A 44,258-nucleotide genomic window follows, 5' to 3' on the forward strand; every position below is an offset into this window, starting at 1 on the left:
GATGGTGGACGGAGCAGGGGTGCGGGAAGGGGTCGGCACGGTTAAATATGTGTCACTAGACCTTTAGGGAGGTCCGTGAGGATCATCGGTCGGCGGGCAGGACGAGCCCCCAGGCGCCCTCCGCCACCCGCCAGGTCCGCCGCCGTACCGGCCCGGAGACGGCCGCGTCCGCCCGGTAGCGGAAGTCCGCCCCCGTGACCGTCACCGTGCGGCCGGCGGCCAGCAGAGGCGTCGCCTCCGCGCCCAGCGACAGGGGCCGCACCTCCACCGAGGCCAGCCCGTCCGTGCCCGGGGTCACCGAGACGGCCTCGACCGGCTGGTCCAGGTCCACGAGCGTCGCCCCGTCGACCTCCACCCGGAGCCGGGCGGTGCCGGGGGAGGGCACGGCGGGCAGCCGGACCGGCCGGGCGGCCAGGGTGCGGACCAGGGAGCGGTACCAGGGCCGGCCCGAGGAGAGGGGCACCGGCTCGGCGGCAGCCGCCCGCACCGGCACCGACGGAATGCCCAGCGCCCCCAGCACGACCCCGTCGCTGTCGTCGACCAGCAGGTCCAGCCGCCGCTCGGCGCCGTCCAGGACCGCCCGCGCCGCCGCCACCGTGCCAGCGGGCACCCCGAGCGACTCGGCGAGCGAGGTGTCCCCCACCGGCACCACCGACAGCGCGCATCCGGCCAGCTCCCGCTGCCGGTGCAGCAGGGTGACGGCGCGCACCAGGGCCCGGCCGTCGCCGACCACCACCGGCCGCCTGGATCCCCTGCGGCCGAGCGCGCGGGCGAATTCCTCCGGCCCCTCCGGCAGGCACACCTTGGCCGCCGCACCCGCGCTGAGCACGTCTTTCGCGATGCGTACGGACTCTCCGTCCGCCTGCCGTGCCGCCGGATCGATGATCACCAGCAGCTGTTCGGACGTCGCGAAAGTCGCCACCTCGGTCCTGCCTCGCTTCCTCGGGTAGCATCTTTGTGCAAGAGCCCCTTGCGCTATTGCGCCAGGGGCTTCGTCTATTCCGGGGCATCCGGTCCGACGGTTGTGCGACCAACGACGGTCGCAGTGGTACGCGGCGGTGAACCTTACGCCCAAGCCCCCGACCTTGGACATGCCCCGCCCGGAAGGGGTGTACGCGCGTGCCCGCACTTGTGCTGCTCGGTGCTCAGTGGGGTGACGAAGGCAAGGGAAAGGCGACGGACCTGCTCGGCGGCTCCGTCGACTATGTGGTGCGTTACCAGGGCGGTAACAACGCCGGCCACACGGTGGTCGTCGGCGATCAGAAGTACGCCCTGCACCTTCTCCCTTCCGGAATCCTGTCTCCCGGCTGCACGCCGGTCATCGGTAACGGCGTCGTCGTCGACCCGTCGGTCCTGCTCTCCGAGCTGAGCGGTCTGAACGAGCGCGGCGTCGACACGTCCAAGCTCCTGATCAGCGGCAACGCGCACATCATCACGCCGTACAACGTGACCGTCGACAAGGTGACGGAACGCTTCCTCGGCAAGCGCAAGATCGGGACGACCGGCCGCGGCATCGGCCCGACCTACGCGGACAAGATCAACCGCGTGGGCATCCGGGTCCAGGACCTGTACGACGAGTCGATCCTCCAGCAGAAGGTGGAGGCGGCGCTCGACGTCAAGAACCAGATCCTCACCAAGCTGTACAACCGGCGCGCGATCGCCGCGGACCAGGTCGTCGAGGAGCTGCTGGGCTACGCCGAGCAGATCAAGCCGTACGTCGCCGACACCGTGCTGATCCTGAACCAGGCCCTTGAGGACGACAAGGTCGTCCTGTTCGAGGGCGGCCAGGGCACCCTGCTCGACATCGACCACGGCACGTACCCGTTCGTCACCTCCTCGAACCCGACCGCGGGCGGCGCCTGCACCGGCGCCGGCGTGGGCCCGACGAAGATCAGCCGGGTCATCGGCATCCTCAAGGCCTACACGACCCGGGTCGGCGCGGGCCCGTTCCCGACCGAGCTGTTCGACGAGGACGGCGAGGCGCTGCGCCGCATCGGCGGCGAGCGGGGTGTCACCACCGGCCGTGACCGCCGCTGCGGCTGGTTCGACGCGGTCATCGCCCGCTACGCGACCCGCGTGAACGGCCTGACGGACTTCTTCCTCACCAAGCTCGACGTCCTCACCGGCTGGGAGCAGATCCCGGTCTGCGTGGCGTACGAGATCGACGGCAAGCGCGTCGAGGAGCTGCCGTACTCGCAGACCGACTTCCACCACGCGAAGCCGGTCTACGAGACGCTGCCCGGCTGGTCCGAGGACATCACCAAGGCGAAGTCCTTCTCCGACCTGCCGAAGAACGCCCAGAACTACGTCAAGGCGCTGGAGGAGATGTCCGGCGCCCCGATCTCCGCGATCGGCGTGGGCCCGGGCCGCGACGAGACGATCGAGATCAACTCGTTCCTGTAGGCACCGCCAGGCACCGTGCGGGAGCGCCCGCCGTTCCGCCCTCCGGGGCGTGATCGGCGGGCGCTTCCGCGTTGTCCGCGCTGCACAATCGAAGTATGGGCGTCCACCGGGGTGCACGATGCCGGGGCCCGTACGGCGGTGAGGGCCACCAGGCCGGCGGCACGGACTGCTCCGACCCCGCGGTCTTCGAGGTGGCCCGCCACAACCGGCCGCCCCTCCAGGTGTGCCCGGTCCACCTCGGCCCGTCCCTCCTGCTGGCCCCCGGAGTGCTCTGGCCCCCGGTGATCCACCTCATCGGCCGCGTCCCGGACCTGCACTGAACGTCCGAGGGGCGCCCGGCGTCGGAGTCGTGGTGTGTCGCAGCAGCAGGAAGGAGACCGATCCGGTGAACCGCATCCGGACCGCCGCCGTGGGCATGGCCGTCGGCACCCTGGCTCTGGTCGCCTGTGGCGGTGGGGGCCCGGCGCGAGGGGATCGCGGGCAGACCGCCGAGGAATGGGTCGCCTGCTCCACGACGATGGTCGTCGGTGACGTGACGTCGGTGTCCCGCGGGCGCGCGGGGCGTGTCTCGGTGACGGTCGACGTCGCCGAGTGGCTCAAGCCCGCCCAGGGGCAGCGCCGGGTCACCCTCGATGTCGTCGACCCGGCCCGTACGGACGCGCAGCGGGAGCTGAGGAGCGGCCGGCGTCTGCTCATCGCCGTCCCCGAGCGCGACAGCCTGGAGCCGGGCGTCTTCCAAGGTGATGCGCTCCGGCTGGAGCGAGACCGGATCAGGAAGGCGCTCGGCGCCGTCGGGGACGTCAAGCGCCCCTCGCCCTGGCGGAGTTCGGGCGCCGCGCTCAGCTGAACACGATCATCGAGCCCTGTGCCAGGGAGCGGGTCGCCGCCGCGTGCAGGCCCAGCCAGACGTGGCGTTCGCGGGCGAACGGGCTGGGGTCGTAGGGGGCCGGTACGGCCGGTTCCTCCAGCTCGGTCGGGGCCGTCGGCGGGGCCGGGGCCGCCGGGGGGTTGGCCGGGTCGATACCGATCGACGGGGCGACGTACTGGAGTTCGCGCAGCAGCGTCTGGGAGCTGCCCAACGGGCCGCCGCCCGCGAGGAGTTCGTCGTTCGACAGGGGGTGCGGGAAGTCCACGGGGACGTACGCGCCCGCGTGGTCGTAGTGCCAGACCAGGTGGGACTGCTGGGCCGTGGACTCGAACATCTCCAGCAGCTGCTCGTAGTCGCCGCCCAGTTCGTCCACCGGGGTCACCGGCAGCCCGCAGACCTGGAGCAGGTACGCCCGGCGCAGGAAGTGCAGGGCGTCGTAGTCGAAGCCGGCGACCGGGGCGACGTCACCGGACAGGCCCGGCATGTACTGGTACACCGGCACCGGCGGCAGGCCGGCCTCGGTCAGTGCCTTGTTGTACTGCGCGAGTTCCTCGGCGAAAGGATTGTCCGGGGTGTGGCACAACACGTCCACGAGCGGTACCAGCCACAGGTCACAGGCCAAAAGAGGGCTCCTCGCATCGGCAGGCGCATGGTCACGCACGGCAGCAGGTGGTCAGGGAAGGGTAGTCCGTACGGCCCCGGGGCGGCTCCCCCCGGACGGGCCGTATCGGTCACTTACCCGTTGGCCAGGTGTTCCAGCAGCGCCAGCGAGTGGGCGTTGGAGTCGGCGACGATCGCGCGGGCGGTCCCGGCCTCGCGGCGGGCCAGCGCGTCGACCAGCTCGGTGTGCCCCGCCCAGAGCCGGCCGCGCAGGTCGGGCAGGCGCAGCAGGTGCTGCACCACGCAGACCCAGGACTGGACGCGCAGGCGGTGCAGGAAGTCGCCGAGGTAGGGGTTGCCGAACAGGGCGCTCAGCTCGCGCCAGAACCGGAGGTCGTATCCGATGAGGATGGTGAGGTCGCCGGCGGTCGCGGCCCGCTGGGCCTCCTCGCCGCGCCGGCGCACGGTGGTCAGCGCGGCGGTCGTGCGGGGATCGTCGGGCGGGGTGCGGAAGGCGGGGTGGCCGGCGGTGAGGGCCTGGAACATGCCGTCGGTGACCAGGCTGCGGGCCTCGATCATGTTCCGGTAGTCGGTGACCGAGTACTCGGGCACGCGGAAGCCGCGGTGCTGGTCGGCCTCCAGGATGCCCTGCGCGGACAGGTCGACCAGAGCCTCGCGGACGGGGGTGGCGGAGACGCCGTACTGGTCGGCGATCTCCTTGACGGTGAGCGCACGGCCCGGGAGCAGCCGCCCCGCCAGCACCTCGTCACGGAGCGCGTCCGCGATCTGCTGGCGCAGGGTACTGCGCGTCACGGTGCCGTTGCCGGGCATGGTCGTGCCTCTCCTCACGCGTCCGGGTGACGTACTCGTACGGACTCGCGATCTGTGCGAGTCCCTTCTTCTTACGAGCACGCCACCTTACGCGTTCGGATCGGCCCGGCGGCAGCCGCGGTTCGCTCACACTCCGTGACGTCGGGCGGGGAGTGTCACGCGGTGTACTCGTCCGCGACGGTCAGTGCGGCGTCGAGCGCGGCCAGGCCCTCCTTCAGCTCGGCCTCGGTCGCGTTGCACGGCGGGACGACGTGCGTGCGGTTCATGTTCACGAAGGGCCACAGGCCGTGCTTCTTGGCGGCGGCGCCGAAGGCGGCCATGGGGGCGTTCGCCTCGCCGGCCGCGTTGTACGGCACCAGCGGCTCGCGGGTCTCCCGGTTCTTCACCAGCTCCAGCGCCCAGAACATGCCGACGCCGCGCACCTCGCCGACGCTCGGGTGCCGCTCGGCCAGCGCGGCGAGGCCGGGGCCTACGACGGTCTCGCCGAGCCGCCTGGCGTTCTCGACGACACCTTCCTCCGCCATGACGTTGAGCGTGGCGACGGCGGCGGCGCAGGCCAGCGGGTGACCGGAGTAGGTGAGTCCGCCGGGGTACGGCCGCTTGCCGAAGGTCTCCGCGATCTTCTGTGAAATGGCCACACCGCCGAGGGGCACGTAACCCGAGTTCACACCCTTGGCGAAGGTCATCAGGTCCGGGACGACACCGAACAGGTCGGCCGCGAACCACTCACCGGTGCGCCCGAACCCGGCCATGACCTCGTCCAGGACGAAGACGATCCCGTACTTGTCGCACAGCTCGCGCACGCCGGCCAGGTAGCCGGGCGGCGGGACCATGATCCCGGCGGTGCCGGGGACGGTCTCCAGGATGATCGCCGCGATCGTCCCCGGGCCCTCGAAGGCGATCGTCGTCTCCAGGTGCTCCAGCGCCCGGGCGCACTCCTGCTCCTCGGTCTCGGCGTAGAAGCGGGAGCGGTAGAGGAACGGCGCCCAGAAGTGGACGACACCGGCGGAGCCGCTGTCGGAGGCCCAGCGGCGCGGGTCACCGGTGATGTTGACGGCCTGCTGGGTGCCGCCGTGGTACGAGCGGTACGCCGAGAGCACCTTCGGGCGGCCCGTGTGCAGCCGGGCCATGCGCACCGCGTGCTCGACGGCGTCCGCTCCGCCGTTGGTGAAGAAGATCTTGTCCAGGTCGCCGGGCGTCCGCTCGGCGATCAGCCGGGCCGCCTCCGAGCGCGCTTCCACGGCGAACGCGGGCGCGAAGGTCGTCATCGTCGCGGCCTGCTCCTGGATCGCCGCGACGACCTTCGGGTGCTGGTAGCCGATGTTGGTGAAGACGAGTCCGCTGGTGAAGTCCAGGTACCGGGTGCCGTCGTAGTCCCAGAAGTACGATCCCTCGGCGCCGGCGACGGCGAGCGGGTCGATGAGGTCCTGGGCGGACCAGGAGTGGAACACGTGCGCACGGTCCGCGGCCTTCACCGCGGCTCCGGCTTCGGGGCTGAGCTGAGGGGTCATGCGGGCGAGCGTAAATGTCCGCGATGCGGAAGCGACATCGGCGTCTTGTTCCGTGGACGAGGGGAATCCGCGACAGATTGTCGACGGTGCGTCCTGTTACGCAACCGTAGACGCCGGCCCGGGCCCGCTGTCGTACCGGCGCACTATTCTCGGTCGTTGCAGACCTATGGGGGGAAGGGCGGCGCGGGGATGGAGAAGCTGGGACCGGGGGATCCTCAGCGTATCGGGGCGTACCGGCTGCTGGCGCGGCTCGGCGCGGGCGGCATGGGGCAGGTGTATCTGGCCCGGTCGGACCGGGGCCGGACCGTCGCCGTGAAGCTCGTCCGCGAGGAACTGGCCGAGCAGGAGGAGTTCCGGGCGCGGTTCCGGCAGGAGGTGCAGGCCGCGCGGCGGGTCGGCGGGTACTGGACCGCGCCCGTGCTCGACGCGGACACCGAGGCGGCCGTGCCCTGGGTGGCGACCGGGTACGTGGCCGGGCCGAGCCTGCAGCAGGTCGTCGGGCACGACCACGGGGCACTGCCCGAGCGGTCGGTCCGGATCCTGGCGGCGGGGCTCGCGCAGGCGCTGCGCGACATCCACGCGGCCGGCATCGTGCACCGGGATCTCAAGCCGTCGAACGTGCTGGTGACCATCGACGGCCCGCGCGTCATCGACTTCGGGATCGCGCGCGCACGGGAGACGGCGACCGCCGGCGGCGAGGGGCTCACCCGGACCGGGTCGCTCGTCGGGTCGCCCGGGTTCATGGCGCCCGAGCAGGTGCGGGGCGATCGGATCACGCCGGCGTGCGACGTGTTCTGCCTGGGGTCCGTGCTCGCCTACGCGGCGACCGGGGCGCTGCCCTTCGGGACCGCCAACAGCGGTGTGCACGCGCTGATGTTCCGGATCGCCCAGGAGGAGCCGGATCTCACCGGGGTGCCGGAGGGCATCGCCGACCTGGTGCGGGACTGCCTCCGCAAGGATCCGGGGGCGCGGCCTTCGCTGGACGCGATCCTGGAGCGGACCGGCGTGGAGGACACCGTGGTCGGGGGGCGGTCCCGGGACCCCTGGCTGCCGAGTTCGCTGGTCGCCCAGCTGGGGCGGCATGCCGTGCAGCTGCTGGAGGTGGAGAACCCGGAGGGGGGCGCGGGGACTGCGACGGCGGAGGGGTTCCCCCTGGCACCACCCGTGCGGCCGGCGTCGACGGAGGCGGGCGGCCCCGATGGGGGGCAGGCGCCGTCGGCGGGCGCGAGTGCGGACGACGCCAGGGGCACAGTGCCCGCCGCTGGTGTCGGTGGTTCGCCCGAGCATGCCGCTGTGTCCGACGGAGGGTCGGGCGGCGCCGTCAATCATCTGCCCACCGTGGTCTCCGGGCAGGCTCCGCCGCCCGCCCCGCCGCCGGCACCACCCGGGTTCGGCGCGGCGCCGGCCTACGGGACTCCGCACCCCCAGCAGTACCAACACCCACAGCAGCCTCCGCAGCCCGTCGCCTACGGCTATCCGCAGCAGGCGGGCCCCGGCGTCTGGGGCGCGGGGCAGCAGCCGTACAACCCCTATGCCGGGGGCGGGCTCGGGTCCACCCCGCCGTACGGGCCGCCGACCGTCGCCGTGCCGGCGGAGCCGGAGCGGCGCAACGGCAGGTCCACCGCGCTGCTCGTCGTGATCGCGCTGGTCGTCGCGCTGGGCGCGGGCGGCTCGGTGTACGCGATGATGAGGAACGGCAACGGGACCGACGACAAGGGCGACGGCGCGGTCAGTCCGCCGCCCACCGCCACCTCCGGGACGCCGGACGGCTCCGGCTCGCCCACCCCGACCAGCTCGGCGCCCTCCCCGTCCGCCTCCACCGCCGGGGCGATACCCGACGGCTACCTGGGCACCTGGCGGACGACCATCGACAACGCCGAAGGATCCAACACCCGCGAACTGACCATCCGGCAGGGCGAGGTGGGGGACACCGTGCTGACGCTGGTCGCGGACGGACCGGCCGACGGCGGCGGCTCGTACCACTGTGTCTTCGAGGCGAAGCTCACCGCACAGCCCGGCGGCAGCGGGCCGTTGGAGATCGGGCCGTCCACCGTCACCACCGGTGAACCCGCCACCTCCTGCACCCCGGGCGAGGCCACCCAGGTCACCCTGCTGCCGGACGGGCGGCTGAAGCGGGCGAAGGCGAGCGGCGGGGAGAGCCTCACGTACGACAAGGGGTGACGCGGCTCATGGAGCCTATCGGGGCTCCGGTGGCCTCTGCCGCGGCATGTTCGGGCGGCTCCCGTTCGCCGGTGGCAGAGGAAAGCGGCCCCCGGAGCCCCCGGCCTCCTGCCGCGGCACCGACGCCACCGCGGTCTGGATCCCGAGCGGTGCCGAGCCCGTGCGGAATTCCACCATCCAGTCCGTCGTCTCCGTGCGGACCAGCTCCGTGACATCCTCCGAGAAGCGCCGCAGCACCGACAGGCACCGCTCGGCCGCCTCGCTCGCCGTGCCCTCCGCCGGCCCCAGCACCTCCCGCACGCTCTCCGACGCCCAGTCGAACTGCAACGCCTGCAGCCGCCGCTGCACCGCCTGCGCGGTGGCCACGTCCCTTATCCACCCCGATGTGAACCCGAAGAACCGGTCGATGCCGGCACAGGCGGCCGCCAGCAGCAGCGCCAGACAACCCCAGGGCGCCACCCCGCCGGCCACCCCGGTCAGGTCCAGCAGCGGCAGCGCCGCCCCCGCCACGGCCCCGGACGCCGCCCCGACCCGCAGCACGCGCGCCCCGCGCCGCTTCCAGACCCGGTCCCGCAGATACCAGGCGGCCGTCTCCAGCGCCCGGCGCTCCACCCACCGGTACAGCTCGTCCAGCCGCTCGGCGGGCTCCCCCCAGTCCCCGAGCGGGAAGGCCCGTCCGATCAGATCGCCCGGCCGCAGCCCGGCCGCACCCTCGCCCCGCCCGTCCTGAGGCGGACCCTCGGGCTGCATCTCCGGCTGACCCACCCGGCACTCCCTACTGATCACTGATCACTGCTCACGACCGGTCACTTTGCGTGACATTCCACGTCGGCGCGCGGCCCCCTTCCTACCGCCCAATGGGTGGCGGAGAGGGAGCTTTCCCAGTTTTTCCGCCCGGAAGAGGGCCTTGATCAGGTATAGGACTGCCGAACTTCTCACTCGAAAGAGTGGCGGGGCGATGGGGGCGTCGACCACGTAGGCTCGTGCCCAAGGAGAAGGACGTAGAGGAGCTGATCGTGTTTCCCGGTGGTGGCCAGCCCAATATGCAGCAGTTGCTCCAGCAGGCCCAGAAGATGCAGCAGGACCTGCAGCGGGCGCAGGAGGAACTGGCGAACACGGAGGTCGACGGGCAGGCGGGCGGCGGCCTGGTGAAGGCCACCGTCACCGGCTCCGGTGAGCTGCGCGCGCTGCGGATCGACCCGAAGGCGGTGGACCCCGAGGACACCGAGACCCTCGCCGACCTGATCGTCGCGGCCGTCCACGCGGCCAACGAGAACGCGCAGGCGCTCCAGCAGCAGAAGCTCGGCCCGCTGGCCCAGGGGCTGGGCGGCGGCAGCGGCATCCCGGGCCTGCCGTTCTGACGCCTCCGCCTTCCGGGTGAAGGCGGAAGCCAACTACCGTACGTACCGAAAGGTCTCCAGGAAGGGCAGTCCGTTGTACGAAGGCGTGGTCCAGGACCTCATCGACGAGCTGGGGCGGCTGCCCGGCGTCGGTCCCAAGAGCGCGCAGCGGATCGCCTTCCACATCCTGCAGGCCGAGCCGACGGACGTGAAGCGGCTCGCGCAGGCTCTCCTGGAGGTGAAGGCGAAGGTCCGCTTCTGCGCGACGTGCGGCAATGTCGCGCAGGAGGAGCTGTGCGGCATCTGCCGCGACCCGCGCCGCGACCCCTCCGTCATCTGCGTGGTGGAGGAACCGAAGGACGTCGTCGCGATCGAGCGAACCCGCGAGTTCCGGGGCCGCTACCACGTGCTCGGGGGCGCGATCAGCCCGATCGAGGGTGTGGGTCCTGACGACCTGCGTATACGAGAACTTCTCGCGCGGTTGGCCGACGGGACGGTCACGGAACTGATCCTGGCCACGGATCCGAATCTGGAAGGCGAGGCGACAGCGACGTACCTCGCCCGCATGATCAAGCCCATGGGCCTGAAGGTCACCCGCCTGGCCAGCGGCCTCCCGGTGGGTGGCGACCTGGAATACGCGGACGAGGTCACCCTCGGCCGCGCCTTCGAGGGGAGACGACTCCTAGATGTCTGACGCCACGCTGCACGCGACCGGTCGGAACCCGGACGACTTCGCGGTCCAGATCGCGGACCAGGTCGAGAGCTTCCTGGTGGCCGTCACGGAGGTGGCGAGGGGCGACGAGCCCGGCTCGACGGTCCCCTTCCTCCTCCTTGAGGTCTCCCAGCTCCTGCTGGCCGGCGGCCGGCTGGGCGCCCACGAGGACATCGTCCCCGACGAGCGCTACGAGCCCGACCCGGGCCCGGAGCCGGACGTGGACGGGCTGCGGGAGAACTTCGCCCGGCTGCTGGACCCCGTCGACGTCTACTCCGAGGTCTTCGACCCGTACGAGCCCCGCAAGGCCCCGGTGCCGGCCCGGATCTCCGACGACCTCGCCGACATCATCACCGACCTCCGGCACGGCATGGCCCACTACCGCGCGGGCCGCACCACCGAGGCGCTGTGGTGGTGGCAGTTCTCGTACTTCTCCAACTGGGGCCCGACCGCCTCGGCGGTGCTGCGCGCCCTGCAGTCCGTCCTCATCCACGTCCGTCTCAACCAGCCCCTGGAGGAGCTGGACGGCCTCGACACCGACCAGACCACCATGGGCGACGAGACCCTGGAGTTCGAGGCGGGCCGGGTGATGGCCCAGGAGATCGGCGCCCCGCTGGGGATCCGGCGGGGCGAGTAGGCCGGGCCGGCGCTCAGCCGGCCCACAGCCCCCACAGCCCCTTCGTCATCGCCGTGCCGCCGCCCGCCAGCGCCAGCAGGAGGACCAGGTGCCGGGCCCGGTGCTCGGGGGTGCGGGCGGCGATCGCGCGGCCGAGCAGCGCGCCCACCGCCATCGCCGAGGCGGCCGCGGTCCACTGCGGGCCGGTCAGCCGGGGCAGCCCGTTCGCGGCGACGGAGAAGACGTTGACGAACACGCCGTAGAACTGGGCGTTGGGGACGAACTCCCGCACCGTCCAGCCGGCGTTGAGGGCGTACAGCGACACCGGCGGGCCGCCCACGCCCGCCGCCGCGTTCATGAAGCCGCCCAGCGCCCCGGCGGTCACCGCGCCCTTGCCGCCGCGCAGGGCGACGACCCGGGCGCCGCGCATCACCAGCAGGACGGCAGCCGTCACCAGGCCGCCCATCACCAGCAGCAGGACCGGGTGCGGCAGCCGGCGGGTCAGCCAGGCGCCCGCCGGTACCGTGCAGGCCGCGGCCAGGCACAGCGGCACCATCGCGGCCGGCCGCACCCGCCGCCAGCCGCCCGCCAGACCCACGACGCTGATGGCGCCGGCGGCGCAGTTGGCGAGCACCACCCCGTCGGCCGGGCCGAGCAGCAGCACCAGGGCCGGTACGGCGACCAGGGCGAAGCCCATCCCGGTCAGCCACTGCACGCATCCGCCGAGCAGGACGATCCCCGCCAGCAGCACTTCGGTCATGTCATGCCCCCCTCGCGGAGGGACGCTAGCGGTGCTCGTTGTGACCCGGGGCACTTTCCGCGTGGGCTCCGGGGCGCTGGGCAAGAGCCCCTCCGGAACGAAGCGCCGATGTCTCACCATGCGGGAGCCGGGTGGTGGGATTCGGACGCTCGTTAGACTGAGCCGACACAAACGAACCGAGCGAGGAGCGCACGTGGGCCTTGTCGTGCAGAAGTACGGAGGCTCCTCCGTAGCCGATGCCGAAGGCATCAAGCGCGTCGCCAAGCGGATCGTGGAAGCGAAGAAGAACGGCAACCAGGTTGTCGTCGTCGTTTCCGCGATGGGCGACACGACGGACGAGCTGATCGATCTCGCCGAGCAGGTATCCCCGATGCCTGCGGGGCGCGAATTCGACATGCTGCTGACCGCCGGGGAGCGGATCTCCATGGCCCTGCTGGCGATGGCGATCAAAAACCTGGGCCACGAGGCCCAGTCCTTCACGGGCAGCCAGGCAGGCGTCATCACCGACTCGGTCCACAACAAGGCCCGGATCATCGACGTCACGCCCGGGCGGATCCGTGACTCGCTCGACAAGGGCAACATCGCGATCGTCGCCGGTTTCCAGGGTGTGAGCGCCGACAAGAAGGACATCACCACGCTGGGCCGTGGCGGTTCCGACACGACGGCCGTGGCGCTCGCCGCCGCGCTCGACGCCGAGGTCTGCGAGATCTACACCGACGTCGACGGCGTGTTCACCGCCGACCCGCGTGTGGTGAAGAAGGCGAAGAAGATCGACTGGATCTCCTTCGAGGACATGCTGGAGCTGGCCTCGTCCGGGTCCAAGGTGCTGCTCCACCGCTGTGTGGAGTACGCCCGCCGCTACAACATCCCGATCCACGTCCGCTCCTCCTTCAGCGGGCTGCAGGGCACGTGGGTCAGCAGTGAGCCGATTGGGGACCAGAAGGTGGAGCAGGCCATCATCTCCGGTGTCGCGCACGACACCTCCGAGGCCAAGATCACGGTCGTCGGTGTGCCGGACAAGCCTGGTGAGGCCGCCGCGATCTTCCGGACCATCGCGGATGCCGAGATCAACATCGACATGGTCGTGCAGAACGTGTCCGCCGCCTCCACCGGCCTGACGGACATCTCCTTCACGCTGCCGAAGACCGAGGGCCGCAAGGCCATCGACGCGCTGGAGAAGAACAAGCCGGGCATCGGCTTCGACTCGCTGCGCTACGACGACCAGATCGGCAAGATCTCCCTGGTCGGCGCCGGCATGAAGACCAACCCGGGCGTCACCGCCGCCTTCTTCGAGGCGCTGAGCGACGCGGGCGTGAACATCGAGCTGATCTCCACCTCCGAGATCCGCATCTCGGTCGTCACCCGCGCCGACGACGTGCCGGAGGCCGTCCGCGCCGTGCACACCGCCTTCGGGCTCGACTCCGACAGCGACGAGGCCGTCGTCTACGGAGGCACGGGCCGCTGATGGCGCCGACCGGGAAGCCGACGCTCGCGGTCGTGGGAGCGACCGGGGCCGTCGGCGCGGTCATGCTCCAGATCCTGTCCCAGCGCGCGGACATCTGGGGCGAGATCCGTCTGATCGCCTCTCCTCGCTCGGCCGGCCGCAAGCTGGCCGTGCGCGGGGAGGAGGTCGAGGTGACGGCCCTGACGGAGGACGCCTTCGCCGGGGTCGACATCGCGCTGTTCGACGTCCCCGACGAGGTCGCCGCCGAGTGGGCGCCGGTCGCCGCCGCGCGCGGCGCGGTCGTGGTCGACAACTCCGGCGCCTTCCGGATGGACCCGGACGTGCCGCTCGTCGTGCCCGAGGTCAATCCGCACGCGGTGCGGACCCGCCCGCGCGGGATCGTCGCCAACCCCAACTGCACGACCCTGACGATGATCGTCGCCCTGGGCGCGCTGCACGCCGAGTTCGGGCTGCGCGAGCTGGTGGTGTCGTCGTACCAGGCGGTGAGCGGGGCCGGGCGGGCCGGGGTGGAGACGCTGCGGGCCCAGCTGTCCCTGGTGGCCGGCACCGAGCTGGGCACCAAGCCCGGGGACGTGCGGCGGGCCGTCGGGGACGACACCGGGCCGTTCCCGGAGCCGGTCGCGCTGAACGTCGTCCCGTGGGCCGGGTCGCTGCGTCAGGACGGCTGGTCGTCGGAGGAGATGAAGGTCCGCGACGAGTCCCGGAAGATCCTCGGTCTGCCGCAGCTGCCGGTCGCCGTGACCTGTGTGCGGGTGCCGGTGGTCACCACGCACTCGCTGACCGTCCACGCCCGCTTCCAGCGCGAGGTCGGTGTCGACGGCGCCCGCGAGATCCTCGCCACCGCGCCGGGCGTGGTGCTGTGCGACGATCCTGCCGCGGGCGAGTACCCCACCCCCGCCGACGTGGTCGGCACCGATCCGACCTGGGTCGGCCGGGTGCGGCGCGCCCTGGACGATCCGACCGCGCTCGAACTCTTCGTGTGCGGCGACAACCTGCGCAAGGGCGCCGCGCTGAACTGCGCGCAGATCGCGGAGCTGATCGCGGCGGAGACGTCCGCCTCCGGGTAGCCGTTGAACTTTGTAGGATCTGCGTAAGAACTGTGGCCGGGAGCATGGTCCAATCCACTTGAACCATTCCCTCCTGGCGGCAGAGGATTTCTCTCCCCGCCTTCCGCAACCGTACGGAGGCGGGGAGCGTCTTTGCGGTCACCCTTACGGGACCTGAGGACGTGATGATCCTGGCGTGGGGACGCCGTGATCGGGGCGTGGGGACGCCCGTTCAAATGGGACATAACGGAAGAGCGGGACGCATGACGGCATTTGAAGCACCGTCGGTCGCACATGTGACGCCCGGCACGTACAACCCCCGAGGGGGGAAACGTGTCCAACTGGCGTGGCAGAGGTACTCGAACTCAGTGTGGCCCGCGGCGGTACGGCCCTGCGGCCCCGCGCGGCGCTCCGGCCCCGCACGTCCGGCGGCATGCCGGTGATCGCGCCCATGCCCGCAGCGCGGCCCGCCCGCATCCCCAGTCAGCGTGACGGCGTCGACGAGCCCGCGGGTGCCGTGGCCACCGAGGCCGCCGGCACCACCGTCGACCACCTCACCGAGACCTACCGGGCGCACTACCGCTCGCTGCTCGGCCTCGCCGCGCTCCTCCTCGACGACACCGCCTCCTGCGAGGACGTCGTCCAGGAGGCCTTCATCCGCGTCCACTCCGCCCGCAAACGCGTCCGCGACCCCGAGAAGACCCTCGCCTACCTGCGGCAGACGGTCGTCAACCTCTCCCGGTCCACGCTGCGCCGGCGCATCCTCGGCCTGAAGCTCCTCTCCAAGCCGATGCCCGACATGGCGAGCGCGGAGGAGGGCGCCTACGACTCGCTGGAGCGCCGCGACCTCATCAAGGCGATGAAGGGTCTGCAGCGCCGCCAGCGCGAGGTCCTCGTGCTGCGCTACTTCGCGGACATGACCGAGGCCCAGGTCGCCGAGACGCTCGGCATATCCCTCGGCTCGGTGAAGGCGTACGGCTCGCGGGGCATCGCCGCGCTGCGGGTGGCCATGGAGCAGCCGGCATGAGCGACCACGCCGAAGGGGGCGATTCCCATGACAGTCACTCCCATGAGCGCCACTCCCATGAACGTCACGAGCCCTACGCCTGGCACGAGCCGACAGAGCGGAACGGGCAAGAGCACACGCCATCGCACGCTGGGAACGGAACTGTGAACCACGGCCCCGACGACAAGGGCCCCGAGGGGCTCGGCCCGGGTATCGACGGGATCGACGGGCTCGACCCGGACGAGCTGGCCCTGCGCAGCCTGCTGCACTCGGCGGTCGACGACATCGAGCCGCGCACCGGCACCCTGACGCACCTGCGCCGGGCCGTCCCCGCGCGCCGCGCCCGCAAGCGGCAGGCGGTGGTCGGCATGGCCGCGGCGGCCCTCTTCATCGGCACCGCGATCCCCGCCCTCGTACACGTCTCGCACGCCGGCGGCTCCGACCCCAACACCGCCATGGCCGGCCAGTCCTCCCAGGCCCAGGGCGGCACCGGCCAGGACAAGGGCAAGAGCACCGACAAGGGCGGCAAGGACAAGGACGCCCCCAGCACGTCGGTCAAGCCCGGCAAGGACCCCGAGAAGCCCGGCGAGAAGGACAAGAAGGACAGCAGCGGCGGCAGCTCCACCGGCGGCGCCGACCCCGCCGCCACGACGGCCTCGGGCATCCCGGTGTGCACGGCGGCCCAGCTGGGCTCCGCCACCGGCACGGTGAACGCCCCCGACTCGGCGGGCGTCGTCTACGGCACCTTCCGCGTCACCAACACCTCGGGCACCGCCTGCATGGTCAACGGCCCGGGCAGCGTCACGCCCACGGCCCAGGGCGCGGCCGACCCGGCCAAGATCAGCGGCGCCCGCCATGTGGCCGGGGACGCCGCGCCCCAGCTCCCCGACCCGTCCCAGGAGGTCGCCACGCTGACCCTCCCGCCCGGCGCGGCCTACCAGGAGCAGTTCGCCTTCGTGCCCTCGGAGACCTGCCCCACCACCGGCGGCGACAGCAGCACGGGCGGCACCGACACGGGCGGCACGACGCCGGACCCGACGCCCACCCCCGACGCGGGCGCCTCCGGCACCTCGACCGACACCGGCAGCGCCTCGGCGGGCACGACCACCCAGCTGGTCACGGAGGACGGCACGGCCGACGGCAGCGTCGCGGTGACCCACACGGCGCAGGGCGGCGCCCCGGCGACGACGGCGACCGTCACGGGAGCGTGCGCGGGAACGGTCATCTACACGGGGCTGCTGGCGGGGGCGTAGCGCTCCGCCACGGGGCCGCGGTGCACGCGGCCCCGGCCGGCGCCCGTGCGGGTCAGCCGGCCGGAACCGGTTCCTGCTCCGGCCCCTCCGGCACCAGGCCCAGCGCGGCGTCCCGCTGGAACTCGATCTCCCGCCGCAGCAGCCGGAACCACATGAACACCACGAACCCCGCGAACACGAACCACTCGCCGGTGTAACCGAGGTTCTGGAACGCCTTCAGGTCCAGCCCCGTACCGTCGGGCGCGGTCGCGGGCACGGCCGTCATCCCCGAGTCGCCCTTGTCCAGGGTGACCCACGCGTCGTACAGCCGGTACGGCACCAGGTTCACCAGCGTCGCCGAACTGATCGCCGCCGTCTGCCCGGCCGGCAGCCCGCCCTGCGCGCCGGCACCGTTGCTCCCCGGTGTCTCGGACGCCTGCAGCGCGCCGGTGACGGTGACCTCACCGGCCGGCGGCGCGGGAGCCTTGGCCGCGTTCGCCGTACCCGGCAGCCACCCCCGCACCACGGGCAGCGCCTTCCCGGAGTCGGTGCGCAGCAGGGTCAGGACGTAGTACCCGCGCCTGCCGTCCAGTTCCCGCCCAGGCACCAGCAGCTGCTTGCCGTACCGGCCGGTCGCGGTGACCCGCCGTCCCGACGTGCTCTTGTCGACGGGCAGCATCGAGTCCAGCGGGCGCGCGGCCTCGTCCCGGCCGGTGGCGGCCTGCTCGGTCGCGGCACGGTGATCCTGCACCCGGCCCTCGAACCGGCTCAGCTGCCACGACCCCATGAAGACGCAGAAGGGGATGGCGAGCAGCACGAAGACGTTGATGCCCCACCAGCGGGGTGTCAGCAGAAACCGGTACACGCCCTCCACGGTACGGCGCCCGGCCCGGAGGCCCGCCCGCGGGTCAGTTCTTGCTCGCCGTGTCCGCCTTGCTCGCCTTGCTCGCCTTGAGGGAGTAGATCAGCGGGATGCGCGGATGGTCCGCCGGGAAGCGGTGGTAGCCGTCCCGCACCTCGAAGTTCCCGAAGCGCGGGAAGAGGGACACGTCGTGCTCGTGCAGGAACTCGACGCGCAGCCCCGTCGCGGCGAGCGCGGAGACCACGTCCCCGAGCGTGTGCTGCCACTCCACGCTGCGGTTGTGGACGGTGACGGCGCCCAGGTCGGCGTAGGTGCCCGGTTCCTCGTACACGTGCGCGTCCCGGGAGAAGTAGTCGCGCACGACCCGGGTGCCGGTCTCGTCGTCCAGGGACTCGGTGATCGGATGGAACTCGGCGAGGTACAGGAAGCCGCCCGGCGCGACGAGCGACGCGGCCGTCTCCGCCCAGCGCCGCAGGTCCGGCAGCCAGCACAGCGCGCCGAGGCCGGTGTAGACGATGTCGTACGACGGTTCGGGCACGGCCCCGGCCGCGTCGTACACGTCGCTGGTGACGAAGGCCGCCCGCTCCGGGCCGTAGCCGAGGTCGGCCGCGAGGGCGCGGGCCGCCTCCACGGCGGGGGCCGAGAAGTCGAGGCCGACGACGCGGGCGGCGCCGTGGTGCGCCCAGGACAGGGTGTCGGTGCCGATGTGGCACTGGAGGTGCAGCAGCGACTTGCCGGTGACGTCCCCGACCTCCGCCTTCTCGAAGTCCCGCAGGTCGTCCCGGCGGGTGCGGAAGCCGTCGAGGTCGTAGAAGGAGCCGGCGACATGGACGGGCACCCGCTCGTCCCACATGGCGCGGTTGTCCTCGCGCCAGCCGTCAGGAGCCGACGGAGAAGGGGTGGAAACGCTCATGGTCCGGAAGTTATCCACAGGCTGCGCACACCCGCCACCCAATTGTCGGCGCGGCCAGGCAGTATGGGCGCATGACTGGGGCCATGAGTGAGAACAGGACGCCGGATACACCGGACATGCCGGACTGGGAGAAGCGCTTCCGCGCGCCGCGGGTGTCGCTGCCCGACTGGGCGGAGGACGCACCGGACCGCTCCCTGTTCGTGTCGAACGCGACGGGGACGTACGAGCTGTACGCCTGGGACCGCGCGACGGGCGAGCAGCGGCAGGCGACGGACCGGCCGAACGGCACGACGGACGGCATGCTCTCCCCGGACGGCGCGTGGATCTGGTGGTTCGACGACAAGGACGGCGACGAGTTCGGCATCTGGCGCCGCCAGCCCTTCGCGGGCGGCCCGGACGAGCCGGCCGTGCCCGGCCTCGACCCGTCCTACCCGGCCGGCCTGGCCCTGTCCCGCGACGGCCGCACGGCGGTCGTCGGCCGCTCCACGGACGAGGACGGCACGACGATCCACCTGGCCCGCCAGGGCGCGGACCCGGTGGAGATCTACCGGCACCGCGAGTCGGCGGGCGTCGGCGACCTCGCGCACGACGGCTCCCTGATCGCCGTCGAGCACACCGAGCACGGCGACGCCATGCACGCCGCCCTGCGGGTGCTCCGCCCGGACGGCACGACCGTCGCCGAGCTGGACGACACCAAGGGCGGCACCGAGGAGCTGGGCCTGGAGGTCCTCGGCTTCGCTCCCGTGGACGGCGACACCCGCCTCCTCATCGGCCATCAGCGCCGGGGCCGCTGGGAGCCCCTGGTGTGGGACGTGGCGACGGGCGAGGAGACGGACCTGGCCCTGGACCTCCCCGGTGACGTCGCCGCCGAGTGGTACCCGGACGGCTCCGCCCTCCTCGTCGTCCACGGCTTCGAGGCCCGCAGCGAGCTGTTCCGGTACGACCTGGGGGCCCGCGAGCTGACCCCCATCCCCACCCCGCCCGGCACGGTCTCCGGTGCGACGGCCCGCCCCGACGGCAGCGTGGAGTACCTGTGGTCGTCGGCCGCCGAGCCCCCGGCGGTGCGCTCCACGACCGGCGGAGTGGTGCTGGACCCGCCCGGCATGGCCTGCCCGCCGTCGGTGTCCGTGGAGGACGCCTGGGTGGAGGGCCCCGGCGGCCGTATCCACGCCCTGATCCAGAAGCCGGCGGGCGCGACGGGCCCCCTCCCCACCGTGTTCGACCTGCACGGCGGCCCGACCTGGCACGACAGCGACTCCTTCGCGGCGGGCCCGGCGGCCTGGGTCGACCACGGCTACGCGGTGGTCCGCATCAACTACCGCGGCTCCACCGGCTACGGCCGCGCCTGGACGGACGCCCTCAAGCACCGGGTCGGCCTGATCGAGCTGGAGGACGTGGCGGCCGTCCGCGAGTGGGCGGTCACCTCCGGCCTCGCCGACCCCGCCCGCCTGATCCTCACCGGCGCCTCCTGGGGCGGCTACCTCACCCTGCTCGGCGTCGGCACCCAGCCGGAGGCCTGGGCCCTGGGCATCGCGGTGGTGCCCGTCGCGGACTACGTCACGGCGTACCACGACGAGATGGAGTCCCTGAAGGCCATGGACCGCACCCTGCTGGGCGGCACCCCGGAGGAGGTCCCGGACCGCTTCGAGGCGTCCTCCCCGCTCACGTACGTGGACCAGGTCAAGGCCCCGGTCTACATCTCGGCGGGCGTCAACGACCCCCGCTGCCCGATCCGCCAGATCGACAACTACGTCAAGAGACTGGAATCCCGCGGCGCGGTCCACGAGGTGTACCGGTACGACGCGGGACACGGCTCCCTGGTCGTCGACGAACGCATCAAGCAGGTACGCCTGGAACTGGACTTCGCGGCCCGTCACCTGGCCGCCGGCTGAGCGCCCGCCGTACCGCCGGACCCGCGAGGGCTCCGGCGGTACGCCGCCCGATGGTCAGCTGCCGCCGCCCCGCTGACGCAGCTCGATCCGGTTGCCGTCAGGATCGAACGCCGTGGCGCGGACGCCGAAGGGGTAAGGAACCGGCTCGGGCTGGTCGAACTCGACACCACGCGACCGCAGCACCTTGAATTCCTCGACCAGATCATCCGACTCCAGGAAGACCGGCCCCGGCACATCGCCCGCCGGCCCCTGCCCCGGCTCACCGGGCCACAGGATGATCTCGACCGGGTCATCCCCCGCCGCGACGGTCAGGAACCGCCCGTCAGGCCCCGTGTAGTCGACCCGCTTCTCCAGCCCGAGCCCCTCCGTGTAGAACGCCAGGGCCCGGTCCTGGTCGCTCACATAGACCGTCACATACATCAGCCTCTTCAACATCCCGCTCTCCTCACGTCGCCTCGGCCCGCATGCGCGGGTCACTACGGCTGACGCGCGAGGAGGGGAAAGTGTGACAGCGCGCCCGACCGTCCCCGTGTCCTACACGGCCACGGACACCACGCCCTGAGCCGCCGTCGACCGGGACGGCGGCCCATGGTGCGCGGGATCAGCGGTGGGGCAGCGATACGTAGAGGCGGGTGCCCCGGGGGCGGTAGCCGACGCGTTCGTACACGCGGCGGGAGCCCTCGCCGGAGTACTCCAGCCAGACCGATCCGACCCCTCGCGCGAACATCGCGGCGGTCACCTCGGCGGTCACCGCGGCGGCGATGCCACGGCCGCGGTGGGCCGGGCGGGTGCCGACGCCGGACAGTTCGGCGGTGTCCTCGGCCGGCGCGGAGCAGGAGGCGCCACCGGCGCAGCCGCCTTCCGGGGCACGGACGAAGCGCACCGCCCCGCCGCCCTGCTGGGTGCGCCGCAGCCGGGCCGCGCCTTCCGCGGAGGAGGCGAAGACACCGCCGAACGCCTCGGCGAGCGCGGCGTCCAGCTCGGCGTACTCCTCGTCGGTCGCCGGGGTCCGAACGGCCGGGGTGTCGGCGGACCGGGGGATGGTCAGTCGGTCCGGGGTGCAGACGAGGTACTCGTGCACCGCCTCGGTCTCGAAGCCCGACGCCCTCAGAGCCGGTGCCACAGCGGGCGCGGCCTCCGGCGCGAACTCCAGCCGCGGCAGCAGCCCACGCTCCCGGAAGGCCCCGATCAGCGCGGTGACGTCCCGCTCGGTCGGCTCGGCTCCGGGCAGCGGGGTCGCGTAGTTGAGGTAGGGGCTGTCGGTTTCGGGGGAGAAGCCGGCGACGAAACCGCCGATCTCGGCGACGACGGGCCGGCGGCGGAGGTTGGCGACGGCAAAGCTCTGGACCTGCATGTCCATGGTGGGTGTGACCTCACGAAGTCTCGGAACGCGCCCCTGACGAACTCGGTCTCGATGAGTTCGGGGCAGGAAGGAGTGGCGGTGCGTCAGGCACCGCATCGTGGGGCCGCCGTGCGGAAGCGTGAGTCCTGCGCGGCGCTCAGCGCCGGCGGCGGCCGCTTGTGGACGCCGGAATCATTGGCTTTCGTTCCTCACCGTGAGTTCCTCTGCCAGGTCGCAGAGCACGGTCACTGTTCCATGACCGGCGGGGGCCGGCAACGTGTTTTCCGGAGGCTGTACTCCGGCGCCGGGTCAGCGCAGTTCCGCCAGGCCTCTGCGCGTGGCCGCGACCACCACGCGGTCCCCTTTCGACAGGACGTGGTCGGACGTCGTGTCGCTGCGGCCCAGGAGGGCCAGGGCGCGCCAGGCTCCGGTGTGGAAGGCGTCCCGGACGGTGCGGCCCTCCAGCTGGGGGTGACCGTCGACGTCGACCGCGGCGAACAGCAGCACCCGGCGTTCCACGGCGACAGCGCCGAGCACCTGGCGTCCCAGCATCGCGCCGGCGAACGCGGGGGCGGCCAGGTGGGTGACGCTGCGGCTCCGGGTCAGCGCCCGCGGGTAGGCGGCCCGGAGGGTGCGGTACACGGCGGTGGCGAAGTCGTCGTCGTAGAGGCGCAGGACGACGCGGAGGTCGGGGCGCAGGGTCCGCCCGTACAGTACGGCCTCCAGGTTGGTGGTGTCGGCGCTGGTCACCGCGAGGAGTGTCTGGGCCCGGTGGATCTGGGCGGCCTCCAGGACGCCCTCCTGGGTGACGTCCCCCAGCACCACCGGCACCCGCAGCCGGCGGGCCGTGGCGAGTCCCCGGGCCTCCGGGTCGGACTCGACGCACACCACGGGGATGTTCAGCTCCCTCAGCCGGGTCAGCACGCGGGTGCCGATCTTGCCGAGCCCGAGCAGCACCACGTGCCCGCTCAGGCCGCGAGGCGGTTTGCGCAGGGCCGAGGCCGTGCGGAAGGTGCCGAACGCCTCCAGCGCGGCGGCCAGCAGCACCGGCAGGAGCAGCAACCCGACGAGTGCGGAGAGGAGTTGGAGGAGCTGACGGCCGAGGGGTTCCTTGAGGGCCGGGTCGTCGATCGCGAACAGGTCCAGGAGGGTGATGTAGCAGGCCCGCAGCGGATGGATGCCGGTCACCAGCCACAGGGCGACCGCGAGTCCGACCACGCAGCCGACCAGACCGGCCAGGGACCAGCGCAGCCGGCGGGAGAAGAGGGAGGTGAGCGACGGTATGCCGGTGATCCCGCTGATGCCGCGGCCGGGCGCGGGGGGATCCGTGCCGGGCGTGGCGGAGACGTGCTCCAGCACCACGGCCTGCCGTCCGGCGGCCTGTCGTACCTCCTCGTCGTCGGGGAGCAGGCGCGGCTGCTGCTCACCGCCGCCGTCCGGGTCGCCGCCGGACAGCAGGGCGAGGGTGCACAGCCCGGTGCCGGTGCCGGAGCCGTCCGCGGTCAGCGGGCGTTCCACGGCCCGCAGCAGCAGCCCCTCGGTCTGGACGACCCGGCTGGTGCCCGCGACGGCGGTGGCGGCCAGCGCGGGCGCGGCGGTGTCGGCGTCGGACAGCACGGTCGTGGAGGCCTCGACAACGGCCCCCGGGCTGTCGTCGTCCCCGGCGGCCAACGCGGCGGCCTGGTCGAGGAGTTCCTCGATGTGCTGACCCAGGCGCCGGTTGTAGAGCCGGAGGACGAGCCGCAGCCGGGGGTTGAGCCGGCGGGCGGTCAGCGCGGCCCGGATGTTGGTCTCGTCGTCGTCGTACACGAGTGCCAGCGCGGCGGCCCGGGCCACCCCGGCCTCGGCGAGCACGGTCTCCGTCGGCTCGGCGGCCTCCAGCACGCCTTCACCGTCGACTCGTTGCACGGTCGTCGGCGGGCCGGTCCGGCCGACCGTGCCCACCGCGGCACTGACCACGCGGTCGAACAGCGCCGCCGACGCGGCGCGGGCCCGGCCGACCACCGGGGGCCGGGCGGTGAGGCCGTTCGGCGGTACGACGAGGGTGACCTGCTCGCCGTAGACCCCGCGCAACTCGGCGGCCAGCCGGTGCGCGAGCCCGTCGTCACCGCACACCACCATGTGCGCCGGCGGGACTCCCGGCCCCCCTTGATACGGAACGCTCGCCACAAGGGGAAAGAGTGCCCCAAGGAGATGTGTGGTTCCAGCAAGGGGATGCAAGGGAACGCAAAGGGCTGAACGCCCGCGCCCGGGGCCGCGTACGGAAGGGGAGGGAGAGCAGCAGCCGGAGGTAACCGCCCGTGGCCATCATCGAAGACGCCCCGTCCGGCACGGACACCCAGCAGCCCGGGGCCCCGCCGGTCCGGCGGCTCAACTCCCCGCTGGTGCTGACGCTGACGCTGCTCCTGGCCGTGCTCGCCCAGTCCCCGATCCGCGGGTTCCTCGGCACCCCGGCGATGCAGAGCTGGATGACGGTGTTCGTGGCGGTGACCGTCCAGGCGCTGCCGTTCCTGGCGCTCGGCGTGCTGCTGTCGGCGGCGATCGCGGTGTTCGTCCCGGCGTCCTTCTTCGCGCGCGCCCTGCCGCGCCGGCCCGCTCTCGCCGTGCCCGTGGCGGGGGTCGCGGGCGCGGTGCTGCCGGGCTGCGAGTGCGCGTCCGTGCCGGTGGCGGGCGCCTTGGTCCGCAGGGGCGTGACCCCCGCCGCCGCCCTCGCCTTCCTGCTCTCCGCGCCCGCGATCAACCCGGTGGTGCTGACCGCCACCGCCGTCGCCTTCCCCGGGCGGCCGGAGATGGTCCTGGCCCGGTTCGCGGCGAGCCTGCTGGTGGCCTGCGCGATGGGCTGGCTGTGGCAGCGGCTGGGCCGTACGGACTGGCTGCGCCCGCCGGCCCACGGCGCGCACGAGGGCGCCACGAAGGGGGAGGCGTTCTGGGGTGCGGTGCGGCACGACATCATGCACGCCGGCGGGTTCCTGGTGCTCGGCGCGATGGCCGCGGCCACGCTGAAGGCGGCGGTCCCGGCCGGCTGGCTGGGCACGGCGGCGGGCATCCCGCTGGTCTCGGTGCTCGCCCTGGCCGTGCTGGCCGTCCTGCTGTCCATCTGCTCGGAGGCGGACGCGTTCGTCGCGGCCTCCCTCACCCAGTTCTCCCCGACGGCCAAGCTGGTGTTCCTGGTGGTGGGCCCGATGATCGACCTCAAGCTGTTCGCGATGCAGGCCGGCACCTTCGGCCGTGGCTTCGCGCTCCGGTTCGCGCCCGCCACCTTCGCGCTGGCGATCACGGGCGCCGTACTGACCGGGGCGGTGCTCCTGTGAACCGTCAGGCCCAGGCGGCCGTGCTGTTCCTGCTCGGCGGGGCCCTGCTGCACGCGGGCGCCACCGATCTCGCGCTGCGCTATGTGAAGGCGGAGCTGCGCCCGCTGCTGCTGCTCTCGGGCGCGGTCCTGATCGCGGCGGCCCTGGCCACGGCCTGGTACGAACGCAAGCGCAGAGGCACCGGGAACTCCGGGCACTCCCACCCCGAGCCCCGTATCTCCTGGCTCCTGCTGCTCCCCCTGCTCGCCCTCATCCTCATCGCCCCGCCCGCCCTCGGCTCGTACAGCGCCCTGCGCTCCGGTACGGCGCTGCAGAAGCCGTACGCCCTCGGCCCGCTGCCCGCCGGTGACCCGGTCCCGCTCTCCGTGGTCGACTACGCCTCCCGCGCGGCCTACGGCCACGGCCGCTCCCTGGACGGCCGTACCGTCCGGGTCACCGGCTTCCTCGCCCTGGACCACGGCGGCCGGCCCTACCTGGTCCGCATGGCCCTCAACTGCTGCGCCGCCGACGCCCAGCCGGTGAAGATCGCGCTGACCGGACAGCTGCCGCCGGTGCTGCGGCCCGACGCCTGGCTGGAGGTGACGGGCACCGCCACCTCCCGGCTGGCCCGCGACCCGGTCAACAACGGCCCGATCCCCTATCTGCGGGTCACCTCGGCGCGGCCGGTCCCGGTGCCGCACGACCCGTACGACGAGACCTGGAACAACTGAGCCGGTACCGCGGACTACCGGCCGGCGGCCGCGCTGTCGAAGTCGAAGCGCTCCAGGTCCCGCAGCCACACCTCCGCGTTGCCGTCCGACGGGGCGCGCCAGTCGCCGCGCGGGGAGAGGGAGCCGCCGGCCGAGACCTTCGGGCCGTTCGGCATGGCCGAGCGCTTGAACTGGGAGAACGCGAAGAAGCGGCGGCAGAACACCTCCAGCCAGTGCCGGATCTCGGCCAGGTCGTACGCCACCCGCTTGGCCTCGGGGAAGCCGGGCGGCCAGGCGCCGGCCTCCCGGTCGTGCCAGGCGTGCCAGGCCAGGAAGGCGATCTTCGACGGCCTCAAGCCGTGGCGCAGCACCTGGAAGAGAGTGAAGTCGTGCAGCGCGTACGGGCCGATCTTCGACTCGGTGGACTGCATCTCCTCGCCCGGGACCAGCTCCGGGCTGATCTCGGTGTCCAGGATCGCGGCCAGGATCTTGCCGGTCTCGTCGTCGAACTGCCCGCTGCTGATGACCCAGCGGATCAGGTGTTGGATCAGGGTCTTCGGCACCCCGGAGTTGACGTTGTAGTGGCTCATCTGGTCGCCGACGCCGTACGTGGACCAGCCGAGCGCCAGCTCGGAGAGGTCGCCGGTGCCGAGGACGATGCCGCCGCGCTGGTTGGCCAGCCGGAACAGGTAGTCGGTGCGCAGGCCGGCCTGGACGTTCTCGAAGGTGATGTCGTACACCGGCTCGCCGGCGGCGAACGGGTGGTCGATCTCCTTCAGCATCAGCCGCGCGGTCGGCGTGATGTCCAGCTCGGCGGCGGTGACGCCGAGCGCGCGCATCAGCCGGTGGGCGTTGTCCTTGGTGTGGTCGCTGGTGGCGAAGCCGGGCAGGGTGAAGGCCAGGATGTCGCTGCGCGGCCGGCCCGCGCGGTCCATCGCCCGGGCGGCGACGATCAGCGCGTGCGTGGAGTCGAGCCCGCCGGACACCCCGATGACGACCTTGGGTCCGCCGATCGCCGCGAGCCGCTGCTGCAGCCCGGCGACCTGGATGTTGTAGGCCTCGTAGCAGTCCAGGGCGAGCCGCTCGGGGTCGGCGGGCACGAACGGGAAGCGCTCGATGCGCCGCCGCAGCCCGAGGTCGGTGACCGGCGGGTCCAGCTCGAACGAGACCGTCCGGAAGTCGCCGGTCCGCATGCCGTGGGCGCGGCGGTTGTCGTCGAACGTACCCATCCGGTGCCGCTCCTGCCGCAGCAGGTCGAGGTCGACGTCGGCCACCGCGTACTGGTCGCCGAGCGGGAAGCGCTCGGTCTCGGCGAGCAGCACCCCGTTCTCGTAGATCATGGTCTGCCCGTCCCAGGACAGGTCGGTGGTCGACTCGCCGAGGCCGGCCGCCGCGTAGACGTACGCGGCGAGGCAGCGCGCGGACGCCGAGCGGCACAGCAGCCTGCGGTCCTCGGCCCGGCCGACGGTGATCGGGCTGCCCGAGAGGTTGACCAGCACGGTCGCCCCGGCGAGGGCGGCCTCGGCGCTCGGCGGCACCGGCACCCACATGTCCTCGCAGATCTCGGTGTGCAGCACGAGACCGGGCACGTCCTCGGCGGCGAACAGCAGATCCACGCCGAACGGCACCTCGGCGCCCGCGACGCGGATGGTCCCGCCCCGCTCGTCGTGGCCGTCGGCGATCTGCCGGCGCTCGTAGAACTCCCGGTAGTTCGGCGGGTACGACTTCGGTACGACGCCGAGGACCCGGCCGCGGTGGATGATCACCGCGCAGTTGTAGACGCGGTGGCGGTGGCGCAGCGGGGCGCCGACGACGAGCACCGGCAGCAGCTCCGCGGACCCGGCCACGAGCGTCCTCAGCGCCGCCTCGATCTGGTCGAGCAGCGCGTCCTGGAGCAGCAGGTCCTCGATCGAGTAGCCGCACAGGCCCAGCTCGGGGAAGACGGCGACGGCGACTCCCTCGTCCGCGCACCGGCGCGCCTGGCGCAGGACCGCTTCGGCGTTGGCGTGCGGGTCGGCGATGACGGTGTGGCCCGTGCACGCGGCGATGCGCGCGAAGCCGTGCTGATAGAGCGACCAGAAGTTCAACGGGGCTTCCTTCATGTTCGACGGACCGCACAGACGCCCCTTCTTCGACGACCGCACGGAGACGAAGCGAATCTCCTCCTGGAAGAAGCCTAGATCCCGGCCCCGCACCGCCCCGGACCCGGCCGTGTGTACTCGGGCGTACCTGAGTACGCGCGCTCTGTCCGGTGCCGCCGCGCGGCGACAGGGTGGGGGACATGAGCCAAGGACTCCTGAACCCCGTTCTCCGGACGCTGCCGCTCCTCGCGTCGGCGGCGGCCGCCGTGACGGCCTGGGCCGCCTGGCTGGGCTGGGACCAGCAGCGGGACGTGCGGCCGGACGGCACGACGACCGGCCCCTACGCGGCATGGCAGGTGATCGGGCTGGTCCTGACCCTGCTGGTCCCGGTGTGCTGGGCCGCGGCCCGCCGCCACACGGCGAGCGCGGTCCTCGGCACCCCGGCCGGCCTGGCGGTCGCCGCCGCCTACGACTGGTCGGACGACTCCAGCGGCCTCTTCGCGATCGGCGTGGGCCTGGTCCTGGTCGGCGGCCTGGCCGCGACCGCCGCCGTCTCCGGTGTGGTCGCCGTCGTGCGGCGGGGCTCGTAGGAGACCGGTCAAGGCCGTAGGACGGGCACGCTCACCCACGCCCTCCCGCCAGGCCCGTCAGCGTCCCGTCAAGGTCGCCCGGCTCGCCGTCAGCATCCCGTCAGGGCGGGTCCGGCGGCCGGGGGCACCGGGCATAACGTCGACGCGAGCCCCGGCCCGCCTCCCCGCCGCCGGGGCGTCCCAGACCACTCCTTCCTGCCTTCCGGGAGGCACCCCCATGGCAGAACTCCGCTACGGCGACGACCCCGAGCCCTCCGATCGGTTCCCGGCCGGACCCCTGTACGTCCCGGTCCGGCCGGGCACCTCCGGGTGTGCGGCCCGGCTCTTCCGTACCCCGCTCGGCGAGCGCACCGCCGTCGGCTTCACCTCCCCGCGCCGGCTGACCGCCACCCTCGGCCCCGGCCAGCCCTGGATCCGGCTCGCCGAGCCCGCGCTGCGCGCGCTGACCGCTCCGCTCGGCATCGCCACCGTCACGGTGGACCCGCAGTTCACCGCCCCGGCTCCCGCGCCGGTCGCCCCGGTCACGCACGAGATCCCCGCGCTGCGGACCGCCTGAGGGAGGCAGCCACGATGACCACGGTTCACGAACCCACCACTGCGGCCGGCCTGTCGGTGTGGCCCGCCTCCACCACCGGATCCCCGCACGGCGACCTCGCGGTGGGCGGCGTCCCGCTCGCCGAGGTCGCCGACCGCTTCGGCACCCCCGTCTACGTCCTGGACGAGGCCGAGGTCCGCGACCGCTGCCGCACCTACCGGGGCGCCTTCCCCGACGCCAAAGTCCTGTACGCGGCCAAGGCGTTCCTGTGCCGGGCGATGGCCCGCTGGATGGACGAGGAGGGCCTCGGGCTCGACGTCTGCTCCGCCGGGGAACTCGAACTCGCCGTCACCACCGGCTTTCCGCCCGAGCGGATCGTGCTGCACGGCAACGCCAAGTCCCCGCGCGACCTGGACACCGCCCTGCGCCTCGGTGTCGGGCGCATCGTCATCGACAGCCCCGCCGAGATCGCCCGGCTGGCCGCCGCCGTCGGCCCGGACGGCCACCAGAAGGTCATGGTCCGGGTCGTCCCCGGCATCAGCGCGGGCGGCCACGAGAAGATCCGCACCGGCACCGAGGACCAGAAGTTCGGCATGTCCATCGCCGACGGCTACGCCCAGCACGCCATCGCCCGCGTACTCGACCAGCCGCAGCTCGAACTCACCGGACTGCACTGCCACCTGGGCTCGCAGATCACCAGCGTCAAGCCGTACCTCGTCGCCGTACGCCGCCTGGTCGGCCTGATGGCCCGGCTGTACGAGCAGCACGGACTGGTCCTGCCCGAGCTCGACCTCGGCGGCGGCCACGGCATCGCCTACCGCCCCGGCGAGGAGGCCCTGGACCTCACCGCGCTGGCCCGCAGGGTCCGCGCCGAACTCGCCGACGCCTGCGCCACGGCCGGCCTTCCGGCCCCGCGCCTGATCATCGAGCCGGGGAGGGCCATCGCCGGCCCGGCGGGCATCGCCGTCTACCGCGTCCTGTCCGTCAAGCACACCGGCGAGCACGTGTTCGTGGCCGTCGACGGCGGCATGAGCGACAACCCGCGCCCGGCCCTGTACGGCGTCCGGTACGCACCCCGGCTGATCGGCCGGCACAGCACCGCGGCCCCCGCCCGGGTGACCGTGGTGGGCCGGCACTGCGAGGCGGGCGACGTCCTGGCCGCCGGCGTGGACCTCCCGGCCGACGTACGCCCCGGTGACCTGCTCGCCGTACCCGTGGCCGGCGCCTACCACCTGTCCATGGCCTCCGGCTACAACCTGGTCGGCCGCCCGCCCGTGGTCGCCGTACGCGACGGCCTCGCCCGGCTCCTGGTCCGCCGCGAGTCGCTGGCGGACATCCGCAGCCGCGACGTGGGCCTGTGACCCTCCGGAACTCCGCCTTGCCCGTTCGGGTGACAGCGATCGAGTCGCCGGGAGGGCAAGGCGGTTGAGCCCTGCGTCGGACGGCCGAGGACATCCGACACCACGGGAAGCGGCACGCAGACCGAGATCGCCACGAGCGAGGGCGGGGAACGTACGACGCCGGTGAACAAGGCGATCAACGCGGGCCACGAGATCACCGTCGTGCGCAACCGCGCGGGCCCGCCCCCGCTCACCCCACCGCCCCCGGCGCGCCACCCCACGGCCCCCGGCCGCCCCTGTGGCAACGCCGCCGCGCATGGCTGCCGGCGGCGGGACTGGCAGCCGCGACGACGATCTCCGTCCCCTTCCTGCCACGCCTGACGGACGCCGCCGACACCGAGCGTCCCCGGCCGCACCTGACCCGCGCCACGGACCCCTGCACGACCGAGGAAGCCCGAAGGCCACGGCACGGGTGCGGACGGAAGGCGCCGTCACCGTCGTGGACGGGCCCCCGGAGAGCGGCACCTGCGAGCGCCTGCTCGCGCCGGCCGGCGACGACGTCACCGTGACGGTCAGCGCACCTGGACGTCGTCGTCCCCTTCGACCGCGGCCGGCCCCTCTCCGCCACCGACGGCATCCCGACCCGCGTCCAGGGCCGCCCGGCCCTCGTCCAGCCGGAGGCGGACGGCCCCGACATGTGCCGGGCGAGGGCGGCACAACGCACGTACACCGACGACCGACACCACGAGACGACCGAGACCCTGACGATCGTGGTCCGAGGCGAGGCGCCGGACAAGGACCTCTGCCGGATGGCCATGGGTCTGGCGAGCGGGGCGGCGCGGAGGTTGCCGGGGCCCGGGTGAGCGCGGATCGATTTCCACGGACAGGGGGTCGCGACCCGGGAACCCTTCGCGCACTGGTGGAGATCACATGGCGGCCGGGGCCTTCTTGTACCAGTCCGTGATCACCTTGGTGAGGTGCACGACGTTCTGCTGCCGCATGATCGGGGCGGAGGCGTTCGGCTCGAAGTCCTCGTTCGCGGCCGTGGTACGCCAGATGCTGTCCTCGGTGACCGGGGCGCTCATGTGCCGGTCGAGCCGCTTGAAGAACTCCTGGATGTCACCGTCCTCGGCGCCGTCCTCCCGCAGGTTGCGATAGACGCCGCCCAGGACGCGGAGCATGCCCACCGAGCCCAGGAGCGAGGACTCGCGCAGCCTCATGGCGTTGGTGGGGGGCGCCGGCGGCTCGTTCTTCCTCTTCTCGGAGAGCGAGGGGTCGTAGTTGTCCACGTCCTCCTCGGTGATCTCCGCGAGTGCGGTGAACGCGACGGAGATGACGTCCAGGAAGCCGCGGACGCTCTCGATGACCTCGTTGTCGGTCAGCGACTCGACCTTCTTGCTGACGCGGCCACCGGGGCCGGCGATGACGGCCCGCGTGATGTCGGCGACGTGCTTGGCGCCCATCAGGTTGCGGTTGGCCAGGGTCATCCGGTCCCGTTCGATGTCGATCTTGCCCAGGAAGAGGGGGTGGGTGACGATGTCGCTGAGCGTGCGGTTGGCGATGCGCGAGGTGTCGAAACGGGCCCGGACGGCACCGGAGATGCCCTTGGCGTTGTCCGCGACGTCGACGAACATCTGCTGGCCCTTGACGCCGTCGCGCTCCACGTAGATGTCGATGCCGACGAACTCGTCCTTGAGCCGCTGCATCCGGCCGATCAGAGCCTCGCGGTCCTGCTCCAGCTTCGCCTTCTTGGTCTCGTTGGCGCGGAGGATCTCCCGGTCGATGCGGGAGACCTCGTCCGTGATGCGCTTCTTCTCCAGGTGGACCCCGAGGATGCGGTGCTGGCCGTCGATCGTGATCAGGCGCCCGATACCGCCGATGGACCAGGGGACGGTGAGGTAGCCCACCGAGCCGTCCTCGCTGATCGGCTCGAAGCGGCAGCTGCCGGTGTCGCGGATGAGGAGCGCCGGAGCCACCCAGCCGGGGTTGTCCGCGAGGTACTGGCCGAAGCCCTTGGCGTGGTTGATGTCCACCTTGCGGTTGTCCGGATCCGGCTTGGCGGGGTCGGGGATGGTGAGGATGACCGAGAGGTCGGCGAGCGGGATGCGCGTCGTGTAGACGGTCCGACCGCCCTGGCTGGTGCGGATCGCCAGATAGGTGGACTCCTCGCGCACGAGCGAGAGGCGCGACGAGTCGACAGTGATGCTCAAGGTCAATGTCCTTCACGGGCAGGTGACTTGCTACACAGCGCACCCAAGCACGGAGGACGACGACTTATCCAACTGATCATCAAATTGTCGCTCTAATCAAGCGTTTAGGGCACAAGACGCGTACTCATCTGATAGTCGCGGATGCGGCGACCGCGTCGGCCGGCGCCCGAGCCCACCGACGCCGACTGGGCCTGAACTGTGCGTTTCACTGGTCTGAAGCCTCTGCCGAGCGGCTGAAACCGTTCTGAAGCCGCGCTGAACCGCCTCGGCCGCACGCTCTGGGGCATGACGACGACGGACCAGGAATTCGCGATCGCGGCCACCGGGCTGCGCAAGGCCTACGGGGACAAGACCGTCCTCGACGGCATCGACATCCACGTGCCCACCGGCACGATCTTCTCGCTGCTCGGGCCGAACGGCGCCGGCAAGACCACGGCGGTCAACATCCTGTCCACCCTGATCTCCGCCGACGGCGGGCAGGCGCGGATCGCCGGGCACGACCTCACCGCCGAGGCCCAGTCGGTGCGTGCCGCGATCGGGGTCACCGGTCAGTTCTCCGCCGTGGACGGGCTGATCACCGGCGAGGAGAACATGCTCCTGATGGCGGACCTGCACCACCTGTCCAAGCGTGAGGGGCGGCGGGTCACCACCGAGCTGCTGGAGCGCTTCGACCTCACCGAGGCCGCGAAGAAGCCCGCCTCCACCTACTCCGGCGGCATGAAGCGCCGCCTCGACATCGCCATGACCCTGGTCGGCAGCCCGCGGATCATCTTCCTCGACGAGCCGACCACCGGACTCGACCCGCGCTCCCGCCACACCATGTGGGGGATCATCCGCGAACTGGTCTCCGGCGGTACGACCGTCTTCCTCACCACCCAGTACCTGGAGGAGGCCGATCAGCTCGCCGACCGCATCGCGGTGCTCAACGGCGGCAAGCTCGTCGCCCAGGGCAGCGCCGAGGAGCTGAAGCGGCTCGTCCCCGGCGGTCACGTACGGCTGCGGTTCTCCGACCCGGTGGCGTACGAGCGGGCGGCCACCGCACTGCGCGAGACCACCCGGGACGACGACGCGCTCACCCTGCAGATCCCCAGCGACGGCAGCCAGCGCGAGCTGCGCGCCATCCTCGACTGGCTGGACGCCGCCGGCGTCGAGGCCGGCGAACTGTCCGTGCACACCCCGGACCTGGACGACGTGTTCTTCGCCCTGACCGGCGACACCGCTACCGCCACCACCGCCTCCGCCGACAAGGAGACCGTCCGATGAGCGCCGCCACCCACGCCTTCCGCGACAACCTCACCATGCTGCGGCGCAACCTCCTGCACGCCCGCCGCTACCCGTCCCTCACCCTGAACCTCCTGCTCACCCCGGTCATCCTGCTGCTGCTCTTCGTCTACGTCTTCGGTGACGTGATGAGCGCCGGCATCAACGGCGGCCACGCGGACCGTTCCGACTACATCGCCTACCTGGTCCCCGGCATCCTTCTGCTGACCGTGGCCATGACCTCGCTCGGCACCGCCGTATCCGTGTGCACCGACATGACCGAGGGCATCATGGCCCGGTTCCGCACCATGGCGATCTCCCGCGCCTCCGTGCTGATCGGCCATGTGATCGGCAGCGTGATCAAGACGCTGCTGGCTCTGGTGCTCGTCCTGGGCATCGGACTGGCCATCGGCTTCCGGCCCGACGCGACGCCGGTGGAGTGGATCGCGGCGGCCGGCCTGATGGCGCTGGTCAGCCTCGCGCTGACCTGGCTCGCGGTCGGCATCGGCCTGGTGAGCCCCAACCCCGAGGGTGCCAGCAACATCGGTACGCCCCTGGTGATGCTGCCGTTCCTGTCCAGCGCGTTCGTGCCGGTGGACGCCATGCCGGGCTGGTTCCGCTGGTTCGCCGAGTACCAGCCGTTCTCACCCGCCATCGAGACCCTGCGCGGGCTGCTGCTGGGCAGCGAGATCGGTACGAAGAACGCGGTGCTGGCCGTCGCCTGGTGCCTGGGGCTGAGCCTGCTGGGCTACCTGTGGTCCAAGGCGCAGTTCAACCGCGAGCCGCGGCGGTGAGTTCGCGCAGCGCCGCCGCTCGCAGCTCCTCCCGCCCCAGGGCGGCGTATCCCGACCTCGCGTCGGCGTACGCCGCCCTGTCGGCGTCCTCGGCCCTCTGCCGGGACCGGTCCGAGGACATGCTCGGGAACTCCCGCATCACCGGCATCCGCTCCGCCAGCGCCACCAGCCGTACGGCCGGCGTGTCGCCCCTGGCCAGCCCGGCGAGTCCGAGTGCCAGCAGGACCGTGCCGTACACCGGCAGTTCCACCGGGGACCTGTCGTCCGAAGAGCCGGACAGCATCCCGAGCAGCCGTTCCCGCAGCTGCTCGGCCAGTCCGGCCACCGGCTCCAGCCGGCCGTGGAGCGCGTGCGCCGCCAGCGCGGCCGACTGCACCTGGAGCAACCACTGATCCACGAACGGGTCGTCGGCCTGCAGCAGGCTGTCCTCCCGTATCCGCTCCACCGCCCGGCGCCACAGCCCGAGCCCGACCTCGGTCAGCCCCCGGGCCAGCGCGATCTCCGCCCGGGCGGACAGATCGGGGGTGTAGATCTGTGCGGCCTCGGGCTGCTGGTCCAGTGCCGCGAGTCCCAGCCAGTACTCCGCCTCGTCGACCTCCCCGCGCTGCAGACACGCGAGCACCAGCCCCCAGTGGACGCCGACCGAGTCCATCCAGTCGCTGAACCCACCGAACCCGTCCAGCGCGGCCCGCAGATGCTCGTACGCCTCCTCGCCGCGCTCGGTCCGCAGGCACAGCTCACTGATCCGCCCGTGACTGAGCAGCTGCATGGCCGGATTGCCCAGCGGCCCCAGCGCGTCGAGCATCCGGCGGGCGCACCGAAGCGCGTGCTCCGTCTCGTGCTCGGACTCCCACAGGTAGCTGGCGACGCCCGCCGCGACGCCCGCCACCATGGGCGCGTCGGCGTCGCACAGCTCCCGCAGCCGCGCGTACCGCGGCGGGTGCATGTCCGGGACGGCGCACAGCACGACGGCCGCCGCCCGTAGCAGGGTGTCCGGCGGGGCGGGCGGCAGCCGGCGCAGCGTGACGAGCTGGCGCAGGGCGTGCGGGCCGTAGCCCATGAAAAGGCTGGCCGTGCACACCGTCGCCGCCGTGCGGGCCGGCTCGACATCCTCGGGCCCGGGGCGGAAGTGGGACAGCGGCCCGCCGGTCTCGGCGGCGAGCGCGGCCAGCCGGGCGTAGTTGGTGTCGGTGGCCCACAAGGAGGACAGCACGGCGGTGAGCGCCGCGGTGGCGGGCCCGTCGGCGCGGGCCAGCGCGTGCCGAAGCGCCAGGACGAGGTTGTCCTGCTCGGCCCGGATACGGGTCCAGGAGGGCAGCGGATCGCCGCTGAACAGCACATCGTGGTGCGCACGGCCGAACTCCCGCGCCCAGCACAGGAACCGGTCGGTGACCGCCTCCTCCTCGCCGGCCTCGGCGCGCCGGGCGGCGCTGAACTCCCGTAGCGTCTCCAGCATGTGGAAGCGCACCCCGGAAGGGCTGTCGCCCACCTTGACCAGAGACTGGCCGGCCAGCTGCTCCAGCAGGTCGAGCGCGTCCCCGGTCCCGCCGAGCACGCACTCCGCCGCGTCCTCGGTGAAGCCCCCGGGGAACACGGACAGCGCCCGCAGCGCCGCCCGGCCGTCGGGCTCCAGCAGGTTCCAGCTCCACTCGACCACGGCCCGCAGCGTGCGATGCCGCTCGGGTACGTCGCGTGCGCCGCCGCGCAGCAGGGCGAAGCGGTCCCGGAGCCGGCGTGAGATGTCGGGCACGGACAGCACCCGCACCCGGGCCGCGGCCAGCTCCACGGCCAGCGGCAGCCCGTCCAGGTGCCGGCAGATCTCGGCCACCCCGTCGGCGGGCAGCTCCACGCCGGGCCGGGCGGCCCGCGCCCGCTGCTCGAAGAGTTCGACGGAGGTCGCGAGGGACAGCTCCGGCAGGGCGTACACGGACTCCGAGGTCAGCCCCAGCGGAGCCCGGCTGGTGGCCAGGATCCGCAGCTCCTTCGACCGCGAGACCAGCGCCTGTACGAGAGCGGCCACGCCGGTGACCACGTGCTCGCAGTTGTCCAGCACCAGCAGCGCGGGCCCGGTGCTCAGCGCGGTGACGATGCCGGCCGCCGCATCGCCGCCGGCGGTGAACTGCCGGCCTTCACCGGCGCCCACGGCCGACGCCACCTCCCCGGCCACGTCGTCGTCGGCCACGACACCGGCCAGCGCGACGAAGTGCACCACGGGCTGCTCGGCCGCCCGGCTCACCGCGTGGGAGAGACGCGTCTTGCCCAGCCCGCCGGGACCGACGACGGTGACCACCCGGGCCTCGCGCAGCAGCCCGGCCACGGCGGCGACGTCGGCGTCCCGCCCCAGCAGCGGGTTCGGCTCGTGCGGCACTCCCCGGCGGACCCGGGGCACGTCCGCGCTCAGCAACTCCTGGTACACGGACCTCAGCCGGGGGCCCGGGTCGGCACCCAACTCCTCACGCAGCCCGCGCCGGTAGACGTCGTAGCGGGTCAGCGCCGCGGCCCGCCCCGCCGTCGCGGCCTCGCAGCGCAGCAGCTCCGCCAGGACCTCCTCGTCCCGCGGCAGCTCCCGGGCCAGCCCGGCCAGCGGAGCCGCGGCCTCCTCCCGCCGCCCCAGCCGCGCGAGCGCGAGCGCGCGCGACCGGACCAGGGACCGGAGCGCCCCGACCCGTCCGGCACGCAGTACCACCACCGGATCGTGCGGATCCTCTCCCGGCCCGGCGCCCGCGCTCCCGTCCCACAGGGCCAGTCCCGCCTCGGCCTGCGCCAAGGCGCCTTCGTGGTCCCCCGCCCGCGCCCGCTCGGCACTCGCCGCCTCGTGCAGCAACAGCGCGGAACTGTCGACCTGCCTCTCCTCCAGCGCCAGCCGGTAGCCCGTCGGTGTGCTCACGACCAGGTCGGCACCCAGCTGCGCCCTGAGCCGCGACACGAGGACCTGCACCGCCTTGCCCGGCCGCTCCGGCAGCTCGTCCGGCCACAGACCCTCCACCAGCCGGCCCGTGCTGCATCCGGTACGCAGATCCTCGGCGAGCAACGCCAACAGCCCGCGCAGCCGGGGCGCGGTGATCTCCCGTCCACGACAGGCGACTCGGGGCAGCAGGGTCAGCTCGGTCGTCACCGGAGCAGACTAGCCATCAGCGTGCCCACCGCACCCCGTGGTGCTCTGGGGAAGCTCAGGAGAGCCCCGAGGCCCGGAGCACCGCCCGCACCGTCTCGTCGTCGATGCGATGGCCCAGCCGGTCGAGGACATCCGCTCCCTGGCGCAGCGTGCCGCGCTCCAGGGAGCGGCGTACGCCCGTGTCGAGTTCGTGCCAGAGCAGGGGGTCGGCGGCGAGGATCCGGGGGTCGAGTTCGAGGCGGTGCCCGTGGACGTCCCGGAGGACCAGGTGGGAGGAGGGGCCCTCGTACTGCCGTACGGCTGCCAGCGCGTCCGTACGGACCAGGTGCCGGCGCCAGGGTGTGCGTACCGCCAGCCAGCCGGGGCCCGCGCTCACCCGCGGGGGGAGCAGGACGGCGCACACCGCGGCCGACAGGGTCATCCAGAGGAGGGCGCGCAACGGCGTCAGGCTTCCCGCGTCCCAGTCGACCAGGAGACAGAAGAGCAGGGCGCAGCTCACCGCGAGCCGGGCGCTGCCACGCCAGTGGCGGTCGTCGGCCGAGCCCGCCGGTCCGCTCCGTCGCATGTCGCTGACGCTAGGCGGCCGTGCGGGGTCCGGCGACCGTTGCTTACGGGGCCCTGGCGCGGTACGGGTGAATCCTGACGGGATCCTGACGTGCCGCCCGAGCCGGTCCTCAGCCGGTGTGGACGCGGGGGCGGCGGGCGCGGTCCGGTTCCGCCTCGCGCAGCACCTCTCGGGTGACGGGGGCGACCTCGCCCTGGCCGAAGAGGAAGAAGCGGAGGAAGTTGGCGAAGGGGTTGCCCTCGGTCCACTCGAAGTAGATGTGCGGGGTGCAGCCGGTGGTGTCGCGGGCGTGCAGCAGGAGCGCGGCGAGGGCGTTGGGGATGGAGGAGGACTCCAGGGTCAGCACGCGGTAGCGGTTGTGCAGGACCTCGCCGCGTACGGTCAGGCCCGCCTCGAACTCGGAGGGGTCGGTGACCGTGACCTCGACGAAGACGAAGTCCTCCTGCTCGGGCATGTCGTTGTCGGCCCGGATCTGTTCGATCTTGTCGCGGTACTCGGCCTTGTCCCGCGCGTCGGGCTGGTTGGCGATGAACCGGATCTTGCGGCTGGCCATGTCCCTGATGAATCGTTCCGCCATGTCGTCCAGCGTCACGCTGGTCACGCGCAGCTCGAAGGCGCGGGCCAGCCGGGACGCCAGCGAGACCAGGATGATGCCGACGATGAAGCAGGCACCGATCTTCACACCGTCCGGGCGCTCGACGACGTTCGCGACGGTCACGTAGAGGAGGACGGCGGACACGGTCGCGAAACCGATGGTCCAGCCGCGCTGCCCGGCCCGGCGGGCGGCGATGGTCACCGCGATCGCCGCGGAGGACATCAGGACCAGGACACCGGTGGCGTAGGCGCCGCCCTGCGCGTTGACGTCGGCGTCGAAGATCCACGTCACCAGGAAGGCGACCAGGGTGAAGACGATCACCATGGGACGCACGGCGCGGGCCCAGTGCGGGGCCATGCCGTAGCGGGGCAGATAGCGGGGCATGAGGTTGAGCAGGCCCGCCATGGCGGAGGCGCCGGCGAACCACAGGATGGCGATGGTCGAGAGGTCGTAGACCGTGCCGAAGGCTCCGCCCAGGTACTCGTGCGCCAGATACGCCAGCGCGCGGCCGTTGGCCTTGCCGCCGTCCCTGAACTCGTGCTCCGGGATCAGCACCGTCGTGATGAAGCTGGTGGTGATCAGGAACACGCTCATGATCAGCGCGGCGGCCGTCAGCAGCTTCTTGGTGTCCCGGATACGACCCTTCGGCTGGTCCTCGGTGTCGTCCGGGTCGCCCTGGACGTGGGGCATGACGGCGACGCCGGTCTCGAAGCCGGAGAGGCCGAGGGCGAGCTTCGGGAAGACCAGCAGGGACACGGCGATCATGGCGAAGACGTTGCCGTGCTCGGTGGTCAGGGCGCTGGTCCAGTCGGTGACGACGTGCCCGGCGGTGAGCACGTGCCACAGCCCGACCACCACGACCACGGCGTTCAGGCCGAGATAGACCACCACCAGGGCCACCGCGACACCGATCGCCTCCAGGAAGCCCTTGAGGAACACCGCGCCCAGCAGGGCCACCAGCAGCAGGGTGATGAGCAGCTGCCGGCCGTGCAGGGTGCTGGTGAGGTGCGGGTTCTCGATGAGGTGCGTGGAAGCGTCGGCGGCCGACAGGGTGATGGTGATCAGGAAGTCGGTGGCCGCGAAGCCGAGCAGGGTGAGGACGAAGAGCTTGCCCTGCCAGAAGGAGAGGAGCCGCTCCAGCATCGCGATGGAGCCCTCGCCGTGGGGGCTCTCCTCCGCCACCCGGCGGTACACCGGGAGGGCGCCCGCCAGGGTGACGACGACGAGGACGAGGGTGGCGATCGGGGAGAGCAGGCCGGCCGCGAGGGCGGCGATACCGGGCTGGTAGCCGAGGGTGGAGAAGTAGTCGACGCCGGTCAGGCACATCACGCGGTACCAGCGCTGACCCTTGTGCGGGGGCTCCGGCTCGGCGTGCGGGCCGGTGTGGCCGCCGTGCTTGCCCATGTCGGACAGGCCCTCCAGCATCCACGTCCGCAGCCGGCTCGGCGGCGGCTGTTCGGTGGTGGCCATCGACGTGCTCTCCTGATGTGCGGCTCGGCGTGTGGTTCCGGCCATCACGCGGACGGCGGCACCAGCGTAAGCAGGGAGTCACACACGGGCCCATGGGTCATTCCACCGGGTGCGTCAAGCTTCCGTTAAGACCGGCGGGCTGAGCGCTGGCCGCGCATCAGGGTGCGAGGCGCTCTCTTGCGTGGAGGTCGACTGGGCCGTACGGGGGAGTCGGCGCCCGCTACGCGCGGACCCCGCTTCCGAGGGCGGCGATCTCGCGTACGGCGTCGGCGACGGCGCGGAAGTCCTTCTTCAGGATCGCGTCGTGGTTGCTGGCGACCTTCGCGCTGATGCGGATGTCCGGGTTGCGGGCGGTCACCGCGGCGAGGCCGGCGCGGATCCGTTCCTGCTCGTCACCCCTGCTTCCGAGGGACGTCCCCGAGGCGACCACGTACCGCGCCGGGACGGTGATGCTGTCCAGCACGGGGCCCAGCTCCCGCTCGCGGGCGAGCTTGCCGAGCTCGATGTTGCAGTCCGCCATCTGCTCGGCATTCATCCGCGGGGTCAGGCCCGTGGGGCGCAGCAGCGGCAGGAACCAGCCCATCCGCCGGAACATCCTCCGGATCCGCTGCTCCATGGCCTCGTCCAGCCAGTCGTACGGCTGCGCGCCGTCGACCAGGACCGCGCCCACGGTGCGGTCGGGATTGCGGCTGGCCCAGTGCGCCGCGACGAACGCTCCGTAGGACCAGCCCACCACCAGCGCCCGGTCCACGCCCCGGGCCGCGAGGACGGCGTCGACGTCCCGGACGGCGGCCTCGAAGGAGTAGTCCGCCGAACGCTTCGACTTCCTGCCGCGGGCCCGCTCGTCGTAGGTGATGTGCCGCCACCCCGTCCCCAGGTCGGCGAGGACCCGCCGCCAGTACCCCTGGGTGGCGAACTGGCCGTTGAGGTAGATCACGGGGATACCGGGCCCGCCGGTGTCGGTGACGGCCAGAGCCGTGTCGTCCACCGCCACCATGCCGGTCCACTTCGAATCGGTCGAGGACGTGCTGTTCTTCGTCACGGGGGTCCCCCTGGTCGCGTGAGGTGTCTCGTCAGAGGCTGTGGGCGGTGATGTCGCCGTGGGCGGTGGTGGCGCGGATGTCGAGTTCGGCGGTGCCGTCGTTCTTGAGGGCGTTGTTGATGCGGCCGTGGCCGGTGCCGGCGTCCAGGGCGGCCGAGACGCCTGCGGCGGCGGTGACCGAGATGTCCCCGGACTCGGTGCGGAGCACGACCGTGCCGCGCCCGGCCTCGGCGATCCGGATGTCACCCCGCGCGGTGCGGATCTGGGCGGAACCGGCCAGCCGGCCGATCTCGACGTCGCCGTCGATGGCGGTGAGGCGCAGGCTCGCGGCCTCGTCGATCTTGATCTGGTGGTACGCGCCGTCGAAGACGACGTCACCGAGCCGTCCGACACCGCGGAGCTCGGTGCCGGCCGTCTGGCCCTCGATGCGGGAGCCGGCGGGTAGCTGGACGGTGACCTCCACGGCTCCGGAGGGGCCGAAGAGCTGGTTCTTCGCCTCCGGGGCCGCGATCCGCAGGACGCCGTCGCCGTAGGCGACCTCGATCTGCTCGGCCGCCTTCACGTCGCGGCTCTTGGCGGCGTTCGCGGGCCGGATCTCGACCGTGGTGTCGGCCCGGTCGGCGGCGATCAGCTGGACGCGACCGGCGGGGATGTCCAGGACGGCGGAGATCGGGGCGGGGGTGTCGAACTTCTGCATCGTGCTCTCCTGTGCTCGCTCATTGTTTCCGACGACAGAAAAGCTACGTTGCATTCACAGATAAGGCAACAGACTCGTTGCGCGCGAGCAACATATGTGCAGGCCAGCGCTAAGAAATCGTTGCAACGGCCTTGCGTCTAACGCAACGGCACTCCGTATGTTCGTTGCAATGAAGGGGGCTGAACGCTATGCGCGCCTCAGCCGAGGCCGGGCACCACAGGTCGTGTGCGGACGACGGGGTGTAGCGCACGCCGCGCAGGGCGAGCGGGATCAGGGCGACGATGATCAGCGCGTTGAAGATGATCGCGGAGGTGATCGCGGAGGTCGGACTGTGCAGGCCCATGACGTTGAGGGACTCCAGGCCCGGGTACGAGCCCGCGAACATCGCCGGGATGATCGCGAAGTACTTCGCCACGTCGTTCGTGACGGAGAACGTGGTCAGCGCGCCCCGGGTGATGAGGAGTTGCTTGCCGATCTCGACGATCTCGATGAGCTTGGTCGGGTTGGAGTCGAGGTCGACCATGTTGCCGGCCTCCTTGGCGGCCGACGTACCGGTGTTCATGGCCGCGCCGACGTCGGCCTGAGCCAGCGCGGGCGCGTCGTTGGTGCCGTCGCCGGTCATGGCGACGAGCCTGCCGCCGGCCTGCTCCCGCTTGATGAGGGCGAGCTTGTCCTCGGGGGTCGCCTCGGCCAGGTAGTCGTCCACTCCCGCCTCCTGGGCGATGGCGCGGGCGGTGAGCGGGTTGTCGCCGGTGACCATGACCGTGCGGATGCCCATGCGGCGCAGCTCGGCGAAGCGCTCGCGGATGCCGTCCTTGACGACGTCCTTCAGGTGGATCAGGCCGAGGACACGCGGTCCGTCCCAGTCGTGCACGGCGACCAGCAGCGGGGTACCGCCGGAGGCGGCCACGGCGTCGGCGTACATCCGTGCTTCGGGCGGCACGTGGCCGCCGTACATCTGCACCCACTCGATGACCTGCTGGGCGGCGCCCTTGCGGATGGCGCGGACGGCGCCGCCCGCCCAGCGCAGGTCGGCCCCGCTCATCCGGGTCTGCGCGCTGAACGCCACCCAGCGGGCGTTCGCCAGCTCGCCCTCGGCGGGCGCCCGCAGCCCGTACCGGTTCTTGGCGAGGACGACGACGGAGCGGCCCTCCGGGGTCCCGTCGGCCAGGGACGACAGCTGGGCCGCGTCCGCGAGCCGGCGTTCGTCGATGCCGGGCAGCGGCACGAAGGCCGCGGCCTCGCGGTTGCCCAGGGTGATGGTGCCGGTCTTGTCCAGCAGGAGGGTGTTCACGTCCCCCGCCGCCTCCACCGCCCGGCCGGACATGGCGAGCACGTTGCGCTGCACCAGCCGGTCCATGCCCGCGATGCCGATCGCGGACAGCAGGGCGCCGATCGTGGTCGGGATGAGCGTGACGAGGAGGGCGACCAGCACGGTCGTGGACTGGGCGGCGTCGGCATATTCGGCCATCGGCTGCAGGGCGACCACGACCAGGACGAAGACGATCGTGAGGGAGGCCAGCAGGATGTTCAGCGCTATCTCGTTCGGGGTCTTCTGCCGGGAGGCACCCTCCACCAGGGCGATCATCCGGTCCAGGAAGCTGTGCCCGGGGCGGGCGTCGACCCGGACGACGATCCGGTCGGACAGGACCGTCGTACCGCCCGTGACCCCGCTGCGGTCCCCGCCCGACTCCCGGATGACCGGCGCCGATTCACCGGTGACGGCGGACTCGTCGACGGCGGCGACCCCGTCGATCACATCGCCGTCCGCCGGGATCGTCTCGCCCGCCTCGACCACCACGACGTCCAGGGGTTTGAGGGCGGTGGCGGCCACCGCCTCGGTACGGGCGGTGCGCGGATCGGTGCCGTAGCGCCAGTCGAGCACACGCAGCGCCACCGTGTCCGTGCGGGCTCTGCGCAGCGACTCGGCCTGCGCCTTGCCGCGGCCCTCGGCGACCGCCTCGGCGAGGTTGGCGAAGACCACCGTCAGCCACAGCCACAGGCTGATGACCCCGGTGAAGACGGCCGGGTGGAGCAGCGCCGACAGGGTGGTCAGGACCGCGCCGACGGACACCACGAACAGCACCGGGTTCCTGACCAGGGCACGCGGGTGCAGCTTGCGCAGGGCGTCGGGGAACGAGCGGACGAGCTGGGCGGGTTCGAACAGCCCGCTCGGTGCGCGGCGCCGCGCTCTTCTCTCCGGCCCGGTCCGGGGCGGGCGTGGGGGGCGTGACGGGGGAGCCTGCTCGGGGGCAGCGGGAAGCATGGACACCTTCGTGTCTCGTCGGCGGACAGGGGCTGTGGCCGCGGGCCGTGGGGGGGGGGGGGGGGGGGCGCCGGCCCCCGGCCGGCGGGCCGCCCGCCGGGCGGGCCGCCGGGCGCGG

38 protein-coding genes are annotated in these 44,258 nt (G+C 72.4%); 19 read left to right on the forward strand and 19 right to left on the reverse strand.

The features are described 5' to 3' along the window. Nucleotides 1-82 precede the first annotated feature (82 nt). Nucleotides 83-922, reverse strand: coding sequence for a diacylglycerol kinase (locus tag ABZ937_RS14305; protein ID WP_361690772.1), 840 nt, complete (start codon nucleotides 920-922; stop codon nucleotides 83-85). 197 nt (nucleotides 923-1,119) lie between these two features. On the opposite strand from ABZ937_RS14305, the gene ABZ937_RS14310 reads away from it, so the two are divergent. The 3 genes from ABZ937_RS14310 (at nucleotide 1,120) to ABZ937_RS14320 (ending at nucleotide 3,250) form a co-directional block, all read left to right on the forward strand. Further along, nucleotides 1,120-2,403: an adenylosuccinate synthase gene (locus tag ABZ937_RS14310; RefSeq protein WP_361690775.1), complete on the forward strand. Its 1,284-nt coding sequence runs from the start codon at nucleotides 1,120-1,122 to the stop codon at nucleotides 2,401-2,403. Nucleotides 2,404-2,498: 95 nt separating this feature from the next. Next, nucleotides 2,499-2,723, forward strand: coding sequence for a hypothetical protein (locus ABZ937_RS14315; RefSeq protein WP_361690778.1), 225 nt, complete (start codon nucleotides 2,499-2,501; stop codon nucleotides 2,721-2,723). A gap of 65 nt (nucleotides 2,724-2,788) precedes the next feature. Continuing rightward, on the forward strand, nucleotides 2,789-3,250 hold the full coding sequence (locus tag ABZ937_RS14320) for a hypothetical protein (protein WP_361690781.1): 462 nt from the start codon (nucleotides 2,789-2,791) through the stop codon (nucleotides 3,248-3,250). On the opposite strand, the gene ABZ937_RS14325 is transcribed toward ABZ937_RS14320, so the two are convergent. The 3 genes from ABZ937_RS14325 to ABZ937_RS14335 all read right to left on the reverse strand — a co-directional run bounded on the left by ABZ937_RS14325 (nucleotide 3,243) and on the right by ABZ937_RS14335 (nucleotide 6,213). Next, nucleotides 3,243-3,893 (reverse strand): hypothetical protein, encoded by a 651-nt coding sequence (locus ABZ937_RS14325; RefSeq protein ID WP_361690783.1) that lies wholly within the window; start codon nucleotides 3,891-3,893, stop codon nucleotides 3,243-3,245. The genes ABZ937_RS14320 and ABZ937_RS14325 overlap by 8 nt on opposite strands. Before the next feature lie 113 nt (nucleotides 3,894-4,006). Further along, a complete protein-coding gene (locus tag ABZ937_RS14330; RefSeq protein WP_361690786.1) occupies nucleotides 4,007-4,702 on the reverse strand; it encodes a GntR family transcriptional regulator in 696 nt (231 codons plus the stop codon). Between the two features lie 155 nt (nucleotides 4,703-4,857). Then, the gene (locus ABZ937_RS14335) at nucleotides 4,858-6,213 is read right to left on the reverse strand and encodes an aspartate aminotransferase family protein (protein ID WP_361690789.1); all 1,356 of its coding nucleotides are present in this window, start codon (nucleotides 6,211-6,213) and stop codon (nucleotides 4,858-4,860) included. A 189-nt stretch (nucleotides 6,214-6,402) separates the two neighbouring features. Between ABZ937_RS14335 and ABZ937_RS14340 the strand changes: the two genes are divergently transcribed. Then, nucleotides 6,403-8,394 (forward strand): serine/threonine-protein kinase, encoded by a 1,992-nt coding sequence (locus ABZ937_RS14340; RefSeq protein ID WP_361690909.1) that lies wholly within the window; start codon nucleotides 6,403-6,405, stop codon nucleotides 8,392-8,394. A gap of 15 nt (nucleotides 8,395-8,409) precedes the next feature. On the opposite strand, the gene ABZ937_RS14345 is transcribed toward ABZ937_RS14340, so the two are convergent. Continuing rightward, nucleotides 8,410-9,159 (reverse strand): SLATT domain-containing protein, encoded by a 750-nt coding sequence (locus tag ABZ937_RS14345; protein WP_361690792.1) that lies wholly within the window; start codon nucleotides 9,157-9,159, stop codon nucleotides 8,410-8,412. Between the two features lie 251 nt (nucleotides 9,160-9,410). On the opposite strand from ABZ937_RS14345, the gene ABZ937_RS14350 reads away from it, so the two are divergent. The 3 genes from ABZ937_RS14350 to ABZ937_RS14360 all read left to right on the forward strand — a co-directional run bounded on the left by ABZ937_RS14350 (nucleotide 9,411) and on the right by ABZ937_RS14360 (nucleotide 11,083). Then, nucleotides 9,411-9,755 (forward strand): YbaB/EbfC family nucleoid-associated protein, encoded by a 345-nt coding sequence (locus ABZ937_RS14350; RefSeq protein ID WP_361690912.1) that lies wholly within the window; start codon nucleotides 9,411-9,413, stop codon nucleotides 9,753-9,755. Nucleotides 9,756-9,828: 73 nt separating this feature from the next. Further along, entirely contained in the window at nucleotides 9,829-10,428 is a 600-nt protein-coding gene (recR, locus tag ABZ937_RS14355; protein WP_030342446.1) for a recombination mediator RecR, read from the forward strand. Beyond that, a complete protein-coding gene (locus ABZ937_RS14360; RefSeq protein WP_361690795.1) occupies nucleotides 10,421-11,083 on the forward strand; it encodes a DUF5063 domain-containing protein in 663 nt (220 codons plus the stop codon). Before recR ends, ABZ937_RS14360 begins: the two co-directional genes overlap by 8 nt. A gap of 13 nt (nucleotides 11,084-11,096) precedes the next feature. Here the strand turns inward: ABZ937_RS14360 and ABZ937_RS14365 are convergent, their stop codons facing one another. Beyond that, entirely contained in the window at nucleotides 11,097-11,822 is a 726-nt protein-coding gene (locus tag ABZ937_RS14365) for a sulfite exporter TauE/SafE family protein (RefSeq protein WP_361690798.1), read from the reverse strand. A gap of 193 nt (nucleotides 11,823-12,015) precedes the next feature. Here ABZ937_RS14365 and ABZ937_RS14370 point away from each other — a divergent pair, with 193 nt between their 5' ends. From ABZ937_RS14370 to ABZ937_RS14385, 4 genes are all read left to right on the forward strand, one after another. After that, on the forward strand, nucleotides 12,016-13,287 hold the full coding sequence (locus ABZ937_RS14370; protein ID WP_361690801.1) for an aspartate kinase: 1,272 nt from the start codon (nucleotides 12,016-12,018) through the stop codon (nucleotides 13,285-13,287). Next, entirely contained in the window at nucleotides 13,287-14,354 is a 1,068-nt protein-coding gene (locus ABZ937_RS14375) for an aspartate-semialdehyde dehydrogenase (protein ID WP_361690804.1), read from the forward strand. The genes ABZ937_RS14370 and ABZ937_RS14375 overlap by 1 nt, the downstream gene beginning before the upstream one ends. A 325-nt stretch (nucleotides 14,355-14,679) precedes the next feature. Then, nucleotides 14,680-15,360, forward strand: a complete 681-nt coding sequence (locus tag ABZ937_RS14380; RefSeq protein WP_361690807.1) for a SigE family RNA polymerase sigma factor — start codon at nucleotides 14,680-14,682, stop codon at nucleotides 15,358-15,360. Nucleotides 15,361-15,503: 143 nt separating this feature from the next. Further along, nucleotides 15,504-16,592 (forward strand): hypothetical protein, encoded by a 1,089-nt coding sequence (locus ABZ937_RS14385; RefSeq protein WP_361690810.1) that lies wholly within the window; start codon nucleotides 15,504-15,506, stop codon nucleotides 16,590-16,592. A 52-nt stretch (nucleotides 16,593-16,644) separates the two neighbouring features. On the opposite strand, the gene ABZ937_RS14390 is transcribed toward ABZ937_RS14385, so the two are convergent. Both ABZ937_RS14390 and ABZ937_RS14395 read right to left on the reverse strand, forming a co-directional pair. Further along, a complete protein-coding gene (locus ABZ937_RS14390) occupies nucleotides 16,645-17,436 on the reverse strand; it encodes an SURF1 family protein (protein ID WP_361690813.1) in 792 nt (263 codons plus the stop codon). A gap of 43 nt (nucleotides 17,437-17,479) precedes the next feature. Then, nucleotides 17,480-18,346, reverse strand: a complete 867-nt coding sequence (locus ABZ937_RS14395) for a class I SAM-dependent methyltransferase (protein ID WP_361690816.1) — start codon at nucleotides 18,344-18,346, stop codon at nucleotides 17,480-17,482. An 83-nt stretch (nucleotides 18,347-18,429) separates the two neighbouring features. Here ABZ937_RS14395 and ABZ937_RS14400 point away from each other — a divergent pair, with 83 nt between their 5' ends. Beyond that, complete coding sequence (locus ABZ937_RS14400; protein WP_361690819.1) at nucleotides 18,430-20,238, forward strand: prolyl oligopeptidase family serine peptidase; 1,809 nt, start codon at nucleotides 18,430-18,432, stop codon at nucleotides 20,236-20,238. 54 nt (nucleotides 20,239-20,292) lie between these two features. On the opposite strand, the gene ABZ937_RS14405 is transcribed toward ABZ937_RS14400, so the two are convergent. The 3 genes from ABZ937_RS14405 to ABZ937_RS14415 form a co-directional block, all read right to left on the reverse strand. Beyond that, entirely contained in the window at nucleotides 20,293-20,673 is a 381-nt protein-coding gene (locus ABZ937_RS14405; RefSeq protein WP_361690822.1) for a VOC family protein, read from the reverse strand. Between the two features lie 166 nt (nucleotides 20,674-20,839). After that, nucleotides 20,840-21,598 (reverse strand): GNAT family N-acetyltransferase, encoded by a 759-nt coding sequence (locus ABZ937_RS14410; RefSeq protein ID WP_361690825.1) that lies wholly within the window; start codon nucleotides 21,596-21,598, stop codon nucleotides 20,840-20,842. Between the two features lie 291 nt (nucleotides 21,599-21,889). Next, on the reverse strand, nucleotides 21,890-23,701 hold the full coding sequence (locus ABZ937_RS14415) for an NAD(P)-binding protein (protein ID WP_361690828.1): 1,812 nt from the start codon (nucleotides 23,699-23,701) through the stop codon (nucleotides 21,890-21,892). Nucleotides 23,702-23,886: 185 nt separating this feature from the next. Between ABZ937_RS14415 and ABZ937_RS14420 the strand changes: the two genes are divergently transcribed. Together ABZ937_RS14420 and ABZ937_RS14425 are read left to right on the forward strand one after the other, a co-directional pair. Continuing rightward, the gene (locus ABZ937_RS14420; RefSeq protein ID WP_361690915.1) at nucleotides 23,887-24,891 is read left to right on the forward strand and encodes a permease; all 1,005 of its coding nucleotides are present in this window, start codon (nucleotides 23,887-23,889) and stop codon (nucleotides 24,889-24,891) included. Further along, complete coding sequence (locus tag ABZ937_RS14425) at nucleotides 24,888-25,601, forward strand: TIGR03943 family protein (RefSeq protein ID WP_361690830.1); 714 nt, start codon at nucleotides 24,888-24,890, stop codon at nucleotides 25,599-25,601. Before ABZ937_RS14420 ends, ABZ937_RS14425 begins: the two co-directional genes overlap by 4 nt. Nucleotides 25,602-25,615: 14 nt before the next feature. Here ABZ937_RS14425 and ABZ937_RS14430 read toward each other — a convergent pair whose 3' ends face one another. Beyond that, nucleotides 25,616-27,682 carry an NAD(+) synthase gene (locus ABZ937_RS14430; RefSeq protein WP_361690833.1) on the reverse strand — a complete coding sequence of 689 codons (2,067 nt, stop codon included), beginning with the start codon at nucleotides 27,680-27,682 and terminating at the stop codon, nucleotides 25,616-25,618. 179 nt (nucleotides 27,683-27,861) lie between these two features. Here ABZ937_RS14430 and ABZ937_RS14435 point away from each other — a divergent pair, with 179 nt between their 5' ends. The 3 genes from ABZ937_RS14435 (at nucleotide 27,862) to lysA (ending at nucleotide 30,147) form a co-directional block, all read left to right on the forward strand. Then, the gene (locus ABZ937_RS14435) at nucleotides 27,862-28,251 is read left to right on the forward strand and encodes a hypothetical protein (RefSeq protein WP_361690836.1); all 390 of its coding nucleotides are present in this window, start codon (nucleotides 27,862-27,864) and stop codon (nucleotides 28,249-28,251) included. A 217-nt stretch (nucleotides 28,252-28,468) separates the two neighbouring features. After that, a complete protein-coding gene (locus tag ABZ937_RS14440; RefSeq protein WP_361690840.1) occupies nucleotides 28,469-28,807 on the forward strand; it encodes an SAV_915 family protein in 339 nt (112 codons plus the stop codon). 14 nt (nucleotides 28,808-28,821) lie between these two features. Further along, a complete protein-coding gene (gene lysA, locus ABZ937_RS14445; RefSeq protein WP_361690843.1) occupies nucleotides 28,822-30,147 on the forward strand; it encodes a diaminopimelate decarboxylase in 1,326 nt (441 codons plus the stop codon). 905 nt (nucleotides 30,148-31,052) lie between these two features. Here the strand turns inward: lysA and ABZ937_RS14450 are convergent. Continuing rightward, nucleotides 31,053-32,336: a DNA sulfur modification protein DndB gene (locus ABZ937_RS14450; RefSeq protein ID WP_361690846.1), complete on the reverse strand. Its 1,284-nt coding sequence runs from the start codon at nucleotides 32,334-32,336 to the stop codon at nucleotides 31,053-31,055. Between the two features lie 285 nt (nucleotides 32,337-32,621). Here ABZ937_RS14450 and ABZ937_RS14455 point away from each other — a divergent pair, with 285 nt between their 5' ends. After that, complete coding sequence (locus ABZ937_RS14455) at nucleotides 32,622-33,599, forward strand: ATP-binding cassette domain-containing protein (RefSeq protein ID WP_361690849.1); 978 nt, start codon at nucleotides 32,622-32,624, stop codon at nucleotides 33,597-33,599. Further along, nucleotides 33,596-34,390: an ABC transporter permease gene (locus ABZ937_RS14460; protein ID WP_361690852.1), complete on the forward strand. Its 795-nt coding sequence runs from the start codon at nucleotides 33,596-33,598 to the stop codon at nucleotides 34,388-34,390. Before ABZ937_RS14455 ends, ABZ937_RS14460 begins: the two co-directional genes overlap by 4 nt. Here ABZ937_RS14460 and ABZ937_RS14465 read toward each other — a convergent pair. The 6 genes from ABZ937_RS14465 to kdpB all read right to left on the reverse strand — a co-directional run bounded on the left by ABZ937_RS14465 (nucleotide 34,368) and on the right by kdpB (nucleotide 44,140). After that, nucleotides 34,368-37,505 (reverse strand): BTAD domain-containing putative transcriptional regulator, encoded by a 3,138-nt coding sequence (locus ABZ937_RS14465; protein ID WP_361690855.1) that lies wholly within the window; start codon nucleotides 37,503-37,505, stop codon nucleotides 34,368-34,370. The genes ABZ937_RS14460 and ABZ937_RS14465 overlap by 23 nt on opposite strands. Before the next feature lie 55 nt (nucleotides 37,506-37,560). Then, nucleotides 37,561-38,070, reverse strand: coding sequence for a hypothetical protein (locus ABZ937_RS14470; RefSeq protein WP_361690858.1), 510 nt, complete (start codon nucleotides 38,068-38,070; stop codon nucleotides 37,561-37,563). Between the two features lie 109 nt (nucleotides 38,071-38,179). Next, nucleotides 38,180-40,135 carry an amino acid transporter gene (locus tag ABZ937_RS14475; protein WP_361690861.1) on the reverse strand — a complete coding sequence of 652 codons (1,956 nt, stop codon included), beginning with the start codon at nucleotides 40,133-40,135 and terminating at the stop codon, nucleotides 38,180-38,182. Between the two features lie 220 nt (nucleotides 40,136-40,355). Next, entirely contained in the window at nucleotides 40,356-41,177 is an 822-nt protein-coding gene (locus ABZ937_RS14480; RefSeq protein ID WP_361690864.1) for an alpha/beta hydrolase, read from the reverse strand. Nucleotides 41,178-41,208: 31 nt separating this feature from the next. Continuing rightward, entirely contained in the window at nucleotides 41,209-41,874 is a 666-nt protein-coding gene (locus ABZ937_RS14485; RefSeq protein WP_361690867.1) for a DUF4097 family beta strand repeat-containing protein, read from the reverse strand. Between the two features lie 109 nt (nucleotides 41,875-41,983). Next, a complete protein-coding gene (kdpB, locus tag ABZ937_RS14490) occupies nucleotides 41,984-44,140 on the reverse strand; it encodes a potassium-transporting ATPase subunit KdpB (protein ID WP_361690870.1) in 2,157 nt (718 codons plus the stop codon). Between the last annotated feature and the right edge of the window lie 118 nt (nucleotides 44,141-44,258).

Source organism: Streptomyces sp. NPDC046727, assembly GCF_040645635.1.
In the GTDB taxonomy this organism is placed as follows: Bacteria; Actinomycetota; Actinomycetes; order Streptomycetales; family Streptomycetaceae; genus Streptomyces.

Bases quoted from the DNA above. Each gene is read 5' to 3' on its own strand.
- ABZ937_RS14315 (WP_361690778.1), top strand. From the start codon at position 2,499: ATGGGCGTCCACCGGGGTGCACGATGCCGGGGCCCGTACGGCGGTGAG.
- ABZ937_RS14330 (WP_361690786.1), bottom strand. From the start codon at position 4,702: ATGCCCGGCAACGGCACCGTGACGCGCAGTACCCTGCGCCAGCAGATC.
- ABZ937_RS14335 (WP_361690789.1), bottom strand. From the start codon at position 6,213: ATGACCCCTCAGCTCAGCCCCGAAGCCGGAGCCGCGGTGAAGGCCGCG.
- ABZ937_RS14340 (WP_361690909.1), top strand. From the start codon at position 6,403: ATGGAGAAGCTGGGACCGGGGGATCCTCAGCGTATCGGGGCGTACCGG.
- ABZ937_RS14360 (WP_361690795.1), top strand. From the start codon at position 10,421: ATGTCTGACGCCACGCTGCACGCGACCGGTCGGAACCCGGACGACTTC.
- ABZ937_RS14365 (WP_361690798.1), bottom strand. From the start codon at position 11,822: ATGACCGAAGTGCTGCTGGCGGGGATCGTCCTGCTCGGCGGATGCGTG.
- ABZ937_RS14375 (WP_361690804.1), top strand. From the start codon at position 13,287: ATGGCGCCGACCGGGAAGCCGACGCTCGCGGTCGTGGGAGCGACCGGG.
- ABZ937_RS14395 (WP_361690816.1), bottom strand. From the start codon at position 18,346: ATGAGCGTTTCCACCCCTTCTCCGTCGGCTCCTGACGGCTGGCGCGAG.
- ABZ937_RS14400 (WP_361690819.1), top strand. From the start codon at position 18,430: ATGAGTGAGAACAGGACGCCGGATACACCGGACATGCCGGACTGGGAG.
- ABZ937_RS14405 (WP_361690822.1), bottom strand. From the start codon at position 20,673: ATGTTGAAGAGGCTGATGTATGTGACGGTCTATGTGAGCGACCAGGAC.
- ABZ937_RS14410 (WP_361690825.1), bottom strand. From the start codon at position 21,598: ATGGACATGCAGGTCCAGAGCTTTGCCGTCGCCAACCTCCGCCGCCGG.
- ABZ937_RS14415 (WP_361690828.1), bottom strand. From the start codon at position 23,701: ATGGTGGTGTGCGGTGACGACGGGCTCGCGCACCGGCTGGCCGCCGAG.
- ABZ937_RS14430 (WP_361690833.1), bottom strand. From the start codon at position 27,682: ATGAAGGAAGCCCCGTTGAACTTCTGGTCGCTCTATCAGCACGGCTTC.
- ABZ937_RS14435 (WP_361690836.1), top strand. From the start codon at position 27,862: ATGAGCCAAGGACTCCTGAACCCCGTTCTCCGGACGCTGCCGCTCCTC.
- ABZ937_RS14440 (WP_361690840.1), top strand. From the start codon at position 28,469: ATGGCAGAACTCCGCTACGGCGACGACCCCGAGCCCTCCGATCGGTTC.
- lysA (WP_361690843.1), top strand. From the start codon at position 28,822: ATGACCACGGTTCACGAACCCACCACTGCGGCCGGCCTGTCGGTGTGG.
- ABZ937_RS14455 (WP_361690849.1), top strand. From the start codon at position 32,622: ATGACGACGACGGACCAGGAATTCGCGATCGCGGCCACCGGGCTGCGC.
- ABZ937_RS14460 (WP_361690852.1), top strand. From the start codon at position 33,596: ATGAGCGCCGCCACCCACGCCTTCCGCGACAACCTCACCATGCTGCGG.
- ABZ937_RS14470 (WP_361690858.1), bottom strand. From the start codon at position 38,070: ATGCGACGGAGCGGACCGGCGGGCTCGGCCGACGACCGCCACTGGCGT.
- ABZ937_RS14475 (WP_361690861.1), bottom strand. From the start codon at position 40,135: ATGGCCACCACCGAACAGCCGCCGCCGAGCCGGCTGCGGACGTGGATG.
- ABZ937_RS14485 (WP_361690867.1), bottom strand. From the start codon at position 41,874: ATGCAGAAGTTCGACACCCCCGCCCCGATCTCCGCCGTCCTGGACATC.
- kdpB (WP_361690870.1), bottom strand. From the start codon at position 44,140: ATGCTTCCCGCTGCCCCCGAGCAGGCTCCCCCGTCACGCCCCCCACGC.